Here is a 56773-nt window from a genome sequence, read left to right on the forward strand (position 1 = left end):
CACGACCTTGGTGTAGCCGTCGTAGGTGAGGAACAGGTTGTGCGGCGTCACGTCGCGGTGCACAAGGCCGAGCAGCTGGCCGTTCTTTCCACGCAGCTCGTGGGCGGCGTGGAGCCCCTCTGCTGCATCGGAGCAGATGCGCGCAGCGAGCTCAGGCGAGAGGCGCAGCCGGCGCTCCTCTGCGCGGCGCATCACCTCCCGGAGCGGCTCGCCGTGGAGGTATTCCATGGCGATCCAGTAGGTGTTGTCGTCCTTCCCGAGGTCGAAGACCTGCGCGACATTGGCGTGGTTGATGCCAGCCGCGATGCGCGCCTCGTCCAGGAACATGTCGACGAACTGATCGTCCTCGACCAGATGAGGATGGATCCGCTTGATCGCGACCCATTTCTGGAAGCCGCCCGGACCATCCATGCGGGCCAGGTGAACGCTCGCCATTCCGCCCACCCCGATCTCGTCGACCACGCGGTAACGACCCAGGAAGTAGGTCCCCTGCTGCTTCTCGGGCTCCTTCGCGCGCGCTTCTGGCGATGAATGGGTCGACCCGGGGCTGTGAGGTCCGCCCATTCGTGATGCGGGTCGCGGCGGGGGTTGGGGCATGAGCGGTCACTACTTTACCGCGAGTTCGCGGCGCTTTGCCATGTCGTCTCGGCCGGGAGACCTGGCAGATGGTCAGCTTCAATCCACCTGGGTGCTGAAGGTTGCTGTCCCGACAGGTAGGACACCACCAGAGGCCCAGGACGGAGTGGCGACGGGCTCAGGGGAACGGTTGCCCAGGTTGACCTCGCTCGAAGTAGAACCGGAAACTCCCGGTGACCCGCGAGAGGAGCTCCTGCGGGATGGCGTCCGCTGGATGGCCGAGCCCGGCGTCGCGAGGATCACCGACCCAGATGTCGAACGTCGCGTCCGTGTACTTGTCGACCGCGGCCGTCTCGTTGGGATCGCCGCTGAACAGCGCGTGGAACTTGATGGTCCCATCGACGGCGTAGAGCACGATGTTCTGGTTGTGGCACGACCTCTGGAGGTACAGCGCCATGTGAACGAGCGGGGCGAGCCCCTCCGGCTTCGGCGTCGGCGGAGGCGAGCCCGGCAGCTCGACGCCGGGCGGGAGCCCGACGCTCAGGTCGACGTCGAGCTTGTTCACCTGCTCGTCCCCGCGGATGAGGGCGACGTCATCGATCAGGACCGCGAGGCCGTCCGAGACCTCCTGGAGATCGCTGCCCCGCTGCACCCGGATCAGCAGCGTGGAGCGGTAGGGGACCGCGGCGAAGAAGTCGGGGCGCATGTCGTAGCTGTCGTCCCAGCAGCCCGCCGCCCGCAGCCGCGAGCTGTAGACCTCGCCGTCCCCCTGCCCGAGCGAGCACCCCAGCGAGAGCGCGCAGGCAAGGGGCACGAGCAGGCGAGCCGTCACGACGCCGCCCCCGCGCGAAGGGCGGCCTGAATGCGGCCGCCGCCGAGGACGCGGTCGCCCCGGTAAACGACGGCCATCTGACCGGGAGAGACGGCGCGCACCGGGCTGGCGAACCGCGCCACGAAGCTCTCCGCGCCCGTCGCAGGGTCGCGCCGCCGCTCGATGACGCCGGGCGCCCCCTCGTGCCGCGCGCGGACCCGCACCTCGGCCTCCAGGGGGAAGACCGCATCGTCGCACCACACGGCGTCGGTGATCTCGGCGCCCGCGGCGTAGAGGTCGCCCTCGTCGCCGAGCTGCACCGCGCCGGACCCCGCGTCGAGGCCCACGACGAACGCGGGGCGCCCGAGCGAGACGCCGATGCCCTTGCGCTGGCCCACCGTGAACCCGTGCACCCCGCCGTGCGACCCGACCACGCGGCCGTCCCGATCGACGATGGGGCCGGGCCGGAGCCTGTCCGCCGCGCGCTCGGCCACGAAGGGCGCGTAGCGGCCGGAGGGGATGAAGCAGAGCTCCTGGCTCTCGCCCTTCTCGGCGCCCGGGAGCCCGCGGGCGATCGCCTCGGCGCGCACCTCCTCCTTTGTCGAGTCGCCGAGCGGGAAGAGGAGCCGCGACAGCTCGTCCGACCGGAGCATGTGCAGGAAATAGCTCTGATCCTTGTGTCGATCGCGGCCGCGGTAGAGCCGGGCGCCGCCCTCCTCCACGACGACCCGCGCGTAATGGCCCGTCGCCACCCACGCGACGCCCAGCCGCTCCGCCAGCGGGAACAGCTCCCGGAGCTTGACCGAGCGGTTGCAGGCCACGCACGGGCTCGGCGTCTCGCCCGCGAGGTAGGCGTCGACGAACGGATCGACGACGTGCTCGCGGAACAGGGCGCGGCGGTCGAAGGTGTAGTGCGGGATCCCGAGGTGGTCGGCGACCCGGCGGGCGTCGTGCTGATCCTCGGGCGCGCAGCAGCGGCTCTTGACGCTGCCGTCGTCGGGGTAGTCCCAGAGGTGCAGCGTCACGCCGACGACCTCGTAGCCTGCGTCGCAGAGGCGCGCCGCGGCGACCGCGGAGTCGACGCCGCCGCTCATCGCGATGAAGACGCGAGCCCCCGGGGAGAGCCGCTCGCCGGGCTGCGCCGTACCGTCGGCCTCTCGGACAGGAGTTGCCATTTCCGTTCTTATAGCGTGAATCGCTCGCCGCGGTCGGGCGCCACGGGCGAACACGCGCGGGGCAGCAGCGCGCAGCCGGAGGATCAGATCGGCTCGCCGCCATTCACCCTTGGCCCCGCGCGCGGCGCGCGTGTACCGTCTGCCAGATGCCGAGCGGGGTCGTGCTCGTGATCGAGGACGAGGAGTATGTCGCGGACCTGCTCGCCACCGCGATCCGCGAGGCGGGTTACGAGATCATCTACTGCGCCACCGCGGAGGCCGGGCTCTCGACCGCCTGCACGCTGGAGCCCGAGTGCATCGTCTGCGACGTCGGCCTGCCCGACCACGACGGCTACTGGGTCGCCCGCAACGTCCGCACCCAGCCGTCGCGGGTGTCCGTCACCCCCTTCCTTTTCCTCTCCGCCCTCGACGACCAGCAGTCCCGCCTCGAGGGGTTCCACGTCGGCGCCGACGTCTACATGACCAAGCCGTTCCGGGTCGGCGACGTCGTCGCGCAGATCGGAGCCCTCGTGCAGATGGCGTCCCGCCTCCGCCAGCGGCGGGACAGCCTCATGTCCATCCCTGCCTCCGTCGACCAGACCGCGATCGAGGGCGACCTCAGCCAGATGTCCATCGCGACGGTCCTCACGGTCCTCGAGATGGAGCGGCGGTCGGGCGTGTTCGAGGTGAGCAGCAAGAAGCGGCGCGCTCAGCTCGACATCGCCGAGGGGTGCATCGTCCAGGGGACCGTGGGCGGCACGCGCGTCTCGGCGCTCGGCGCGCTCCGCACCATGCTGGCCTGGAAGGTCGGACGATTCGCGTTCATTCCGGGCAGCCATCCCGTGCCGTCGGAGCGAAAATCCATCGCCGCCTACCTGCTCGAGGCCACCCGGCTCGAGGACGAGAGCACCCGCGTCGATCTGCAGCTCCCGCCGTCGCGGCGCCGCCCGGAGCCCCGGATCGCGACGACGGCGCTCGGCGGGCCGTCGTCCCTCCTGGACGACGTCGCGCCGCCGTCGTCGCGCGCGCCGCTCGAGGAGCGCCTGCGCCGCGGGCCTGGCGCCACGCCGCGGAAGGCGGCCGACAGCGTCCTGACCATCTCCGATGTGCCGCCGTCCATCGAGCTGAGCTTCGAGCTCGAGGCTGCGCCCCCGGGGGCGCCCCCGACGCTGCGCTCGCTCGCCCGCATGGCCGCGCAGCCGCCGTCGAGCCGGCGCGGCGCGGCGGAGAGCGAGCCTCCCACGGTCCCGCGCGGCAAGAGCTGGCCCTCCCCGTCACGACCGCCGTCCCGCCGGCCGACCGAGTCGCCGCCTTCGCCGGGCCGCGCGGGCGAGGGGCAACGCGCCGTGGAGAAGGGCGATCTCTCCCGCGGGACCCTCGCTCCTTCGGCGAGCCAGCCGGCGAGCGACGAAGGTCCGTCGCGCACGAGCCCGGTCCCCCAGCGACCGGTGCCTGCCAGGCCTCCCCGCCCCGACGCGAAGAAACGTTGAAGGCTGGGGGCCTCTCCCCTCCCAGGGGCCGGGCAGCTCGGCAAGACCTCTCCCCAACCGACTAGAGCGTCGCCGGCCGCTCCGCCTCGCCCGGATCGTGGTCGCGCAGGTAGCTCAGGTTCACCGCGTTCACGACGGCGTGCGCAAGGAACGGCCCGACGAGCGACCCCGTCGCGGCGAAGATGGCGCCGAGCCCCGCGCCGACCGCCATGGCCCACCCCACCCAGACCCAGCGGCTCGGCCCGCGTATCTGGTGCGCCAGGCCGAAGACGAGCGCGCTCAGCAGCACGCCGAGGAGCGGCGTCAGGAGCCCGCGGAAGAGCAGCTCCTCCCCGAGGCTCGAGAGCCCCGCGAGGAGCAGCACCTGGCCGAGCGAGAGGTCCAGCGCGACAGGGCGGAGCTCGCTGTGCAGCCGCCGCGCCCAGTCGAACCGGGCCACGGCGATGCGGGTCATCACGACGACCCCGGCCGCCAGCGTGAGACCGAGCGCTGCGCTCGCCAGCAGCGCGGCCAGCGGAGGCAACGACAGCCACGGGCTCGGGTGGATCCACGGCAGTCCATCCCGCAGCACCAGGGCCAGCGCGATCGCCAGCGCCGCGAGGACGAGGTAGCCGGAAGCCGCGCGCATCGTCGCGTCGGTCCGCCCGGTCCGCCCGGTCCGCGCCCATCGCGATGGCATGTCCCATCATGGCACGCCGCCAGGAGCCGGTGAAGCGGCGTGCCCCCTCACGACCCCTGGCCGAGCGGCTGCAACCGGACTACGTCGACGGCCATGCACGCGACCGTGGTCATCTTCCCGGGCTCCAACGCCGATGCCGAAATGATCCATACGCTCCGCGACGTGCTCCAGGTCCGCACGTCGACCGCCTGGCACCGCGACGCCGAGCTCCCCGCTGGCACCGACCTCGTCGCGATCCCCGGCGGGTTCTCCTACGGAGACTACCTGCGCTGCGGCGCCATCGCGCGCACGAGCCAGATCGTCCCCGCCATCCGGCGGCACGTGGAGCGCGGCGGCCTGGTGCTCGGCGTCTGCAACGGGTTCCAGATCCTCACCGAGGCGGGGCTGCTCCCGGGCGCCCTCACCCGCAACGCGCACCTCCGCTTCGAGTGCCGCGACATCTTCGTGACGCCGCGCGCGGAAGGGCCGTTCACGAGCGGCCTGCCTCGGGTGCTCCGCCTGCCGATCGCCCACGCCGAGGGGCGGTATCAGGCGGATCCGGAGACGCTCCGCAAGCTCGTCGAGGATCGCGCCATCGCGCTCCAGTACTGCAACCGGGAGGGGCTGGTCGGCGGGGACGCGAACCCCAACGGATCGGCGATGGACATCGCCGGCATCTACGGCGGGCCCCGGCGCAACGTGCTCGGGCTGATGCCCCACCCCGAACGGATGAGCGAGCCCTTCCAGGGCTGCGCGGACGGGCGCGCCCTGTTCGACGCCGTGCTGCGCCACGTGACCGGCGCCCGCTCGGCATCCGCCGCGAGCGCGCCGTGAGCCAGGCGTCGGCCGGCGACGCCCGCTGCCATGTGTGCGCCGCGGCGCTCGCGCCGGGGAGCGATCGCTGCCCGCAGTGCGGCGCGGACCAGCGCGCCGAGGCGTGCCCGCACTGCGGCGGCGTGGCCGGCGTCTCCGCGCACGCCGAGCTGCGCTTCCGGTGCGATGTCTGCGGCGGCCCGCGCGTCCCGATCACCGACGCCCGCGTCAAGCGATCTGACCGCGAGCTGCCGCTGCTCCAGAAGGCGCGCGCCGCGGCCTCTGCGCGCTCGGTCTGGCGAGCCGCGGGCATCGCGGCCGGCGCGCTCTTCGGCTTCGAGGTGTTCCTCTTCGCCGTGCTGCTGCTCGTCCTCGACGCGAGCGTCGGGCTCTTCGCCGCCGGCCTCCTGACGATGGCGCCCGTCGCCGCCTTCGCCCTCTGGTCGTTCCGGCGGGCCAAGTCGCGGGGCCGGGACATCGCGCCCGCGCTCGACGCCGCGTGGGTCTCCGTCGCGTCCGACGTCGCCCGCCAGACCGAGCGCCCGCTCACCGCCGGCGGGCTCGCCTCGACCCTCCGGATCGCCGAGCCCCAGGCCGAGGAGCTGCTCGCGCTGCTCGAGGTCAACGACGTCGTGCGCGGCGCGGTGAGCCCCGCGGGCGAGTTCGGCTACGCGCCGAAGCTCCGCGTCGGCGCCTCGCCGGCAGTCGAGCTCGGGGCCGAGAGCGCGGCGCACGCCCTCGCCGCCGAGGACGAAGCGCTCTCCACCGAGCCCCTGAAGCAACGGACCGCCCATGTCGAGCCCACGAAGCGCTGATCCCAAGCCGAAGCCGGACGCCACGCGACAGAAGACCCGCGCGCTCCGGCCTGCGCCGCAGGCGCGCCGCGCCCTGACCCACGTCGGCGGCGCGACGCGGCTCGAGGGCGACCCGGCCGACGCGGCGATGCTCGCCCACGCGCTCGATGTCGCCAGCTCGAGCACGGCGGAGGAAGCGGCCCGCGCCCACGTCCACGGGTTCCACAGCTACCCGGCGCGGATGCATCCGGACACGGCCCGGCGGCTCATCGAGGCGCTCTCCAGGCCGGGCGAGCGGGTGCTCGACCCGTTCTGCGGCAGCGGCACCGTCCTCGTCGAGGCCCGGCTCGCGCGCCGGGCAGCGATCGGCGTCGACGCGAACCCCCTCGCCGTGCGCCTGGCCCGCCTGAAGGTGCAGGACAGCACCCCGGGCGAGCGCGAGCGGCTCGTCGCCGCGGCCCGCGAGGTCGCGTCCGCCGCCGATGAGCGCCGCAAGGCGCGCGCCGGCCCGAGCCACCGGTACGGCCCCGAGGACGTCGCCCTGTTCGAGCCGCACGTGCTGCTCGAGCTCGACGGGCTCCGCGTCGGCCTCGACCGCCTCGCGGGCCACGGCGCCGACGCGCTGCGCGCCGATCTCGAGCTCGTCCTCTCGGCCATCCTCACGAAGCTCAGCCGCCGCACGTCCGACACGTCGGAGCACGAGCTGCCGCGGCGGATCGCCGCCGGCTATCCGGCGCGGCTGTTCATCCGCAAGGCGGAAGAGCTCGCCCAGCGCCTCGCCGACGTCGCCGCGCCGCTGTCCGCGAGCCCGCCCGCGTTCATCGAGGAGGGCGACGCGCGCGTGCTGCGCGGCGTCGAGCCCGGCTCGGTCCACCTCGCGGTCACGTCGCCGCCCTACCCGGGCGTCTATGACTACCTCGCCCACCACGAGGCGAGGCTGCGCTGGCTCCGGCTCCGGAGCGCCCGCTTCGAGCAGGACGAGATCGGCGCCCGCCGGCACCTCGATCCGCTCGGCCCCGAGGCCGGCCGCGTGCGCTGGCGCGAGGAGCTCGGCGGCGTGCTCGTCGCGCTCGCGCGCGTCCTCCGGAGCGGGGCGCCGCTCGTGCTGCTGCTCGCCGACAGCGTGGTGGCCGGCGCGCCGGTCTACGCGGTCGACGTGGTCCGGGCCGCGGCGTCCGGCGCGCGCTTCGCGGTCCGCGCGGTCGCCTCGCAGCCGCGCCCCCACTTCCACCGCCCGACGGCGCGCGCCTTCCAGCGGCGCCCGCGCCACGAGCACGCCATCCTGCTGATCCGCGCCTGATCCGCCGAAAATTGCCCCGCGGTGCGGGCCCGTGGCAGGGTGCCCCGGCCTCGAGCAGGGCGTCACGCGGCCGGCACCGGCCGCGGGCGACGCCCCGGGCGCGCGACGATGGCAAGAGCACTCCTCGGACTTCTCCTCCTGTGTGGCACCGCCGTCCTCGGCTGCGGCAAGGCCGGCGGCGATGCCGGGAAAACCGACCTCGACAGCACGGGGGTCGACGCGTGCGACGGCTACCTGGCCACGATGACCGCCTGCGCCAGCAAGCTGCCCGCGGAGACGAGGAAGGGCCACGAGGCCGCGATCCGGATCGCGCGCGACGTGCTCGAGGCGAAGGCGGAGGCCGACGACGAGGCGCTGGAGGGCGACGCGAGGGCGGAGGCGCGCGGCGCGCTCTCGGCCGCCTGCAAGCAGATGAGCGACGAGGTCCGGGGCCGCGCCGCCTGCGGCGCGCTGACCGAGCGCTGAACGGCGCGCGGGGCCGCTCGCCGCGCGTCACGTGAAGGTGGGCACCTCCGGCGGATAGTGCTGCCGGAGGAACGACGCCCACTGCGGGCGCCGCTCGGCGTGGAACACGTCGCCCGCGAGCATGCTGGTGATGAGCTTGCGCATCGTGGGCCGCTGGTTCTCCTCGAACAGGATCTCCCGGAAGTGGCCCTTGTAGAAGCCCTGCACGACGCCCAGGAAGAGATCGACGGCGTAACGGACCTCCGCCTCGTAGCCCGCGAACGCGGCGCGCGAGGTGTCCCCGGCCTCGAGCGCGCGGTGGATCGCCGTGGCCGCCAGATCGGCGCCCTTGATGGCGAGGTGCGCGCCCGTCGAGAAGAGCGGGTCGAGGAAGCCGCCGGCGTCGCCCACGAAGAGCCAGCCGTCTCCGGCGAGCTGATCGATCCGGTACGAGAAGTCGGCGAGCGCCCCCACCGGCCTGGTGCGCCGCGCGTTCGCGAGGAACCCCCGCGCCCAGCCGCTCTCGGCGACGGCGCGATCGAAGAGCTCGTCGAGGCTCTCCCCCTTCCTCCGGCTCCGGAGCCAGCTCGACGACACGACCGCGCCGACGCTCGTCACCTCGCCGCGGAACGGGATGAACCAGAACCACCCGTGCTCGAAGATGACCACCTGGATGTTGCCCTGGTGGATCCCTTCCTCGCGGACCACGCCCTCGTAGTGGGCGAAGAGCGCCGTCTTGTCGAGCTCGGCCACCTGCGCCTTGCGCCGCATCCTCGAGGCGAGGAGCGTATCCCGCCCCGTCGCGTCCACGATCACCGGCGCGCGGAGCTCGACGGCGTCGCTCGAGTCGGCGGGCGCGGCGTCGCCGGACCGAGCGCGAGGCCGCGCCCGCACCCCGACCGCGCGGGAGCCGTCGAACAGCACCTCGACGGCCTCCCACGACTCGCGCACCTCCGCCCCGAGCTCCGCCGCGCGCCGCAGCAGCAGCTGGTCGAACGCGTCGCGCTGCACCTGGTAGGCGAACTCGAACTTCGGCTCGAACGCGTCGACGAAGCTGTACGTCCGCATCCGCCCCGTCGACGAGCACAGGAACCGGGCGCCGTATTTGCGGAGGAAGAGCGCGTCCAGCTTCTCGTCGAGCCCGAGCCGCTCGAAGACCTCGCGCGAGCGCGGCAGCAACGACTCGCCGATGTGAAAGCGAGGGAACCTCTCCCGCTCGAGCACGAGGGCCCGGCGGCCGAGCCTGGCCAGCGACGCGGCGAGCGTCGACCCCCCCGGCCCGCCGCCGAGGATGATTGCGTCCCAGCGATCCGTCATGCGCCCGTCGTATAGTGCGTGGAGACGCCCGCGAAAATGCGCTCCCGGCGCCGGCGCCGGGAGCCGACACGCCCCCGCCGCTCGGGCGGTGGCCCCGCGGTCACGGTGCAGGAGGAAGCGGCGATGCCCACGGTCGTGTTCGAGGCCAGCGCGCTCGGTCCCGCCGTCTCCGCGGAGGCGGGAGCGGACAGGCTCATCGATGTCTGCGACGACGCGCGCGCTCCGGTCGTGTTCTCGTGCCGCGACGCGCGCTGCGCCACCTGCCGCGTCGAGGTCGTCGAGGGGGAGCAGCACCTCGATCCGCCCACGCGCGGCGAGATCGAGCTGCTCGCGCGCCTCGGCGCCCCGCCGCGCCTCCGCCTCGCCTGCCAGGCGGTGCTCCGCGCCGGCCCGGGGCTGGTCCGGCTGCGCGGCGTGATCGACGGCGACGGCTGAAGCTGCCCCGGCATTGGCGGGGCTGGCCAACGGTGTTAAGGCAGCAACGGCCACGGCAGCGCCGTCGACGGAGCTTCACCGATCTGCTCCAGGAGCTCATCGACCGCGGCGCGGACGTGCAGGGGATCGACGTCTACAAGCGGTGGCTCGAGGTCGACCGTCGCGCCTGGGCGCTCATCTAAGGAGTGAGCTGATGTCTCACGGTTCAGGCAAATCGTACGCGCCCGAGCTCGTCGCCGCGCTCAAGGAGGCGGGGTTCGACTTCTTCGCGGGCGTGCCCTGCTCGCTCCTGAAGGGCCTCGCCTCGCTGCTCGACGGCGACGAGGGCGCCCGCTACATCTCGGCGACCCGCGAGGACAGCGCGATCGGGATGGCGGTCGGCGCCTGGCTCGGCGGCCGGCTGCCGATGGTCCTGATGCAGAGCTCCGGGCTCGGCGTCTCCGTGAACGCGCTGGCCTCGCTGAGCACGATGTACGAGGTGCCCACGCTCCTCGTCATCTCCTGGCGCGGCGAGGGCGGCGACGGCGAACCGGAGCACATCATGATGGGCGAGATCATGCTTCCCCTGCTCGATCTCATGAAGCTCCCCCACCGCGTGCTCTGCGCCAGCGAGCCGATGGGGCCGCAGGTGCGGTGGGCGAAGGACGTCATGCTCTCCACGAGGCGGCCGGCGGCGCTCATCGTCCCGGCGGGGGTGCTCGAATGAACAAGCGCGAAGCGCTCGAGGTGTTCAAGGCGGCGGTCGGGGAGGACGACCTCGTTGTCCACTGCCACGGCATGATCGGCCGCGAGCTCTACGCGACGCGGGACCGGCCCTCGAATTTCTACATGATCGGGTCGATGGATCTCGGCCTGTCGATCGGCCTCGGCCTCGCGCTCGCGCAGCCGCGCAAGCGGGTCTTCGTGCTCGACGGCGACAGCAACGTCCTCATGGGCATGAACGCCCTCGCCAGCGTCGGGAGCGAGCGGCCAGCGAACCTCCTGCACGTCGTCCTCGCCAACCGCTCCCACGCGTCGACGGGCGGGCAGCGGACGATCTCGGGCGACGTGAAGCTCGAGTCCGTCGCCAGCGCCGTCGGTTACCGCGCCACGCACCGCGCCGACGCCGTCGAGTCGCTCGACGCGTCGCTGCGGGCCGCGCTCGTGCAGCCGGGCCCGGTCATGGTCCTCGCCCTCGTCGAGGGCGGCGCCGTGCAGGGCATCGGCCGCGTCGTGGAGGCGCCGCCGGAGCTCGCCGCCCGGTTCGCGGCCGAAGCGCGCCGATGAGGGCGCTCCGGGTCGCCGCCGGCCGCGGCGGGCGCATCGGCCGGGACGCGCCCAGGTCGCTGAAGGTCGAGCCCGTCAAGGACTCGCGGTTCGTTCACGGGAGCATCCTTATCGCCCAGAGCGCGACGATGAGGCGCGTGAGCGGCGATGTCTCCTCCCGGATCAGCTGCTTTATCTGATCCGCGCTGGTCGAGGGACGTACGGGAGGCCCCTGGGGCGCTATGGTGTCGCCGTGGCAAGCAGATCCTGGAGCGCGGCGCTCCTCCTCATGGCCGCCGGTTGCACCGCCAGCGTGGGATCCATCGGGGCGGTCCTGGGGAGAGACAACGAGTCGCAGGCGCTCTACGTGCGCGACGTGCCGCGAGGGCTCGCCGCCGAGCGGGCCGGGCTGATCCCGGGCGACGAGCTCGTGATGGTCGATGGCGTCTATGTCCGGGATCTCTCGTCGGCCCAGCTGCGCGATCGGCTCCGCGGCGCCGTCGGGAGCGCCGTCGAGCTCACGGTCGTGCGCGGAGGCGACGTGCGGCGCGTCCGGGTCGTGCGCAGCGAGCTGAAGGCGCACGAGGGGCTCAAGCCGAGAGAAGAGCAGATCGTGCCATGAGGCGCCGGCCGAGGCCTCATGGCGCGGCGAGCTCCAGAAGCTCGGCATAGTGCTTGTTCGTATAGAAGGAGAGCACGTCGACGGCGTCGCGCACCTCGCTCGGATCGAGGTCCTGGAGGCGATACTCGACACTGAGGATCACGTCGCCCTCCTCGTCGGCCGAGAGCTTGGCCATGTTGATCTCGCGGTTCAGCTGGAGGAGGCGCCGCACGATCGCGTCGCCCTCCTCGAGATCCATCGGGAGCCGCACGAACGGGATCACCGCGAAGACGACGAAGGGAGGTGAGAGCCGCACGAACAGAGGGAAGAGCCGCTCGGCCCCCTGGAAGTCGCTGCGCATCGTGTCGGTGGACACGACCTCCACAGCCCAGCCTTCGCGCTCGAGGCAGGTCTTGATCTCGTCGAACGTCATGCGTGGCATCATAGCCGCTGGAGACGCGCCTCCGGGAGTGCGCTGGACGGGGAGCGGGCGGCGGACGCGCCGCGATCGTCCGATCTCCCGGGCCGCCCGGCGAGATCCCCGTCGGCGGCGCAGCTCCGTCGCCTGACGCCGGCCACGGAGGCGCGCCGGCAGGCCACGTGCTGCCCAGGCAGCAGCGCGCGCCGACATCGCGCTCGGGCCGCGCGGGCCAGCCCAGCCGGCAGCGCGTCCGGCCGGCGCTTTTGTCCCCGACCGGCCGCGGCCCGCGTTGACGGTTCCCCGCGCTCGAACTATGCGAGAGATCCGTTTTCGAGCCCGCCGAAGGAGCGATTCATGCGCCGTTACCAGTTCACTTCCGAGTCCGTCACCGAAGGTCACCCCGACAAGGTGTGCGACCAGATCTCCGACGCGATCCTCGATGGTATCATCGAGAAGGATCCGACGGCCCGCGTCGCCTGCGAGACCCTGGTGAAGACGGGCATGGCCGTCGTGGCCGGCGAGATCACGACCTCGGCGTGGGTCGATATGCCGGTCGTCGTGCGCAGCACAATCAAGGACATCGGCTACACCGACGCCTCGATGGGCTTCGACTACGAGACTTGCGCGGTGCTCACGGCGATCGAGAAGCAGTCGCCCGATATCTCCCGCGGGGTCACCGAGGGCGAGGGCCTCTTCAAGGAGCAGGGCGCCGGCGATCAGGGGCTCATGTTCGGCTTCGCGACGGACGAGACGCCGGAGCTGATGCCCGCCCCGATCACCTATGCCCACCGCCTCGCCCGGAAGCTCGCCGATCTCCGCAAGTCGAAGAAGCTCGACTGGCTGCGCCCCGACGGCAAGACCCAGGTCACGATCGAGTACGAGGAGTACACGCCCATCCGCGTGAGCGCCGTCGTCGTGTCGACGCAGCACAGCCCCGAGGTCAAGCACAAGACGATCGTCGACGCCGTGCGGAGCATGATCATCGAGAAGAGCATCCCGGCGAAGCTGATGGATCGGAACACGAAGGTGTACGTGAACCCGACCGGCCGCTTCGTGGTCGGCGGCCCCTTCGGCGACGCCGGCCTCACCGGCCGCAAGATCATCGTCGACACCTACGGCGGCATGGGCCGGCACGGCGGCGGCGCCTTCAGCGGCAAGGACCCGACGAAGGTCGATCGCTCCGCCTGCTACTACGCGCGCTACGTCGCGAAGAACGTCGTCGCGTCCAAGCTCGCCTCGCGCTGCGAGGTGCAGATCGCCTACGCCATCGGCGTCGCGCAGCCGGTCGGCGTGCACATCAACACCTTCGGCACCGGCCGCGTAGGTGACGAGGTGCTCGAGAAGTACATCATGCAGAACTTCGACATGCGGCCGAAGGCGATCATCGAGCAGCTCGACCTGCTGAAGCCCATCTACCGCAAGACGGCGGCGTACGGCCACTTCGGGCGCGACGAGTTCAGCTGGGAGAAGACGACCCGCGCCGCCAAGATGGCCGAGGATCTGCTGCGCCCGACGCTCTCCGCGGTGCCGGTGACCGTGAACGGCTCCGGCAAGAAGGAGCCGAAGCGCAAGAGCAAGAAGGAAGTGGGCGCCCAGGCCTGATCGTCCAGAACGTCCCGCCCGGCGCAGGTGGCGCGGGGCAGCAGGTTCTGGCGGCCCGCGCCCCTCGCGGGGACAGAGAGCGCCGACGCTGTAAAAGCGCCGGCGCTCTCTGCTTTGTCGACGATCTGTCGCTGCGGCTCGCCTCCTGTGAAACGCGCTGGACGCTGGCGCCTGTCCCGGGAGCCGGTGCCACGATGTGCGAATCCGACGCACAAAAAAGCACCGCGCTTCGCCGGGATGGGCTGACTGTTGCTGCGGCTTCTGCTGATAAAATCATCGTCGACTCCCGTATCGCCGGCTCGCCCTGAACCTCCCTGGTTCCATGCGACCTCGAGGAGCACCGATGACACGTTGGTTGAATTTCTTGAGCTTCATGACCGCGGCGGGATGCATGGGCGTGGCCTGCACCGGGAAGATCGGACCGGTGGGCGGCCTCGCCGCGGGCGGGGAGGGCGGCGCCGGGACCACCTCGGGCGACGTGATACCGTCGCCCGCGACGACCGACGGGGCGACCACCACCACCACCACCACGGGGACTGAGGGCGCGGGGGCAGCCGGAGGCGCGGACTGCGGCGGCTCGCCGGACGACGACGCGGACGGCGACGGCTTCACGGAGAACCTCGGCGACTGCGACGACTGCAACGCGCTGGTCAACCCGGCGGCGCTGGAGCTCGCGACGGTCGGCGGCGAAGGGGGCGCCGCGCCGGAGCCTGTCGACGACGACTGCGACACCGTCGTCGACAACGTGCCCGAGCCGTGCGACGACGGGATCGCGATCGACGACGGGAGTGCGCTCAGCGCCGCGAAGGCGGTCGAGCTGTGCAAGAGGCCGCGCTGGGCCGGCGACTGGGGGGTGATCTCCGCGGACTGGGTCATGGTCGACGGCGCGCCGCCCCCGGAAGGGGAGGAGCAGCGCGCCAACTTCCACCTTGGGCACGGTATCCTGCCCGGGTTCGGGCGCAACGTCCTGCCGAAGGCAGGCGCGCGGCTGCTCGCTCTCTCGAGCGGCACGGCGCGGCAGCAGGACGACGAGGGCTTCGAGAGCCCGGTGGGGTTCAACAAGAAGTACGAGGGCGAGTTCCCCCAGGGCTTCCCGAAGGCCCCGCATGGCTGCGAGGATCTCGTGCCCGCGAAGCCGTCCGACCCGACCGCCATCGAGATCACGATCCGGGTCCCGTCGAACGTCCGCGGCTTCGCGTTCAACAGCTATTATCTCACCTACGACTGGCCGCGTGCCTGCAACGATTTCAACGATTACTTCATCGCCCTCCTCACGCCGCGGCCAGCCAACCTCATCGATGGGCACATCCTCTTCGACGACAGGAGGAACGCGATGAGCATCAACAACACCCTGATCGACGTCTGTGCCTGCGAGGGCGGCCCGCCCTGCGATCTCGACGGCCGGGCGTACGCGTGCACGAGCGGGACGAGCCAGCTGCTCGGGACGGGGTTCGAGAGCCGCGCTGGGACGGGCTGGCTCGTCACCTCGGCGCCCGTGGAGCCGAACCAGGAGATCAAGATCCGGTGGGGAGCGTACGACGCCGGCGATCACGAGCTCGATTCGACCGGGCTCGTCGACAACTGGGTGTGGCTCACCGAGAAGGACGAGACCGTGGTGACGATGCCCGTCGATCGGCCTGCGCCGGCGCCGTAGGGCGCCTCGCGCCGGCGGCGCGCCGCTCGCCGAGCGCCGCCGGCGTGCGCGCTGGCCGAGGAGCCCGCGCGTTCCGGGCGGCTCAGGCCGCGACCGGCGCGTCCGAGGTCGCGGCGCCGACGCCGGCGAGCAGCTCCCTGTACCAGGCGGCCGCCTCCGCCGCGCGGCCCGGCAGCGCGCGGCTGCCCCAGAGGACCGAGAGCGTGCGCGTCGTACCGGCGTGCGTCTTCGTCCGCTGCGCGTCCTTCACGGCGTTGGCGCACGGGCCTTCTGCATCGAAGACGCAGAGGAGCCCCTCGAGGTCGATCTCCTGCCCCGAGGCGTTGAACACGTAGCGGGCGCCGGCGGGCGCGACGTCGATGCGGAGCGGGGGCCTTGCGCGATCGAGATCGATCACGCTGATGGGCAGCCCGGTGTGCAGCGACACGGCGTTGCACGCGTCCACGGCCGCGTTGATGGTCGCCAGCGAGCCCGCGTCGGCGGCGCGGATGAGGTACTCGGAGGCCGGCTTGCCCCGGCCGGTCGGCTTGTAGCCGCCGTGCCGGAGCAGGTCGCGGACCGCCGACCGCACGGCGTCGTCCGAGCGGAGCGGGGCCGAGGCCTTGTCGGACAGGAGGCCGCGGAGCGCGTCGCTCACCGGCACCTCGCCGAGCGGCGCGGGGAAGGTCGTGACAAAGGCGGCGGCTTCGAGCAGGGGATGTGCCGAGATCGTGAGCACGCGGCGCACTCTACACCAGCGGCGCGGTCGCGCGAGCGGCATCCGCGGCAGACGCGCGAGCGTCGATATCAGCGCGCTGCTCGCCAGAGGCGTAGTTGGGCGCGAACGCGATGAGTGCCTTGACCCACCCCTTCCAGGTCTGTCAATCCCGGCAGCGCGCGCAGGCCGAGCCTGGAATGCCGTGGTCAATCTCGTCCGCTCGCGACGAAGATCGACTACCCTGGCGGGCCGTGGATCCGGACTACACACGCTCGAAGCCGAGGTCGCCCATGGAGCGCCGGCGCTCCATGGGCGCCGCGGCGTGGAGCCGACCAGCAGGCGCCGCGTCGCCGCTCGCCGAGCGCGTGATCCCATGGCTGCTCGGGGCCGCCATCGCCGGGTCCGTGCTCGCCATCGGCGCGGTCCATACGCCCACGCTGGCATGGGTATCGTCGGTCACTGCCATCGCTGCCGCGCTCTCTCTCCGCGCCGGCGCCCTCACCGACAGGCCGTCTTCTGTGCGGATGCTGCCGGTGCTCACGCTGCTCGGCTTGACCGCTTATACGCTGCTGCAGACCGCGCCCCTGCCGCTCACATGGCTCGAGAGGCTCTCGCCGGCGAGCGCCGACATCTGGGCGCGCGCCCTGATGCCGCTCGGCGAGGCGGCGCCGCGGTACGCCAGCATCTCGCTCGATCCAGGGGCGACGCTGGTCGAGGCCGTGAAATGGCTCACGTATGCTGGCATTTTCATCACCGCAGCGTTCGTCGGCGCCAGGCACGGCGCGAAGCTTGGAATCACCCTCGTCTTCGGCAGCGCGTTCCTCGCCGCGCTCACGACGATCGCCCACGGGCTGCTCGGCGCGACCAAGGTCTTTGGCCTGTATCAGCCGCGCTTCTCGGTCGCGTCGTGGCACATCGGGCCGCTGCTCAACCCGAACAACCTCGCCGGTTACCTGAACCTCGGAATCCTCTCCGGGGTCGGGCTGCTGCTCACGAGCAGGCCGCTCCTGCCGACCTGGGTTGTCGGGGTCGGGCTCACCACGATCGTGGGGGTCGGCATCATCGCGTCGTCCCGCGGAGGGCTGCTCGTGCTGCCGCTCGGCCTCGCCCTCTTCGCGCTGCTCTCGCGGCAGAGGCGCGGCAGGCGGCGCTCGGGCGCCCGCGCGCGGGGCCCGGCGACCTGGCTGCTGAGCGTGGCCATCGCCGGCGGCGCGGCGCTGGCCGCGCTCGCCACCACGAACCGCACCCTCACGGAGATCGCCGACGATAACCTCGACAAGCTGTCGTTCTTCTACTCGACGCTCCCGCTGCTCGCGGATCACTGGCTCCTCGGCATCGGGCGCGGCGCCTTCGAGACGGTGTTCCCTGCTTACCGGCAGTCACCGGGGAACATCGTGTTCACGCACGCGGAAAACTTCGTGCTCCAGTGGGCGGCGGAGTGGGGCATTCCGGCGGCGGCGGCCGCGCTCGTCGCGCTCGGGTTCGCGTTTCGCCCTGGCAAGATCGCGTTGCGCGGGAGCACGGCGGCGCTGGCCGCGTGGGTCGGCTGCGTGGTGCTCCTCCTGCAGAACCTGTTCGATCTCGGGCTCGAGGTGCCCGGTGTCACCATCGCGCTCGCGGCGACCCTGGGCTCGCTCTGGGGTGAGGCCCACCGCGAGCGCCCGCGGCGCGATGCTCCGGCAGACGAGCCCGTCGCCGGACGGCGGCGACCGTGGCAGGCGGCGGCGTGCGCCGCGGCCGCCGGGCTCACGCTCGTCGCGCTGATGGTGCGCTTCGGCTGGCGCGACGTCGACCACGACCGCCAGGCGTTGCGCGCTCTGAGCGACGCCGGCGCGGCGAGCGGCGCCGGCTGGCCGCGTTTCCGCGAGGAGCTCCGCGCGGCGATGCTCCGCCACCCCGCGGAGCCGTACTTCCCGTTGCTCGGCGCGGTCACCGTGCTGCAGGGCCGGAGCGAGAGCCCGATCCCGTGGCTCCAGCGCACGCTCGAGCGCTCGCGCCGCCACGGGCGCGCCCACCTCCTGCTCGCGGAGGTGCTCGCGTCGCGCGGCGCCAAGGAGCAGGCGCTCCTGAGCCTCCGGCTCGCGGTGGAGGACGATCCCGACGTGGTCGGCACGGCCGCGAGCCTCGCCCGGCAATGGACCCGGCGCTGGGACGAGCTGCTGCGGGCCGTGCCGGAGGGAAAGGCCGGGGTCGCGATGCTCGAGCGGATGGCGGCCGCGGGGGACCGCCGGGACGAGCTGGATCTGCGCCTGCGCTGCGCGGAGGAGGCGATCGCGCGCGCTCCGACGCGCGTCGGCGCGCGCTGGGCCGCGGGCAACGCGCTGCTCGCGATGCTGGACGATCCGAGCTCCGCCCGCTGCGGCGGCGCGGGGGGCGACGAGGCGCAGCGGGGCGCCTGCGAGCGGCAGATCGAGGCGCACGCGGCGGCGATTCAAGAGTCGAAGGGCGACTCGTTCTACGCGGTCCAGCTGCGGGCGCGGCTCCTCCTGCTGCGCAAGAAAAGCGCGGAGGCGGAGCTGCTGCTCGCGGGGAGCTGCGAGCGGCTCGACAACCGGGTCGGCTGTCTCCGCCTGCGGGTCGTCGCGGCGGCGCAGCTCGCCTCAGCCGAGCGGCTCCTCCCTGCGAGCCGCGACCTGATGCTGGCGTCGTGCAGCGCCCACGCGGCGTGCGCGTCGGCGGCGACCTGGGTCGGCGACCTGCTCGTCACGCGCAAGGACTACTCGTCTGCCGTGACCTACTACGCGCGGGCGGCGCAGGACGAGCCGACGGAGGAGCGCCTCCTCAAGCTCGCCGACGCCGCGAGCGGGGCGGGCGCGCACGTCGAGGCGGCGGCCGCGCTGGAGCGCCTGCTGCAGCGCCGCGGCGGCCACGACACCGAGCTGCGCAAGAGGATCCTCGACGAGCGGGCCAAGGCCCTGGCGCCTTCGCTCGCGCCGTAGGTAGACTGCGCGCCCCCTGTGGCCATGCGCGCCTCTGTCCGCCTCCAGCGAAGCGCCTTGTGAAGCTGTCGTCGTTGCCGCGCGCCCTGATGCACGGGGGCACGGGGGTCGCGTTCGCCGTCCTCCTGCCGCGCGCCGTCTCGCTCGGTTCCCAGTGGGTGCTCGCGCTCTCGGCCCAGCCCGCGGCGCTCGCCACGTTCGCCAACTACACGTCGCGAGGGATGGTCGTCGTCTCGCTGGTCGCCGCCGGCCTCGCGCCCATCCTGGCGCGCCGGACGCGCGCGCTCGCGACGAGGGCGGGCCGCGCGCTCGCCGGCGGCGCGCTCGCGATGATCGCCGCGATCGCCTTCAGCAGCACGCTCGCCCACGAGCTCGCCTTCGGGCTGGGCGGCGCGGCGGGGCTCGTCACCGCGTTCTTCAGCGCGTGCACGCTGCTCGCCGCCGCCGCGCCCAGCATCTGGCCGCTCTTCCAGCGCGAGGGCCGATACCTTCAGGCGCTCGCGGTGCTCCTCGTCTTCTCGCCTGGCGCGTCCATGCTGGCCGCGCTGAGCGGCCGCCCCTGGGCCGTCGCGACGGCCATCGGGCTCGCCGGCGCCTCGCCCGCGCTGCTCCTGCTGCGTCCGACCCGGCTCCGGCGCGCTGCCCGTTATGCGATGCTCATCATCCGGCGCGCGGCCCCGCACTCCATCGCGAACTTCTCGACGGTGGTCGTCTATCCCATCTCGCTCAGCGTGAACCTGAAGTACATCGGCGAGCATCGGGTCGGGCAGCAGGTGCTCTACTGGTCGTTCGCGCTGGCCCTCACGAACGCCTCCCAGGCGTTCGCCGCGCGTGCCGTCGCGGGCGCGAGCGGCTCGGGAGACGAGGCGACCTGGCACACGCGCGCCCTGCGCGCGTGGCTGCCGCCGGCGGTCGCGCTCTCGGCCGCCGGTGCGCTCATCTACGTGCTCTTTGCGATCCCGATCCCCTGGCTCCCTCATACGGGGGCTGCGCGTGACGCCATGACCGCGACGATGCTGGTCTCCGCGACCGGTCCGCTCATCACCGACGCCCTGTGCGTCTACTTCTCGGGCCCGCGTTCGCGCCGCGCGCTCCCCGTCGGCAGCGTGCTGAGCAGCGCCTGTGTCGCCGGGTGCCTTCTCCTGGCGCCGGGCCCCCTGGTCCGGCATTTCGGCGTGTTTGGCCCGTCGGTGCTGGTCGGCGTGGCGCGCCTCGCCTTCGTGCTCGACGCGCCCATGCGACGGTACGCGCTCGGAGCGATGGTCCTGCTCATCGCCGCGTTCGCCGTCGCGCTGGCGCTCGGGCCGGGCGTGAGCTTCCAGTAACTCGCCTCGACCTGGGGGAACCGCTGGCCCGTGTCGGGCAGCTAGCCACGTCGAGGCCAGGCTCGCGCGGTGCTCCCGCGGCGCGCCGCGCGCCGGCCCGCCGGAGCGGCCGCCGTGGCCCGGGCCCTGCCGAGGGCGAGGAGCGCGAGCGCGATGCCGCCGAGGCCGGCCGTCCACGAGGCGCCGGGTTGCCCGGGCGTCTCGGAGCAGACGCAGCCCCGGCCGTAAAGGAGCGTGTCCCCCGGCAGCGCCACGTCAACACCGCCCACGCCGACCCCGACCCCGCCGGCCCCACCGGCCCCGGTCCCGCCAGCGCCGGACCCGCCGGCCCCAGCCCCACCGATGCCGACACCACCGGCCCCACCGGCCCCACCGGCCCCGTCTCCACCGGCGCCGCCTTCGCCCTGCGGCATACGCACGATCACCCCGTCCGAGCCGCGATCCGGGGAGAGCCCGGCGGCGGAGACCGCGCGGACGCCGACGTAGTACTTCGCCCCGTCGAGGAGCGGCAGCCTGCTGATAGAGGCCTCGGTGACGTTGCCGACTTCCCGCCACGCCGGCGAGCTCACGTAGTTGCCCTCGCCGCCCACGACCGCCACCTGGTAGGACGTGGCCGTCGGGACCTTCGACCACGCCACGTACAGCGTGTCCCGGGTCTCGATCTCGTCGACGTCCTCGCTGGAGCCGTTCGTGCTCGGGTCGATCTCCCAGACGTAATCGGGGGCGGGCAGGTTCTCGTGCCGCAGGTTGTAGAGGTAGCCGTCCGCGACGCTCACGACGATGTCGTCATGGCCGTCGCCGTCGGTGTCCGCGAGGATCGGCGCGCCGACGGGCTCGCCGAAGGCATGGGACCACAGGAGGCGCTCCGAGCACGCGTCGACCGCGTAGAGGAAGCCGTTCGTGGAGCCGACCACGACGGTGGGGCCTGCGGCCGCGAGCCCGGTGAGGTTCTGCGAGATCGCGGCGTCCCCGAGCTGGCCCATGACCGCGCCCGCCTGCTTCGCCGCTTGCTCGTCGGCGAACGAGGCGTCGCCGGCGAGCACGACGAAGCTCGACCGGCCAGCGCCGGGGCCGTCGAGCTTTGTGAACGAGAGGCGCGCCGGGTACACGAACGAGCCCTCGACGAGGAGGGGCCTCCCGTCGCACCTGGCGATCGCGCCGTGCGGGTACGGGCGGCTGCCCACGGGGCCCCTCCAGAGCGCGGCGCTCAGATCGTGCGGCAGCGTCCTCTCGGGGTGATACCCCCCTTGCAGCGTCATCTCGAGCCGCTCGTCTCCCGACACGTCGGCGAGGATCGGCATGAAATAGGGCAACCGCTCCGTGCTCTCGCCGAGGGCGCTGCCGTCTCGGCCCGACAGCACGCGGGCGGAGTTGATCGCCACGGCGACGTCCTCCGCCCCATCTCCGTTCCAGTCGGCGATCGCGACGGCCTGGGTCCCGGCCGAGGCGTTGATGTCATGCTTCCATCGCATCCCGCCGCTCCGATCGAGCGCGAGGATCTCGGTGCGATAGGTGGGATCGACCGTGAGCGCCACGAGCTCGGGCGCGCCGTCGCCGTCGAGGTCTCCGTGCAGCACGTCCCACGCGGGCGGCTTCTGCAGCGCGGTCTCGCTCGTCTGTCGGCCGTTCGCGTCGAGCGCCACGACAGCGTACCTCGGCGGATCGACGAGCGGGTGCCGCCGCCTGAAGCACGCGAGGGTCGCCGGCGAGCGGTCGTCGGCGGGCCAGATGGAGGCGCCGAACGCGTCGATGACGCGCCAGGCCGCCTTGGCCGGCGCGACATTGCTCGCGCCCTCGGACGCGATCCGCAGGAGATCTCCCCGGCTGTCGACGACGACCACGCTGGCGGCCGCGTCCCCCGGCGACAGCTTCGCCGCGATGGGAGCGCGGCCGAAGTCCACGTACGCGCCGGGGCCTGTACTGTAACTGCCGACGCGCAGGCCCGGCACGACCTCGCGCCCCTCGTGCATGAGGTTCATCGGCGCGAGCGAGGCGTCGAGCAGCGCGACGAACCCGTCTTGGCGGGAGACCATGAGCCGCGGCGACGCCGGAGACGTCGCCGCCGGCACGTCGAGCGCCGCGACACCGACGCCGAGGTCGACCCGGTAAACCGCGGCAGGCGAGGCTCCGGCCGCGCGCGTCGTGTACGCGGTGAGCGCCACCGGCGCCGAGGTGGCTTCGAGCACGATCTCGCCGCGCCCGTCACCGTCGAGATCCGGCGTGACCAGCGCCTGGCTGAGCCCCGTCTGCTGCGCTCGCCCCCAGTCGAGCCGCGTGCGGACCAGCTCTCCATCGAGCGACCAGAGCCGCTCGACGCGCTGTCCAGCTGCGCGGCTGAACCGGAACGCCGACACGCGCTCCTCGCGCGAGGTGAGGATCCACTGCCCCGCGCCGTCCTCCCCGGGGATCGCGCCCTGCGCGATCTCCTCGGGGATGACGGCGAGCTCGGCGCCCGTGGCCGCGTCGAGCACGAACGACGTCCACGTCTCGCCCGTCTTGCCGCTCGCCAGCACCTCGAGCGCGCCGTCGCCGTCGAGATCCCAGGCGAGGCGCGTCGGGGCCCGCGCGTCGCCGCCGTCGTTGGGGCTGAGCGTCTTTCGCCAGACGACGGCCAGCGATGGGCTCTCGCCCGGCCTGTACGCGAGCAGGGAGACATCGCGCGCCCCCTCGCCGCTGAACACCCGATTCTGAAAGCAGAGCGCCCGCTGGGGGCTCCGGGGATCGCCCAAGGTCACGGCCTCGCACGACGCGCCGCCGAGGTGCGCTCCGACGATCGCGGACTCGGCGAAGACGTCCCCAGCCCCGGAGACCAGGAGCAGTCTGTCATGAGAAGATAGGAGGAGATCGGCTGTTCCGTTCCCGTCCCAGTCGCCCACGGTGTCGATCGAGGCGTTGCAGTGCGCGCGTTTCGGCGGGGAGGGCAGCCTCTCCACGGCGCTGAACCCCCTCGCGAAGCTGTAGATGACGCCCGGGCTGTCGGTCCGCACCGAGCAGCAGCCGCACTCGTCGAGGAACAGATCGAGGTGGCCGTCGTCGTTGAAGTCTGCGAGGCGCGCCGCGCCGAGTACGCCGAGCTCCGAAGCGTCCTCCATCCAGAGGACGACCCCGCTCGCCCCATCGAGCACGGCCGCCCCCGCGCCGGTCAGGACGATCACCTCGAGCAGGCCGTCTCCGTCGAGATCCTCGACGGCCTGCAGGGTCCGGAAGCCCATCGAAGGGGTCTTCCAGCGGGTGAAGCCCTGCGGATCGGAGAGCGTCACGCGCCCTCCGGAGGCGAAGAGCAGGTCGATCTCGCCATCCTGGTTCACGTCGCCTGCGAACACGCTTCTGGAGGAGAGCGCTCCGCCCAGGTACGAGCGCCAGTAGGGCGCTGGCTTGACGATATTGCTCGTGGACGGCGTGGCGCCCGTGCGCTGCGGGTCGTGACGGGCAGAAGGCCAGTCTGCGAACGCGTCATTTCCGGCGAAAAGGAGCGCCGAGCACGCTGCCATCACGCCTGCACGAGTGACGATCGATGACCGTGTCATTCTGCTTGTCCTCAAACGAGCGAGCGGAGCACGCGGCCGAAGTGTAGTCCATCCCGGCGGGGCGGCAGCCGCGAGCAAAAGTCCTCCCGGCTGGCACCTCTGCCGCGCCCGCGCCCGGGCATTCGGGCCGTAGACAGCCCGAGCCGCGCATGTTATACTACATCTGCTCCCATTTCGGAACGCCGGCTTGAATTTTGGGGTCTTGGGGCGCACCTTAGCCCTCCGCGCGGACCCCTACCCTGGGAAACGCGCCTCTAGCGCACGACTTATGGCCGACGAACTCAGAGCCCCCTCGGCATCCCTGTCCCCAAACGACGCTTCCACCGAGCGCTCGTTCGATCTCGTGGCGGCCTTGCGCATCGTTAGCAAGCACTGGGCCACCGCGCTCTCGACGCTGCTCTTCGTCGCCCTCAGCGTGACGTTCTACACGCTCGGGCAGAAGAAAATTTATCAGTCGACGACGACAGTGCAGCTCGATCCGAACCCTCCGAGGCCGCTCGGCCGCGGAGTCGACACCGTGGTCGACATGGGCGCTGGGTCGTACTGGAACAACCGAGAGTACTACGAGACCCAGTACAAGGTCATCCGGTCGATGCGGGTGGCGCTCGCGGTCGTCGCCCAGCTCAACCTGCAGAGCGACGCTTACTTCCTGGAAAACCTCCCGAAGGAGGCGGCGGCTCCCGCGCCGAAGACCGTGACCGCCGAGGAGGCCGCGGAGCTCCTGCTCGAACGGCTCTTGATCGAGCCGGTGAAGGACAGCCGCCTCGCGGTCGTGCGCTACATCGATGCGGATCGCGACCGGGCTCAGCGCGTGCTCTCGACGCTGATGGATGTTTACATCGAGCAGAACCTCGATGAAGCGCTCGCCTCGACGAACTCGGCGGTCGACTGGCTGAGGATACAGCTCGACAAGCTGAAGAACGACCTGGAGGCGAGCGAGACCTCGCTCCACGAATACAAGCTCAGCAATGACATCCTCGACGTGGATTTCGAGGACAAGACCAACCTGCTTCGTGAGGAGATGAAGCAGATCAACGACGCCCTCACGTCCGTGCGCACGCGACGGGAGGAGTTCGCCGCGAGGAACCACGAGCTGTCGAAGGTCGACCCGAACACCCCGACCGACCTCCCCGCCTCGGAGCTCATCCAGAGCCCGGTCCTCCAGATGCTGCGCGCGCGCCAGGAGGAGTGCGTCCGCGAGCGCGACGCGCTCATCGGCTCTGGCAAGGGCGATAACCACCCGGACGTCCGCGCCGCCAACGAGCGCATCACCGCCAACAGGAACGCGCTCATCGCCGAGGTCAAGAATGTTCAGGGCGCGGTGAGCCGTGATCTCGCCATCGTGAAGCGCCAGGAGACGGGCCTCGCGGCGCTGCTCGAGGACTCGAGAAGGCAGGCCTTCGGGCTGAATTCTCTGAAGATCGAGTACGACCGCCTCCGCAGGACGAAGGACAACACGGAGAAGCTCTACCAGCTCGTCCTCGAGCGCACGAAGGAGAGCGATCTGCAGCGGATGATGCGGGTGAACAACATCCGCGTCCTCGACAGGCCGAGCCTCGCGCTCACCCCGCTGCGTCCCCGCGTCGGGACCAACATCGCGGTCGGCATCTTCGCCGGGCTGCTCCTCGGGATCGGGGCGGCGCTGGGGCGGGCGTTGCTCGATCGCACGCTGAAGACGCCGGATGAGGTGGAGCGGGAGCTCGGTCTACCGCTCCTGGGCCTCCTGCCGGAGTTCGACAAACGGGGCAAGAAGGAGGCTGAGCTCCGCAAGGCGAACCGCCGCGGCAGGCGCGCTGCCCAGCCGGGCCGGCGCGAGCTCGTCGTCCATGATCAGCCGAAGAGCGGGATCGCGGAGGCGGCCCGCGCGATCCGGACCAACCTGCTCTTCATGTCGCCCGACCACCCCTACAAGACGCTGCTCGTCGCGAGCGCCGGGCCCGCGGAGGGAAAGACGACGGCGTGCTGCTGCATCGCCGTCGCCATGGCGCAGGCAGGACAGAAGGTCGTCCTCATCGATTGCGACCTCCGCAAGCCGCGCCTCCATCACATCTTCGGCAAAGGCATGGAGATCGGCGTCACGAGCGCGCTGCTCGACGACTCGGTGGTCGACGACGAGAGCGCGCTCAGGACGGAGGTGGAGAATCTCTATGTCATCCCCGCGGGCCCCATCCCGCCGAACCCGGCGGAGCTCCTGCACAGCGATCGCTTCAAGGCGCTGCTCCGCAAGCTCCAGGGCCGCTTCGACCGCGTGCTCATCGACAGCCCTCCCCTGCTCGCGGTGACCGACGGCACCGTGCTGTCCACGCTGGTCGACGGCACCGTGCTCGTCGTACGAGCATCCGTCACGACGCGCGACTTCGCGCGCCATGGGATCCGGGCGCTCTACGACGTCGGGGGCAAGACGGTGGGGGTCGTGCTGAACGCCGTGAACCTGAACCGGCAAGAGTACGGCGTCTATCACTACTACGGCTACAAGAGCGACGAGCCGTACCAGACGCCTGCCGAGCCGGCGCCGTCCGACCCAGCGGGACCGCCTCCGCCTCCTCTGCCCAATTGAGGAGCGCCGGCCCTTGCTCTCCTCCTTGAGGCTCCCCGGCGCACGGGGCATCCCCCGCGCCCGCGGCGCTCGGCGCGCCGCCAAGGCAGCCCCCGCCGAGGCGAGGCCGCGCCGCGTCCGGCTCTGGGCGACGATGCTCGTCGCCGCCCTGGCGACGCTCGGCCCCATCCTCGAGGGGACGCTCGGCGACGGGCTCGGGTGGACCGTCGGCCTCGTGGTCCTGATGCTCGCCCCGTCGCTCGCCCGCGCCGGCGGTCCCCGCTTCCATCCGCTGGATCCGGAGACGTACGTGCCGGCCACGTACTTCCTCAGCGTCGCTTACACGCCCGTCCTGCGGCTGCTCATGTCCACCGGACTCCATCTGTCGAGCCGTGACGAGGCGGCCATGGAGGTAGCCTACGTCGGCGCAGCCGGATGCGCGCTCGTGTGCACCGCCCTGAGCCGGGCCCCCGAAGCGCCGAACCTCGAGCGCCTGGTGCCGATGCACAACCCGAAGGCGATCCTGGACCAGGACTGGGGGACAATGGCGGCCGGAGCGCTCGGGATCGGGCTCGTATTCGCGTGGATCGCCTCGATCGGCCTGGGGAGGTTCTTCTCGCTGAGCTACGGGGCCACCCACCTGGAAGGGCATGGCAAGGGCCTGTTGATCGCCGGCTGGTACCTGATCCAGATCGCGGCCGTCTATTTTTTTCTCCGGATCGCGTCGCTCCGCAAGGCCCGCCTGCGGGTCCCGATGACGGTGTACGTCGCCGGGACGCTGCTCCTCATGACCTTCCTGCTCAACACGGCGACGGGACGGCGAGGCCCTCTCATCTTTGCGATCCTCTCCGTCGGGCTCGGGTTGCATGCCTTCGGTGTCCAGATCCGGCGCCTGTGGCTGGCCATCGGCATGGTGTGCGTCCTCTTCTACGGCATCGCGATGGACGGCGCCCGGTTCAAGCAGGGCAGCGGGCTCGACGCGCAGATCGAGTCAGCGGTGCTGCGCCTCGATCAGACAGAGAACGTGCTGGAGATCGGCGAGCTCCAGCGCGTCTACGATAACCTCGTCAACATCGTGAACGAGAGGCCTCCCCTCGTAGCTTACCCGGGCGAGAGCTGGATCAACGCCATCCTCATCCTGGTGCCCAAGCCGATCTGGCACGAACGGCCGCTCGCGCTATCGGAGCGCTATGTCATGTGGATGGATCCTGACTTTGCGCGCCACGGCGGCGGCTTCGCCATGAGCGCCGCCACCGAGGGATACCTGAACCTCGGCTTCCTCGGCACGTTCCTCCAGATCTCGGTGATGAGCGCCGTCTTCTTCATGCTGCCGCTCCTCATGGCAGCCGCGCGCGATACGCCGCTGTTCGGCCGTGCGACCGCCGTGTGCCTCGCCTCGTTCGCGTACTACCAGTTCCGGGGCGAGCTCAGCTCCCTGCTCAAGATCACGCTCACGCTGGGGGCCGCGATGCTCGTGGGGGTCCTGATGGCCTCGGTCGCCAAGCACGTGCGGCACAAGCTCTCTGCAATGGGTACAGTGCGCCATGGATCTGAGCGGCCCCTGCGCCAAGCACGCCTCGGCCAGCCGTCGTCGAGCCAGTAGGGTCCCCGCGCTGCCGTCCGGCGACCGACCGACGGCCTCGCCTCGCGACGAGGCCGCGGCGGCCGCGGACGCGAACGGCTCCACCAAGAGAACGGCCGAACGAACCCCCAACGAGAACCTGGCCTGAAGCGCCACGCGGACCATGCGCATCCTTTACGTCTCCCCTTACTTCCCGCCCGAGCCGGGCGCCCCCGCGGCGCGCGTATCGGAGCTCGCCCGAGCCTGGCGCCGCACCGGGCACGAAGTCACCGTCCTCACAGGCCTTCCGAACCACCCGACCGGGGTCGTCCCGCCGGAGTATCGAGGTCGGCTCCGCATCGAGGAGGACTTCCATGGAGTGCGGGTCCTCCGCACGTGGATCTACGCCGCCCCCAACCGGGGCAAGGTGCGTCGCTCGCTCGCGTACGGCTCGTTCGCCGCTTCCGCCCTCACGCTCGCGCAGCGCGCGTTGCCCCCGAGCGACGTGCTCATCGCGACGAGCCCCCACTTTCTCACGGCCGTGGCCGGCTACGGGCTCGCCAGGCTCCGCCGGCTGCCGTTCGTGTTCGAGGTGCGCGACCTCTGGCCCGAGTCCATCGTGGCCGTGGGCGCCCTCCCGGCAGGGCATCCGGTCGTGCAGGGGCTCACCATCGTCGAAGAGCAGCTCTACCGGGCGGCCGACGAGATCGTCGTCGTCACGCAGAGCTTCCGCGAGCGCCTCGTCGCCCGAGGCGTGCCCGCCGACAAGATCGAGGTCGTCCGCAACGGCGTGGATCTCGGTCGTTTCACGCCGTCGCCGCGCGACACGCCGCTCCGGGCGAAGCTCGACCTCGGGGACCGCCTCGTCGTGGCGTACGTCGGCACGCACGGGATGGCGCACGGCCTCTCCGCGGTGCTCGAGGTGGCGAGAGGCCTGCTCGCGCGCGACGACATTCGCTTCCTGTTCGTCGGAGAAGGGGCGGAGCGGGCGAGCCTGGAAGCGCGCGCGCGTGAGCTCGGGCTCACCAACGCGACGTTCCTCGGCGCGCTCCCGCGCGACGCGATCACCGAGGTGTACGCCACCGCCGATATCTGCCTCGTTCCCCTGCGCAAGACCGAGCTCTTCGGGACCGTGATCCCCTCCAAGATCTTCGAGATCCTCGCCATGGCGCGCCCGGTCGTGATCTCGGTCGACGGCGAGGCACGGGCGATCGTCGAGGAGGCGCGCGCCGGCATCTTTGCTCCGCCCGAGGACGTGCCGGCCATGACCCGGGCCATCGTCGAGCTCGCGTCCGATGCCGACAGGCGGAGGCGCATGGGCGAAGCGGGGCGGTCCTACGTCATCCGTTCGTTCGATCGCGACGCCCTCGCGCGCGACTACATCGAGGTGCTGGAGCGCGTGGTCCTTCGCTCGGGCTCTCGCGGAGATCAGCGGAGAAGCAGGCCATGAACCTCCCGCGGGTCGCCCGCACCGTGGCGCAGCTCCACCCCGTTCAGGTGCTCGCCCGTCCGATCGCGCTCGGTCAGCGCGCGCTCGGCAAGGTGCCCACCGCGGCGCGGCCTCCGCGCCTCCGCCCCGGCTTCGCCCCGCCGAGCGCGCGCTTCGCGGCCTTCGCGGACGCCGAGAGAGCGCGCGGCGGCGCGCGCCTGGCCGCGATTCCCGAGGGGTCGCTGCTGCATGCGTACGAGCGCGCCTACGGTTATGAGCTCGGGGCCGACCCCACGCTCCAGGCCCCGGGCACGTGGGACGCCCCCATCGCGTCGCATCCCTTCCCCGCCTCGGTGCGCGCCCGCCGGCTTGCGGTCGCCGCGCGCCTCGGGCGCCCTGGGCTCTCGGCCGAGCTGGCGCGCGCTTGTCGGGCCGTCGCGCTCGGCCTCGAGCTGCACCTGCTCGCCAACCACCTGCTGGAGAATGCCATCGGGCTCGTGTGCGGCGGCGCGGTCACCCACGGGTTCGAGGCCGAGGCGTGGTGGACGCTCGGCTCGGCGCTCCTCGCCTGGCAGCTTCCGGAGCAGTTCCTGGACGACGGTGGGCACTTCGAGCTCTCCGTCTCGTACCACCTCGCGCTGATAGCCGGGCTGCTCGAGGCGATCGAGCTCACGCAGGCGTCGGGGCGCGAGGTGCCCGAGCTCTGGCGGACGACGGCGCGGAGGGCGCTGTCATGGGCCGCCGCTGTCCGCGCTCCGGACGGCACCTACCCCCTGTTCAACGACGCCGCGCTCGACGCCGCGCCCGAACTCGATCGCGTCCTCGGCCTCGGCGCGGAGCTCGGCCTGTTCGAGCCGGCCCGAGCGCCCGGCGCAGCGCTGGACGACGGGGCCTCGCTCCAGCATCTCGCCGCGACCGGCTGGGTGATCCTGCGGTCCGGCGCTCGGGCCTGGCTCGCGTTCGACGCGGGGGCGGACGGGGCCTCGTATCAGCCCGGCCACGTGCACGCCGACGCGCTCACGTTCGAGCTGTGGCTCGGGGGCGAGCGCGCTGTCGTCGACTACGGCGTCTCCAGCTACAAGGCGGATCGCGACCGGGGGGAGACCCGGGCCACGCGCGCGCACAACACGATAGAGCTCGGCGGCGCCGACTCGAGCGAGGTGTGGAGCGCCTTCCGCGTCGGCCGCCGGGCGCGCGCCGAGGTGCGCCGGATCGAGCAGGCCCGCGCGCATGTCGCCGTGGAGGCCGAGCACAACGGATACCGGTTCCTCCCCGGGGCCCCCGTGCATCGACGGGTCCTCGAGCTCTCCGAGCGCGAGCTCGCGATCCACGACGAGATCCTCGGCGGCCGGACGAGCGCGTGCTCCCGGCTCAGGCTCGACGAAGCCACCTGGCGGAGCCAGTCGATCGCGATCGAGGGCAGGGGGCTCACGCCGGACCGGAGCTCGGGTGTCTGGTTCCCCTGCTTCCGGCAGCCGCGGGCGGCGGTGGTCTTCTCGGGGAGCGGCCAGGTACGGGGTGGCTGGCGCGGCGGGTTTCGCATCCGGTGGTGACCGCTCCTCGCCGGGAGCGCCGGGCGCCGCGACGACCTCGCGTCCCCGCGCGAGGGCCGCGCTTCACTCGCGCACGAGGCTGCCCGTGAGCGTGATGCGGAACGGCGCGAGCGCCTCGACCTTGTCGAGCAGCAGGTGCAGCGCCAGCGCTGCCTGGTGGAAGCCGGGGAAGAACACCGTATAGCTCGGGTGATCGACCCCCGTATAGAGCTTGTCCACGCGGAAGCCTGTCGCCTTCGCGATGCGGCGCACGGCCCACACGGTGTTCATGCGGAAGTAGGTCTGGTACGGCTTGGGGTTGTTGCTGCCGTTCGACGCGCGCAGCATGCCCACATAAAAATCGTGGAACCACTGCGGCGTCAGGTGCGTCGCGAGCCCCGAATACGACAGGAGATTGGGCGCCGTGAACACGAATCGCCCGCCTGGACGCAGGAGCCGGTGCGCCTCGCGCAGCACCGCCTCCGGCCTCTCGAGGTGCTCGAGCAGGTGGTCCGCCGCGATCGCATCGGCGCAGCCGTCCGGCAGCGGGACCGACTCGCCGAACGCGCAAACGTGCTTTGGCGCCGGGTTGCGCGCGAGCGCCTGCTCGTCCGGATCGACGGCGTAGATGGTCTTCCCGTCGAGCGGCACGGTCGCCACCTTGCCGAACCACAGCGGCCCGCAGCCGAGGTGGATCACGTCCTTCGCGGGAAGGACCGCCTCGTCCACGAGCCCCTGGTAGGCCTTCCAGTAATGCTCGCGATCCGTCAATTTGTAATAAAGCGCGTTCGTCTTTGTATTGAAGTCGACGGCTTTACGGATGATCTCCACGTTCTCTCCTAGGTCGTTCGTCCATCTGGCCTGGCGGCGCGAGCCCGCCAGCCGCTGGAGGAAGGGCTCAAACCACCGACAGGCGCCCCTGGGGAAGCGGCTCGAGCGTGCGCGAGGACGGCCGGCGCAGCAGCAGCCGCTCCGCCGAATCCGCCACGAGCTGCAGCAGCATGTCCGCCTGCGGGCTGACCGCGCTCTCCTCGCTGTCCCAGCGGAACCGCAGCTCGACGGTCTCGCCGGCGAGCTCGATCACGAACACCGCGACGACCGCCTCACGGAGCTGCAGCGGCGTCGCCGTGTCCCGCGTCCAGGTCCAGGGCTTCACACGCGCGTTGCCGTTCGCCCCCTTGGAGCTCACTTCCATGGCCAAGAGCCGCGCCTCTGCCGCGAAGCGCTCGAGCACCGCGCGCAGCCGCTCGGGGCCGCTCGCGGTCTCGATCTCGAGCAGCGCCCGCGGCACCGCGCGGCGCAGCGCCTCCACGACCATCTCGCGCGGGCGCTTGGCGGCGGCGGGGCGCGCCCCGAAGAGCGCGAACGAGCCCGCCGCGCGCACCACCATGAAGAGCACCGCGCTGCAGGCCAGCAGCGCGAAGCCGATCTCGTGCGAGCGGCCGACGTACGCCACCAGCGCGACTACGGTGAAGAGCAGGCTCAGCCCGTAGAGGATCAGCACGGCGCCGCGGTGCGAGTGGCCTTTGTCGAGCAGCTTGTGATGGATATGCGACCGGTCCGCCGAGAAGATCGGCCTGCGGGCGATGAAGCGCCGCACCATCGCCGAGATCATGTCGAAGATCGGCAGGCCCAACGCGAGCAGCGGCACGAGGACCGCGAGCGCGGTGCCGCCCTTGTGCGTGCCCACGCCGAAGAGCGGGATCGCCGCGAGCATGAACCCGAGGAACATGCTCCCGGTGTCGCCCATGAAGATCGTCGCCGGGTGGAAGTTGTGGAACAGGAATCCGACGATCGCGCCGGCGAGCGTCGCCGCGAGCAGGCAAATCACAAGGTTGCCCGGGTAGCCGCCCAGGTATGCGGTGATGAAGTTGGCGACGCACGCGAAGAAGCCCACCCCCGCAGCGAGCCCGTCGAGCCCGTCGATCAGGTTGACGGCATTGATGATCGCGACGAACCAAGGGATTGTCACGAGGAAGGACAGCGGCCAGAAGGAGACGTGGCCGAAGTATGGCAGCGTCACACACTCGAGGCGGAGCCCGAAAGCCCACGCGAGCGAGGCTGCGAGGATCTGCGCGAGCAGCTTGTGCCGGGCGCGCATTCCCTTGATGTCATCCCAGGCGCCCGCCGCCGCGATCGTCAGCCCGCCAGCCAACAGGCCGACCACCAGCGAGTGCTGCGTGAACCACTGAAGCGCGATCTGCGTCTGCAGCGCCACGAGAATGAAGAGAGGCAGTATGAAGCCTGCCACGATGGCGAGCCCGCCCAGGCGCGGGATGCATCGGGTGTGCACGCGGCGCGCGGTCGGCTCATCCACCGCCCCCACGGTGAGCGCCAAACGGCGCACGAGCGGCGTCGTCGCCCAGGAGAGCACCAGCGCAAGGATGACCGCAGTGAGCGTACTTACCATCGCTCTCCTTCCCTTGGGGAGTCCCGCCCCCCTTTGGTGCAGCGCGGAGCGCGATATTCATAGCCCGTCATCATAAAATGCCAGAAAAAGCCTTCGTCGATGTGCCCCTACTACCCCATGCAAGCGCCTGAGACAACCGGCGAGCAAGGTACGGACACAAGTGTGAGACGCGAGTCAGTAAAACCCCTAGTAAGCTAACCTTCCGTCATGGTGAGAGATCGCACATTTTACATTTACACTGTAATTATTCAAGCTCAAGGGCGTTCCCGGTGGCCTGTTGAGCGGAAAAATGCGGCCCTGGTGCCCACCGATTACCGTGTTGTCGCGCGGCTCGTGGGCAGCCGACTCGCACTCAGACGTGCTGTTCGCTCGAGCTCCGGCGGTCTCCGGCGGTCTGTGGCTCGAGTACAAAGCGCCTCACCGTTCGTCACAGGTGCGATGCGCAGCAACGAGCTGCCCGTGACGGCCGTGTTCGAGTCGCTCCCTCCTCCACGGCGCCGTTGGCCCGGAGGATGCCTGTGTCGAGCTCAGCAGCACCAGCCCGCCATAGGCATCCTTGCCGCGCCCCAGAAACGGTTCTTCCCGGGGTGCCTCTTCGGTTGCGAAGAGCCCGTCAGAGCATGACACATCATGGCTCGACCCATGAGGCGGAGTCCCGGCCCGCCGCGCCGTCGCGCCGCGCCCCCGCGGGGCATGGAGCGCGCGTGCCGCAGCGGCTCGCCGATCAACGCCAGCAGCGCGCCCCGGGGCAGTGTATAGGAGCGAGCTCCATCGCGCCAGCGCGCGCCGATGGGCACTGGACAGGTAGGTTCGAGGAGAGTCGGCATGCGTCAGGTATCTCAGAGTTATCGGACGGGGAAGCTCGCGGTGGTGGACACCGCGGCGCCCCGCGCGCCCGCGGGCGGCGTCCTGGTGGACACGACGGTCTCGCTGATCTCGGCCGGCACGGAGCGCGCCATCGTCGACATGGCCCGCAAGAACCTGATCGCGAAGGCCAAGGAGCGGCCGGACCTCGTCGCGAAGGTCATCGACAAGGCGAAGCGCGAGGGCGTGCTGGCCGCCTTCGACGCCGTGCGCACCAAGCTCGACAACCCCATCCCGCTCGGCTACTCGCTCGCAGGCCGCGTGGCGGCCGTGGGCGCCGGGACGGCGGGCTTCGCGCGCGGCGACCGCGTCGCGTGCGCTGGCGCGGGCATCGCCAACCACGCCGAGGTCAACGCGGTCCCGCTGAACCTCGTGGTGCCGGTGCCGGACGGCGTCACGGACGAGGAGGCCTCGTTCGTGACCGTGGGCGCGATCGCGCTGCACGGCGTGCGGCTCGCCCGGCCCACGCTGGGCGCGAGCGTGGCGGTGATCGGCCTCGGGCTGCTCGGGCAGATCGCGGTGCAGCTGCTCGCGGCGCACGGCTGCGACGTCATCGGCATCGACATCGATCCGGCCAAGGTCGAGCGCGCCAAGGCGCGCGGCGCGGTGGCCGGCGCGGTGCCCTCGCGCGAGGACCCGATCGAGGTCGTCCGCGCGTTCACCCAGGGGCGCGGCGCCGACGCGGTGGTGATCACCGCCTCGTCGCCGACGAACGAGCCGCTCGTCACCGCGGGCGAGCTCGCGCGCGATCGCGCGCGCATCGTGATGGTCGGGCTGATGCCGATCGACGTGCCGCGCAAAACCTACTTCGACAAGGAGCTCGAGCTCGTCGTCTCGCGCAGCTACGGCCCCGGCCGCTACGACCCCGACTACGAGGAGCGCGGCCGCGACTACCCGATCGGCTACGTGCGCTGGACCGAGCGCCGCAACTTCGAGGCGGTGCTGCGCGCGATCGAGACAAAGCGGCTCGACGTGCAGAGCCTCGTGACGCACCGCTTCGCCTTCGAGGACGCGCTCGACGCGTACGCGGTGGTGACCGGCGAGCGGCGGGAGCCTCACCTGGGCGTGCTGCTGACCTACCCCGCCGGCCGCGCGGAGCAGCCCGCGACGGTGGCGACGGCGGCGACGCACGCGCGGCGCGACCGGTCCACGCTCGGGGTAGCGATGGTGGGCACCGGCGCGTTCGCGTCGAGCGTGCTGCTGCCAGCCCTCGCGAAGACCGCCGGCGCGAAGCTCGTGGCGACCGTATCGGGCCGCGGGCTCTCCGCGCGGCACGCGGCGGACCGCTTCGGCGCCGCCCACGTGCTGGCCGATCTCGACGGCGCGCTGGCGCTGCCCGACGTCGACGCCGTGATGATCGCCACGCGGCACGCGGGCCACGCGGCGCAGGCCGCGAGGGCGCTCGCCTCGGGCCGGGACGTGTTCCTGGAGAAGCCCGCCGCGATCAGCGAGGACCAGCTCGCCGAGCTCGCGCAGGCCGTCGCGGGCGCGAAGGGCCGCCTGCAGGTGGGGTACAACCGCCGCTTCGCGCCCTTCGCCATCGCGGTGCGGGAGGCGTTCGCCCAGCGGCGCGCGGGGCTCGTCATGGTCGCGCGCATCAACGCGGGCCGCGTCCCCGGCACGAGCTGGATCGCGGACACGGCCGAGAGCGGAGGGCGCATCGTCGGCGAGGGCTGCCACTTCGTCGACCTCTTCTCGTACTGGGCGAACGCCGAGCCGGTCCGGGTGAGCGCGCACGCCATCGGCGCCGAGGGGGCGTACCACCGCGACGACAACGTCATCGTCACCCTGACCTTCGGCGACGGCAGCGTGGGGACGCTGATCTACACGTCGATGGGAGATCCCAGCGTTCCCAAGGAGAGCTACGAGGTGCTCTGCGAGGGCAAGGTCGCGCAGCTCCACGACTGGCGCGCGCTCTCGCTGACCGAGCGCGGCAAGACCCGCACGACGCGCGCGCTGAAGGCCGACAAGGGCCACGCGGCGCAGATCGAGGCGTTCGTGCGGGCGTGCAACGCCGGAGCGCCGAGCCCGATCCCCTGGAACAGCATCGAGGCGACGACGCGCGCGACCTTCGCGATCGAGCGAGCGCGTGAGGACAACACGAGCGTCGAGCTGTAGCGCCCGCCGGCCCACCGTCGCGCCCGGCGTCCCGCATCGCCCTCCACCACGGCGCCACGCCGCTACGTCGGCGCCAGTACAAGCCGGTTGACAGCCTCCGTCCAGCGCCCTAGAAGGTCCGCAACCCTCACGCATACGTAAGGGTCAGGGTTTCAACCTGGCGCAGCGCACCTATGACGACACGGCACCACCTTCCTGTCGCGCACGAGCAGAGCACCGGCGGGTCCATCCTGTCAGGTACGTCCAGAACGGATGCGCTCGGGGGTTGCGCTGAGGCCGAGGAGGACGATCGCCTCCTCCAGGTGGGCGATATCGCCAAGGCGACCGGGAAGACGGTGCGGGCCATCCACCACTACGAGGAGGTGGGGCTGCTCACGCCGCACGCCCGCTCCAAGGGGCGCTACCGGCTCTACGACCACGCCGCCCTCAGCCGGGTCCGGTGGATCGGCAAGCTCCACGACCTCGGCCTGTCGCTGAGCCAGATCCAGCAGATCGTCTCGACCTGGGAGGCGTCCTCGTCGGCCCCCGGCGCGATGTCGCGGATCCGGGACGTTTACCAGCAGAAGCTGGAAGAGGTGCGGGAGCAGATCGCGCACCTCGAGAACCTCCAGCACGAGCTCGTCGCGAGCCTCGCCTACCTCGACACCTGCGAGACGTGCGACCCGGCAGAGCTCGTCGCCGCCTGCACGAACTGCAATCTTCACGACAAGAGCAAGGCTGAGCCCGAGCTCGTCGCCGGGATCCGCGGCGGCAATGGGCATTGCCGCCAGGGCTCGAATCACCGCTGAGCGAGAACATCATGGCCATCCAACTTCCGATCTACATGGACTACCACGCGACGACGCCTGTCGATCCGCGTGTCCTCGACGCCATGCTGCCGTACTTCAACAGCAAGTTCGGCAACGCCGCGAGCCGGAGCCACGTCTTCGGCTGGACCGCCGAGGAGGCCGTCGGCCACGCTCGCGAGACGCTCGCCAGGTTCATCGGCGCCTCGAACCCCAAGGAGATCGTCTTCACCTCCGGGGCGACCGAGAGCGACAACATCGCCATCAAGGGGGTCGCCGAGTTCTACAAGGACAAGGGCAACCACATCATCACGAGCGTGATCGAGCACAAGGCGGTGCTCGACACCTGCAAGCGGCTCGAGAAGCAGGGCTACGAGGTCACCTATCTCAAGGTCGACAAGTACGGGATGGTCGATCCGGACGACGTCGCCAGGGCGATCACCGACAAGACGATCCTCGTCTCGATCATGCTCGCCAACAACGAGGTGGGCACGGTCCAGCCCATCGCCGAGATCGGCAAGATCACGAGGGCGAAGAGCATCCTCTTCCACAGCGACGCGGTGCAGGGGGTCGGTAAAATCCCCTTCAACGTCGAGCAGATGGGGGTCGACCTCGCGTCGGTGACGGCCCACAAGATCTACGGGCCGAAGGGCATCGGCTGCCTGTATGTGCGCAGGTCGAAGCCGCGCGTCCGCATCACGTCGCAGATGGATGGCGGCGGCCACGAGTTCGGCATGCGGTCCGGCACGCTCAACGTGCCCGGCATCGTCGGGTTCGCCAGGGCCGCCGAGATCCTCATCGAGGAGGGCGAGGCGGAGTCGGCGCGCATCCTGTCGCTACGCGAGCGGCTCCGGGCCCGGCTCTGGAAGGAGCTCGACGCCATCCAGCTGAACGGCTCGCCCGATCGGCGGCTGCCGGGCAACCTCAACGTGTCGTTCAGCTTCGTCGAGGGCGAGGCCATGATGATGGCAATCAAGGACGTGGCGGTCTCCAGCGGCTCGGCGTGCACGAGCGCCAGCCTGGAGCCCTCCTATGTCCTGCACGCGATGGGCATCGGCGACGACCTCGCCCACTCGTCCATCCGCTTCGGGCTCGGGCGCTTCACCACCGAGGCGGAGGTCGATTACGTCGCTGACCTCGTGATCGCCAAGGTGAACAAGCTGCGCGACATGTCGCCGCTCTACGAGATGCACAAAGAGGGGATCGACCTCAACAGCGTGCAGTGGGCGGCCCACTGAGGCGCGGCGCGGACAGCGCCGACCCGGCAGAGCAAGGTTTCGAGACGAAAGGAAACGGTCGAGGAGAGAGCCATGGCATACAGCGATAAGGTCATCGAGCACTACGAGAACCCCCTGAACGTCGGCACGCTCGACAAGAATGACGAGCACGTCGGCACCGGGCTCGTCGGCGCTCCGGCCTGCGGCGACGTCATGCGCTTGCAGATCAAGGTCGGCGAGGGCGGCGTCATCGAGGACGCGAAGTTCAAGACGTTCGGCTGCGGTTCGGCCATCGCGTCGTCGTCGCTCGCGACCGAGTGGCTGAAGGGCAAGACGATCGACGAGGCGGAGACGATCAAGAACAGCATGATCGCCGAGGAGCTCCACCTGCCGCCGGTGAAGATCCATTGCTCGGTCCTCGCCGAGGACGCGATCAAGAGCGCGATCGCCGACTTCCGGGCCAAGCAGCAGGCGAAGAGGGAGCTCACCGGCGCGGCGCCCTCAAGCGTCGCCAAGAGCACCGCGTCGGCGAGCGCGGAGTAACAGCACCGGCTCCGGGGCGGAGGCGGCCCGGAGCACCGCAGAGGGAGCAGCGCCATGCAGAGCAGCGAGGAGACGACCACGACCACGCCGGCGGACGCCGGGGCCTACCCCGCGCCCGCCACGACGGCGCACGCCGCGCCCGCGCAGACCAACGGGACCGCGGCAGAGGCGGAGGCCAAGCCGAAGCGGACGCTCGCGGTGAGCGACGCGGCGGTCCAGGCGGTCCGGGCCCAGCTCGCCAAGCGCGGCACGCCCGAGGGCGCCATCCGGGTCGGGATCCGCGGCGGCGGCTGCTCCGGGTTCTCCTACGTCATCGAGTTCGATGACAAACCGCCCCGCTCCGGCGATCTCGTCCTGGAGTTCGCCGAGCCGGACAAGGCCACGGTGCGCGTCTTCTGCGACAAGAAGAGCATCCTCTACCTGGGCGGCTCGGTGCTCGACTGGGAGAAGACGCTCATGTACCAGGGCTTCAAGTTCAAGAACCCGCAAGAGGCGACTCGCTGCGGCTGCGGGCACTCGTTCACGGTGGCCTGAGCCGCCGCAGGGGGCGCCCCGCCCTCGCCGCCGAGGCGCCCCTCCCCAGAGCACGTGATGACCGATCCCTTCGATATCCTGGGCGTCGAGCCTCGGTTCGACCTCGACCTGCGCGCGCTGGAGCAGCGCCACCGCGATCTCTCGCGCGCGCTCCACCCCGATCGCTACGCGGGCGCCCCCGCGGCCGAGCGAAGGCTCGCGCTGGGGCGCGCGATCGAGGCGAACGACGCGCTGCGCGTCCTCAGGGATCCGATCCGCCGGGCCGATGCGCTGCTCCAGCGCGCCGGGATCGCGCGGGGCGAGGAGGGCGAGCAGAAGGCCTCCCCTGCCCTGCTGATGGAGATGATGGAGTCGCGCGAGGAGCTCTCCGAGGCGGCGAAGCAGGGCGATCCCGCCCGCATCGCGCGCCTCGGCGGCGCGATGCGGGCGCGCGAGCAGGCGACCCTCGCCGCGATCCAGGCGGCCTTCGCTGCCGCAGGGGACGACCCGGAGCAGCTGAAGGGCGTGCTCGCCATGCTGAGCGAGCTCCGCTACATCCGGCGCTTCCTCGACGAAGTGAGCGCAATCGAAGAAGACATCGCGGATCAGACATGACCCTCCTCGAAATTTTCGACCCCAAGGCAAGGCCCAGCCCGATCGGCATCGATCTCGGGACGACGAACTCGATCGTCGCCCGCGTGCGCGACGGCCGGCCGGTGGTCATCGACGACTGCAACGGCGAGCGGCTCGTGCCGTCGGTCGTGCACTACGACGACCGCGGCAGCGCGATCGTGGGCCACAGCGCGCGACGGCTGGCGCAGGGCCACCCGCGCGAGACGATCGTCAGCGTGAAGCGCTTCATGGGCCGCGACGCGAACGACCCGGAGACGCGGCGGCTCGGGCCGTACGAGTTCGTGGAGCCGAAGGGCCCCGAGGACGCGAAGAGCGTGCGCTTCAAGGTGCGCGACAGGGTCGTGACGCCCGTCGAGGTGTCGGCGGAGATCCTGAAGGAGCTCCGCACCTCGGCCGAGCGCGAGCTCCGGTCCGTCGGCGGCGCCGTGATCACGGTGCCGGCCTACTTCGACGACGCCCAGCGGCAGGCGACAAAGGACGCCGGCCGGCTGGCCGGGCTGGAGGTGCTGCGCCTGCTCAACGAGCCGACGGCCGCGGCGCTCGCGTACGGGCTCGACAAGCAGCAAAACGGCCTGTTCGCCGTCTACGATCTCGGCGGCGGGACGTTCGACATCACCGTCCTCCTGCTCGACAACGGGGTCTTCCAGGTGAAGTCGACCGGGGGCGACAGCGCGCTCGGCGGCGACGACATGGACCGGGCGCTCGCCGAGCGGCTGCTCCAGGAGATGGGCGCGACGCGGCGCACGCCCGAGGTGGTGCGGCTCGCGCTCGACACCGCCCGCAGCATCAAGCACGCGCTGACCGACGCGGAGCGGGTCGAGATCGAGCTGCCCGTGCAGGCGGACGAGGCGAGCCCAGGCCGGCCTGGGTCGAAGCTGATCACCGTGACCCGCGACGAGCTGAACGCGCTCATCGCGCCGCTCCTGGAGCGCACGGGCGTCGCCTGCCGCCGCGCGCTGCGCGACGCGGGCGTCCAGGCCGCGGACGTCGACGGCGTGATCCTCGTGGGCGGCGCGACGCGCGTGCCCTACGTGCGCGACTACCTGGCGAAGCTCTTCGGCAAGGCGCCGCTCAAGGACATCGATCCGGAGGAGGTCGTGGCGCTCGGCGCGGCCATCCAGGCCGACATCCTGGCCGGCTCGATGGAGCGCGCGGACGAGGTGCTGCTGCTCGACGTGCTGCCGCTGTCGCTCGGCATCGAGACGATGGGCGGCGTGGCCGAGAAGATCCTGCCGAGGAACACGACGATCCCGGCGGGGGCGCGGCAGGTCTTCACGACCTACGCGGACAACCAGACCGGGTTCGATCTGCACATCGTGCAGGGCGAGCGGGAGCTCGCCGCCGACTGCCGGTCGCTCGCGCGCTTCGTGCTGAAGGGGATCCCGCCGATGCCCGCGGGCATGGCGCGGCTCGAGGTGACGTTCCGCGTCGACGCCGACGGGCTGCTCGGCGTGGCCGCGCGCGAGCTGACGACCGGGGTCGAGCAGAAGGTCGAGGTGAAGCCGAGCTACGGGCTGACCGACGAGGAGGTGGAGAACATGCTCCTCGCGGCGCTGGACCACGGGGAAGAGGACCTGCTCAAGCGGCGGCTGGTCGAGGCGCGGGTCGAGGGCGAGCGCGTGGCGATGGCGACGCGCAAGGCGCTCGCCGCGGACGCCGATCTGCTCGGGCCAGGCGAGCGCGAGGCGATCGAGGGGGCGCTGAGCGCCCTCGACGCGGCGATCCGCGGGGACAGGCCGGGGCTGATCCAGGCGCGGACGGACGCGCTCGACGAGGCGACGCGCGCGTGGGCGGGGCGGCGGATGGACCGCGCCGTGGCCAAGGCGATCGCGGGCAAGCAGGTCGAGGACGTCGAGGCAAAGGTCGCGGCGGCGAGGGGCGTGGACGCGCACCTGGCCGAGCACCGAGGGGACGACGCGAGCCGCGGGCCGGCCGAGACGGGCGGCGCGAGCGCGGCATCAACGAGCATCGAAGCGAGGAGGAGCTGATGGTCAAGGTCCGCTTTCTGGCCCACGGTCGCGCATGGGAGACCGAGGTCGCGGTGGGATCGACCGTCCTCCAGGCATCGAAGGCCGTGGGCGCCCCCGAGGGCGACGCGTGCGGCGGCGTCTGCGCGTGCTCCACCTGCCACGTGTACGTCACGAAGGGGCGTGAGCTCCTCAGCGAGGCCGAGGAGGACGAGGAGGACATCCTCGACAAGGCGTTCGACGTGCGGTCGAGCAGCCGCCTCGGCTGTCAGGCGACGATCCTGAGAGACGGCGAGATCGAGGCGGAGATCTCCCGGGAGAGCCTCGACGCGTTCTACAACGAGCACCCGAACGCGAAGGATCCGCGCAAGGGCTGAGCCCTGCGCGCGCCCGCTCAGCGCGGGCCGACCGGGGCCGGGGCTAGGACGGCGGTCTCACCTTCGCCGTCGGCGGCTTCGGCTCGCGCGGCGCGGGCGGGGGGTTGCGGAGCTTGTCGAGCTCGGTGCGCGCCTCCGTTGTGATGCGCCGAGCGATGTGGGCGAAGGCCGAGGCGGCCTCCCTGGCGGGCGGCGTCGAGACGATCGCGACGAGGTGCTGCGCGGCCGTCTTCCTGCCGACGGGGACGAGGAAGAAGGTCAGGGCGGCGAGGAGGAACACGACGCCGTTCGTGAGGCGTTTGAAGAAATCGCCGACCACAGGCGCCGAGGGTAGACAGAGCCAGCGGCCGGGGCCCAGTTCTTGGGGTCTTTTGCCCCGCAACGCGGCGCCGCCTCCCGCGCTGCCCGCCCGGGCGCGAGCGCCGCCGTGGGCCCCTCAGCGACCCAGGAGCTGCTCGTAGATCACCATGAGCTTCGATGCGTTGTCGTCCGAGCCGAGGGACAGCCGGCCATGGCTCCGGTCGGACAGCGCGCGCTCTATGGCGCGCCGGAGCGAGCTCGCGCTCCCTGTCTCGAACAGGGACGCGCCCTCGGGACGCGCCACGCAATCGGAGGCGATCACCTGCTTGCCCAGGTAGCCGGCTTCGCGGAGCGCGACGGAATCGCCGTCTGTCGTCGTCGGCCGGAGGAAGATATCGGCCAGGCTGAGCAGGTAGGAGAAGCTGCCTGGATCGAGATCTCGGAAGACGAGGCTGTGCTCGCTGCCATACTCGGCGAGCCCTCGCTCGACCTCGGCGACGTACGTGCTGTCGTATTGCGAATAAAATACGACGATGAGGCCGGGCTTCGCTCCCGTCTCGCGGTGGAGGAGCTTGAGGGCCTCGATCGCGACGTCGAAGCCATAGAGCCGCAAAGCGAATCCGGACACGAGGAGGAGGTCGCCTGTCGCCCTCCGCAGCGGCTCGACCCGGGCATCGAGGGTCGCGTCGCGCACCGGCGTCGGCGGCAAGAAGGCGGGGAGACACGAGATCCGGCCGGGAGCCACGCCGAGCTGCTCCAGGAACCGGACCTGATCGTGATTGACGGCGATGCAGTGGTCGAACTGCCGGAGGACGGTCGCCGCGAGGCGCTTCGCGAGCCCGCCGCTGCGCTCGTAATTCGAGATCATTCTCCCGCCGTGCATCGTGATGAGCTTCGAGCTACCCGGCGGCAGCGACGCAAAAAGGGGGATCGCCGCTGTCGTGAAGTTCGTGAGGGCCGAGACGTGGAAATGGACGAGGTCGCGCCCCCGGCGCCTGAGGTGCGCCATCGCGCGAAGCAGGCGCGTCGGGGCCCTCCCGGCGCCGCACCGGTGGACGGAGAAGGACGTCGGCGCGATGGGCAGCGACGGAGACGCATGGACGTCGATGACGTCCACGTCGAACCGGCCCTGCGCCAGATGGGCTGCGCGCTGCACGTGCACGCTCACGCCTCCATAAGGCGGAGGATAGCCGCCGACGAGGACCAAACCGGCCCTGTCCGAGCGGCACGCGCGCGTCGATCCGGAGTCCATCCGCCTCGATACAAGGCCCAGCAGGAAGGATCTGTCAACTCGAATCCCCCGCCTCGGCGCGTGCGTTGCCCCGGCGCGTCATCGCCGTCCGCTTCGTTTGCGCCGGCTCCTTCAGCGCTCGTTCGATGAAACGCTCGCTCGGCGCTCGCGGCCGCCACGCGCTCGCCCCCCCGCCGCGCCGCCGCAGGCGGGCCGCCCCATGCTCTCTGCCCCTTGCCAGAGCGATGAGGTCTCACGACAAACGACGGGTGGCTCGACCCGGAGGCGCCGAGCAGTGGAGTCCGGCCGTGCCGGTCCCATGGAGCGCTCGGCATGGCCGCCCGGCGAGAGCCGGACAAGGACAAGGAGGGGACTGAGATGCTCAAGCCTGTTCTATTCACCATCATGCTGGGGGCGGCGATCTTGCCGGCCTCGACGGCCGCGCAGGGGCAGGGCTCGACAGGGCAGCAGGCCCAGGGCGGCGACACCAAGCTCAGCAAGTCTGATCGGGAGTTCATCGAGAAGGCCGGCCAGGGGGGGCTCCTCGAGGTGCGGCTCGGGCAGCTCGCGCAGCAGCGCGCCGCGAGCCCGGAGGTGAAGCGCTTCGGGCAGCGGATGATCGACGACCACTCGGCGGCGAACAAGCGGCTCGCGCAGCTCGCGCAGCAGAAGGGCGTCCTCGTGCCGCAAGCGCTCGATCAGGAGCACCGCGAGAACGTCGACAAGCTGTCGAAGAAGACGGGAACCGAGTTCGACCGGGCCTACATGAGCGCGATGGTCGACGACCACGAGCACGACGTCGAGAAATTCGAGAAAGCCTCGAAGGAGGCGAAGGACGCCGAGCTGAAGGCCTTCGCCGCCGCGACGCTGCCGCAGCTGCGCGAGCACCTCGCGCAGGCGAAGCAGATCCACGGCAAGGTGAAGGGGAAGTAGCGGCGCGAGGGCGCCGGCCGCGCGGCCGGCGCTCGGCCGAGGGCGGGCTCAGGCGACCACGCGCTCGGGCGTCTGCGCGGGCGGCGGGGTCGTCCTCGACCTCGCCGCGCCGCGGACAGGCGCGAGCTTGCTCCGGAGCTTCTGATAGGCGGCCACGTCGACCGGCTCGCCCCGGACCCAGGCGCGGACGAACGGCGCCACGCCGGTCTCCCACGCAGCGCTGAGCCGCAGGGCGAGGAACTCGCCGTAGAGCGCGGTGAAGAGCGTCTCGAGCTCCTCGATGAGGTACATGCGCTCGTAGAACTGCTCGTCCACGGCGTCCTTGACGACGCTCGGGATCTTGACGCCCGCCAGCGCGAACGCGTCGGCGTTGAAGAGGAAGGCGTACTCGAGCTCTCCGCGGGTGACGCGGACGCGCGCCTGCGAGGGGAGCTTGCCCTGGCGCAGCGCCTCGTGGGCCTCGGGGGCGCTGCTCGGCGCCGCGCCCTTGAGCCGGCTCTGCTCCTTCTCCTGGACGAGCGTGATCTGCCCCTCGAGCCAGAGCTCGCAGACGCCGAGGGCGTCCAGGGAGAAGCGGCCCTCGAAGAGCTCGCTCTCGAACCAGAGCCAGACAAGGAACTCCCGGCCGACGAATCGGCGCTGCTCGATCAGCTCGGCGAGGCTCACCGGGCACCTCCAAGGGGCGATTCGGCGTGGAAGACGGTGGGTTTGAGCACCTCGAACGCGGCCAGCTGCTCGCTCGTCAAGCCGAGCTCGCGGGCGGCCGTGTAGGGGCTCTCGGGCACGAGATCGAGCTCGAAGGTGTCCTCGAAGAGCTCCGCCAGCCCCTCGTGCGCGCGCGGCGACTGGTTCCAGAACCGCACGACGCCGGCCTCCAGGTTCCAGGAGAGGTCCACGACCTTCATCACCGGCATGAGCTGCGCGCGGAGCTTCCTCGACACGACCGCCCGGAGCTCCTCCTTCTCGCGCCGCCCGAGCTTCTCGCGCCCGCGCTTGGCGAGGTGCTCCCGCTCCGCCTCGGCGAAGTGCGCCTTGAAGAGCGCCGCGGGCACCTGCCACCGATCGGTCCTGAGGCCGAGGTTGAGGTACGAGTTGAAGAAGATCTTGCCGTGATCGAGCTCGCAATCGAGCGGGTTCTCGATGGAGCACCACCCGGCGCGCTGCTCTGCGTCCTCCTCGACCGTGAGCGGCCGGAACGCGCGGAGCTGGATGCGCTCGGCGAACCTGTCGCGGAACCCGTCGGGGAGCTCGCCACGGACATAGAACTTCGAGAATGAGATGGATCCTTTGAGTGCGCCCAAATGATCGTCCTTTCGTCCCGTGAGGGCGAAGGAGGTAGCCGAGCGGATCCAGGGGGTCAAAAAACCGGACGCCGCGCTGCCGCCATGGGCCGACGCGCGGCGATGGGGCCGGCCGCGCGGCAGGGCGGCGCGCTCAGAGCGGCTGGAGCAGCGGCGGACGCAGCCAGCGGCCCGAGAGCGGGCCGGTGAGATAGAAGCGGTAACGGAGGAAGTACGGCCGCTCGTCAGGCCCGCAGAACACGACGGTGGACCGCAGGAAGCGACCGAAGGCATCGCCGCCTGGAGCCGCCGAGGGCCTGTGGCCGAGGGGCGGCGCGGGCGTCGCGGGGAAGCGGGGCGGCGCGCCCACCAGGAACCCGCGCGGCAGCGCGCACGGCGCGGGCGGACGGGGCGCCGGCGCCGCGTCGCCGCCCGGGTCCGGGGCGCCCACCTCCTCGGGCGGGACGTCGGCCGCGGCGGCAACGCAGCCCGCCGCGGCGCTCCCCGACGAGGTGAGGAGAACCAGCACACACCACGCGCCGCCGCTCGTCGCCCTGGGCACCGTCCCGCCTCCGTCCACGAGGCGCAAGGTCGCGACGGAACGCCGGCGGTCGCGGCCGGCACACCGCGCCTGCGCGCACAGCGGAGGAGCAACGGCGGTGCCGCGCCGCCCCCCCGAAGCAGGGGCGCGGCGCGGACCAGGGGGCAGCGCCATGCAGGGGCGCGGCGAGCGCGCTCGGGAGGGCCGGCGGCGGCGAGCGGGCGCGCTCGAGAATGGACAGTCCGACGTTTCAGACGTTGAAGAGAAAGTGCGCGACGTCGCCGTCCTGGAAGACGTACGTCTTGCCCTCGACGCGCAGCTTGCCGGCGGCGCGGATGGCGGCCTCGGTCCGGTGCTCGACGAGGTCCCCCACGTTGTAGACCTCCGCCCGGATGAAGCCCTTCTCGAAATCGCTGTGGATGACCCCTGCGGCCTGCGGCGCGGTGCACCCGACCGGGATGGTCCAGGCGCGGATCTCCTTGGGACCGGCCGTGTAGTAGCTCTGGAGGCCGAGGAGCCGGTAGGCCTCGCGCGCGAGCGTCGAGAGCGCCGGCTCCTTCATGCCGAGGCTCTCGAGCATCTCGGCGCGCTCATCGGGCGCGAGCTCGTTCAGCTCCGCCTCGAGCTTGCTGCAGACCGGCACGACGCCGCTGCCCTCGGAGGCAGCGCGCTCGCGCACCTTCGCCGCGAGCGGGCCCGCGCCGGAGACGTCGGACTCGTCGACGTTCGCCACGTAGAGGACCTTCTTCGCGGTGATCATGCCGAACGTCTTCACGACCTTCCGCTGCTCGTCGTCGAAGGAGAGCCCGCGGACCGGCTTGCCCGCCTGGAGCGCCTCGAGACACCGCTCCATGAGCGCGATCTTCGGGAGGAGCTCCTTGTCGCCCTTCGCCTGCTTCCGCGTGCGCTCCAGCATCCCCTCGAGCGAGCCGAGGTCGGCCAGCATGAGCTCCGTCTCGATCGTGTCGATGTCGCGGAGCGGATCGACGCCGCCGTCGACGTGCACGACGTCCGCGACCGTGAAGCAGCGGACCACGTGGAGGATCGCGTCTACCTCGCGGATATGACTCAGGAATTTGTTCCCGAGCCCCTCGCCCGTGCTCGCGCCGCGCACGAGGCCGGCGATGTCGACCACCTGCACCATGGCGGGGATGATCTTCTCGCTCTTGATGTACTTCGCGAGCGTCGTGAGCCGGTCGTCAGGGACAGGCACGGCGCCGACGTTGGGCTCGATCGTGCAGAACGGGTAGTTCTGCGCCTCGGCCTTCGCGGCCGTCAGGGCGTTGAACAGGGTGCTCTTGCCCACGTTGGGCAGTCCGACGATGCCGACCTCGACGCTCATGGCGCGCACGTCTAGCACAGGCAGGGTCGCGCGGCTCGGCGCCGTGGGAGCTCCGCCCCAAGGGGAGCCCCGGCAGGCCCGCGCCGCCGTCACTCAGCGGGCGCCACCGGCGCGGTCGGACCCGATCGCGCCGGCGAGGCGACGCGCGGCGTCGGGAGCGAAGTGGAACGGGTCGGTGAAGTTGTCCCTGCTCGCCGTGAGCTCGTCGTCGACGTCGAAGTCGTGGGTCCTGCCGAGCTGGCCGAACCGCAGAGGCAGGCTCTTCCACTCCTCCTCGACGCCCATCTGCCGAAGCCGCTCGTGCACGTCGGCGTGGCTGGGCAGGATCACGAACGTCAGCTCGATCCCCCGCTCCCGGCAGTACGCGGAGATCTCCGCGAGCTTGCCGTAGGCGCCCTCGTTGAAGCGGTACTTCGCGAAGATCCGGGTGGTCGCTTCGCCGAGCTGGACCTTCCAGAACTCGTCCTTGCTCATCGGCGGAGCGGTCGAGGGGGGCGCTGCGCCGAGGTATTTCATGAGCACGAGGTGCTTCGCCGCCGATGCCACATCACGGTTGATCACATAGAGGAGCGGGTTGCTCGCCGTGGCCTCGGCGCCCTTCACCCTGTCACGATCGATGTATTCGTTGAAGTTCTCGATCCCGATCCCGAAGACGACCCGCTCGAGCTCCGCCCTGCTCGCCGCGAACCAGAACAGGTTGATGAACTCGATCGCCGACCCGCCTCCCAGGCTGAGGTTGTGGTAGTCGACGGCGGAGGCCTGCTTCAGGAGGTCCGGGGTCAATAGGTTCATCTTGGACGCGCCGAGGGTGATGTTCGGGAGCGGCGCCCGGTTGAACTCGATGACCTTCCACAAGGGGTTGTTGATCGCGATCGCGACCTTGCTCTTGTCGTGGACAGGCATGAAGCGGGCCACGCCGAACCGCTCGAAGGGGTCGATGACCACGATGCAGAGGGCGTAGAGCGCGAACGGCAGCAGGAGGAGCGAAGCCTTCAGGATGAGTCGCTTCATCGCTAGAATTGCACGTAGATGAAGGTCTGAGTCGCATTGTGCGCGCCGTACAGGAGGATGGACGCGCCGAGGGCGTAGTAGGCCGTCCAGCGAAGGGCGGCGGGCTTCGCCGCGAAGAACGCTCGCAGATCGAATCGCTCATGGACGAGCTCGACGACCAGCATGGCGAGCGTGGCGAGCATCACGATGACGAAATCTGCCTTGTAGTAGCCCAGCGAGCCCACGGTCAGCGCGAGGTGCCCGGGGCGAAGGGCGTTCCCGGCGAAGTCCCCGAGCCCCGAGCCGAGGTGCGTGACGATGTAGACGGCGTCGCTCAGGGTGCTCGCGCGGACGAAGATCAACGTGAAGCACACGAACGAGAAGGTCAGCGCGACGCCGAGCGCGCTCGCGAGGCGCGAGGGCAGCTTGATGAGCTTCGCGCGCTTCTTGCGCGTGAGCGTCTCGAAGGCCATGGCGAGCCCTTGGAGCAACCCCCACGCGAGGAACCCCCACGCGGCGCCGTGCCATAGCCCGCTCAAGGTGAACGTCAGGATGACGGCGAGGACCACGCCGAGCTGGCCCCGATGGCGCATCGCGATCGCGAGCGGGGAGAAGACGTAATCATTGAACCAGCTGTAGAGAGAGATGTGCCAGCGCCGCCAGAACTCGGACAGGCTCGCGGCAAAGTAGGGACGCCTGAAGTTGTTCGTCACGTCGATGCCGAACACCTTGGCCGCGCCGACGGCGATGTCCGAGTATCCGGAGAAATCAGCGTAGAGCTGGAGCGCGAAGAAGACGGAGGCCAGGGTCAGCTCGACGCCGCCGTACTGGCGAGGCTCGCGGTAGATGGTGTCCACGCCGAGGGCGAGGCGATCCGCGACGACCGTCTTCTTGAAGAAGCCCCAGGCCATCTGCCTGAGCCCGTCGGTGACCCTCCCGTAGTCGAAGGGGTGCTCGGCGCGGAGCTGCGGAAGCAGGTGCTGCGCGCGCTCGATGGGCCCGGCGGAGAGGCGCGGGAAGAAGAGCATGTAGAGGGCATAGATGCCGAAGCGCCTCTCAGGCTCCTGATCGCCGCGGTAGACGTCGATGGTGTAGCTCATCGCCTGGAACGTGTGGAACGAGAGGCCGAGCGGCAGGAGGATGTCCAGCGCCGGAGCCGACCCGCCCACGTGCGCGAGCGACAGGGCTGCGTTCACGTTCTCGACGGCGAAATTGTAGTACTTGAAGAACCCCAGCGTCCCGAGGTTCATCGTGAGGCTCAGGGCGAGGTAGAGCTTCCGGCGGGCGTCGTCCGCCCTCGCCATCGCGCGCGCGACCGAGTAGTCGACGGCCGCCATCGCGAGGACGAGGACGAGGTAGGCCGGGATGAAGGCCGTGTAAAAGACGCAGCTGGCGATGAGGAGATGAACCCAGCGCAGCCGGTGCGGAAGGAGATAATAGATCGCCGCGACGACAGGGAAGAAGAGAAGGAACTGAAGCGAGCTAAACGACATGTGTGGCGGTGTTCAAGGTTCGACCTGCACCGTGAGCGTGCTCCGCGCCGCCGAGGGAGGCCGCTGCCGCGACGACCTCCGCCGTCAGGCGGGCGCCGCACCGGCGCGAGAGGCGGGCGTTCACGCGGGCGCGCCCGACGAGCGTTACTTCGCGCGCTTCGCGGCGACCGCGGCGCACATCTCCCCGACGTTCTTGAAAGAATGGATCTCCCTCGAGGTGAAGGTGATCTTGAAGTGCTTCTCGATGGCAGCCACGATCTGAACGTGAGAGAGGGAATCCCAGTCGGGCACCTCCTTCGCCGTGGTGGTCTCCTGAATCACGATGTCATCGTGATCGAGCACCTTCCTGATGATGTCGTCGATCTGGCTCAGGATTTCATTCGCCATGGGGCAAGACCTTTGAACGGATGAAGGTTGTGCGTTGTTCGTGGCCGCGGACGTCGAGGTGCCACCGCCCGTCGCGCGGGTAGAGGCCCAGACTCTTGTAATGGTCCTTCACGAGCTCGTTCTTCCTGGTGGGGAGATACTCCCCGACGATCGTCGCGTAGCCCTCGCGCCGAGCCCGGTCGACGAGGGCGTTGAGCACGAAGCTCTCGAGCCCCCTCCTCAGGACCCGGCAGCTCATGAGCCACGTGTCGATGAACAGCGCGTCGCCTGCCCGCTCGAGGAAGACGACGCTCACCAGCCCGTAGCTGCCGAGCCTGTCCGCGAGGCTCACCGCGAACGGCAGGTGCTGCGGCGACCGCGCGATGCGGCGCACCTCGTCCTCGGAGTACCGGATCGTCCGGAGATTGAACTGGTTGGAGCGCTGGATGAGCTGGGCCACCCGCGGGATGTTGAACGCGGTGAGCGGCTCGACCTCGGCGGTCATCTCGAGGCTCCGCAGGAACTCTTCTTCCGTGGCGAACGTGGCCTTCAGCTCCCGCCGCCGGCCCTCCTCTTGATACTGCCGCGTGCGCGCCCCGTCCTCCGCCGTGGACGAGGTGGTCTCGAAGAGGTTCAGCCGCTGCAGATAGGGCAGGTACAGGGCCGGATCGTCGGGCAGCTCGGGGACGCACACGTCGGGCAGGTTCCTCCGGACGATCTCCCGCTCGGCCGGGTTGTCGTCGACGAAGACCATGGAGTCGAACCCGATCTCGAGGATGGACTGGATATGTCGAATGTTGTCGACCTTGTTCTCCCAGCTCGCGCAGAAGACGGCGAAGTCGTCCAGGCGGAGCACCATGTCGGGGTGCACCTGGAACGGCTCGGCCGCGACGCGCGGATCGTTCTTGCTGCTGACCGCGAGCAGGACCCCCCGGTCCTTGAGCTCCTTGGCCCACCGCTGGAGCTGCGAGTAGGCGGCGCCCACGCCGAGGCCGCCGATCTCGATCGCCTCGACGCCGTCATCTCCGATGACGCCGCCCCACAGCGTGTTGTCCAGGTCGAGCACGAGGCACTTCTTGAAGCGCCCCGACGCCGCCGCGACGATGTCGACCACGCTCCGCGCGGCGACCGGCAAGAAGTCGACGCTGAAGAGCAGGTCCGTGGTGATCGCGATCCTGCGATCCGTCATCGCGTCGCGGCCGAGCTGGCTGCAAAGGAGGCTGAGATCGCTGACGAGGAGATTGGGGACCGACTGGGCAAGATCCATCAGCTGGAAATTGGCCTTGCGGATCTGATAGAGCCAGGACGAGGAGACCTTGTTGGCGAAGCTCCCGAAGACCCCATCGTCGATCTCGGGATAGTTCGTGCAGATCATGGTCGCCGAGAGGTGCTGGCCCAGGACGTCGGCGAGCTGCCCGAGGGTGTCGATGTGGCCCTCCGCGAAGCCGGCTCTTGCGTCCAGCGGGAGCTTCTGGAACCTGGTGAGCAGCTTCTCGGCGGCGTAGAACACGAGCACGAACTGCGGCTTGAAGCGGTGGAGCTCCGAGGACGTATCGAGGATCTGACGCTCTATCTGATCGTAGTCGGCCTCGTAGATCTCGATGTTCAGACCGCTCTCGTAACCCGAGCCACGCAGCGCCTGGACCAGCAGCTGGGTCGCGGAGTCCGCAAGCACGGCGAGGCGGACCACCTTGAGCTGCGAGAAATCCTCTTTGAGGTTTCGTTTCAACTTCACTTTCGCGCGTGGGCGCTGCCATGTGCGGGCGCTCAACGATTTCACGGTGCCCGAGCCCGCGAATGCAGCTCGGAGGCGTTTTCTGCTGCGTCATTGCGACGCGAGGGCACACCTCCCCCTTTCCCCCGATGCCCGTCCCAAGGCTGGCCTGCTGCTCAGTTGAGCGAGCGTCCGAGCAACCACAGCTCCGGGACGCGGAGGATGCGCTCGCGTCCTGGGCCTCGTAGCAGGCGTCCGGGAACGAGGATGAGCTCGCGGCGGAGCCACGGCGCGGTCCAGCGCGACAGCTCGGGGAATCGCCGGAGCACGTAACGGCGCATCAGGTTGTGAGCGAGCAGCTTCAGAAGGAGCATCGCGTGGTTCGCGGCGAAGGTATGGCTTGGAACTTGACCACAGCCCCAGCCGTGCTTGAGGTCACGGATCAGCACCTCGATGCCCGCCCGAGGGTCGTAGCGTGCGGCGACGTCCTCCGGCGCTTCGACCATCTCGTTGGTGACGTAGACCTGCACGGTGTAGTCGAGATCGTCCCAGAGATAGATGTGCCTGGCGTAGGTCCGGTCGAGCGTCCGGACGGCGATGACGCGAGCCTCGAGGTCTGCCCATTGGCCGCGTCGAAACGGGACCTCCGCGACCTGGCGGCGAGGCCGTCCGTCCGCGTCCCAGTCCACGGTTTTCCAGCGGGTGACCAGGGAGATTGCACCCGCGAGCTCGCGCGTCAGCCTGGGCTTGGTCAGGAAGAAGGCCCCCTTGTCGGCAACGGCCCGCAGCAGCTGGGTACAGTCGCCGGCGGCGTCAATGCGCACGTAGACGGCGGCCTCGGGCGCCGCCGCACGGACGCGATCGAGGCAGCGCTCGACGTAGGGCACGTCATCGTTGCCGAAGTTTGTGTCTCCCGGCCGGAGCTGGGCGCCGATGACGGTGTTGGTTTCGGCGACGCGGACAAGCAGCGGGTGATAGCTGGGCCTGCCGTGGTAGCGAGGATTGGGTCCCGGTCGGGCTCCTTCCTGCGAGCCGAACAGCGGCTCGACGGTGGTGTCTACGTCCAGATGGACGATGTCGGGCGGCGCTTTGGCGAGCGGAGCGAGCCCGTGCTCGGCGAGCATCGAATCGAGCGCGGCGAGCGCCTTGTCGTCGAAGCGGCAGAGATCACGGTAGACGGTGTCGATGCTGGGCACGACGCCGCCGGCCAGGTGCACGAAGAGCGGGTCGTTCGCCAGCGCCTCCAGGCCGAAGACCCGCGCCTCCCCGGCCACGGCGGCGTCGATGAGCAGCCGCACCTGGGCGGCCATGGGGAAGACAACACGGCTGTCCGGCTTGAGTCGACCGAACGTGCGCCGGAGCTCGGCGTCGACATCGAGCTCACGGAGGAAGACACCGAAGCCGACCAGTCCCGCCACGCCGGTGAGCGTCGTCTCCGTCGCGCGGAGGTGCACCGCACGCGGATCGGGACGGCGGACGCGGGCGCGTCGAGGCGGGGTCGGTTTGGGCTTGCTTCGGCGGATGCGCCGTCGCACCTTCGAGGTGCTCGGCGTGCGCTGGCCTTGGGTCATAGCAAACGCAACGGCTGCGCACGCCGAGCCTTTTCTTCAAGGCGTTCCGTTTTGCGGCGTCAGTTTGCCAGTATTTCCGAATGGCTCAGGACGCGCGAAATCCAGGTTCAACTCCGCGAACGTCGACATGGGACACGGTTCCCTGGGGTGTTGAACGCCGTACGCCCCCGGGGCGGCGCAAAACTACACGCGCCTCAGGGGTGGAACAAGCGCTCCTGCCGGGCTATCCGGGACGCACAGCCGAGCGGCTGCTGCCCCGGATCACGTTGGATGCGTCGGGGTCCCGATCCATTCAGCGGCCGAGCGCGCTCAGCGGAGGAGCGCCGCGGGCAGGCCGGGTCGTCGAGACGCGGTTACGCCGGATGGCCAGCGACGACGACGCACGAAATCGTGCTATCGGTCTTGCGCGCGCGCTCGAGCGAGTGGCCGGTGATGGGGAAGAAGCGCGTCTCAGCGATGGCGTAGCCGCTGCTCGCGACCAGATCGACCGCTTCCTCCGGCGTCCGGAGCAGGTACAGGTGATCGGGCGCGGGGCTGTTGACCGGCACGTTGACGAAGAGGCGTCCGCCCGGCGCGAGGGAGCGCCGCAGGCTCTGGAGCGCGGCTCGCGGATCCTCGAGGTGCTCGCAGACCTCGCTGATCACGATGCTGTCGAAGCGCTCGCCGTCGTCCACGGCATCGGCGAAATCGCGCCGCACGAGGCGCGGCGCGCGCCGCACCCCGAGCGCCTGCATGGCGTGCCCGGTCGCGTCCAAGCTCGCCGCGCTGAGGTCCCACGCGGTGACCGCGCCCGAGCGCGCATCCTCGGCGGCAAAGTAGAGCAAGAGGCCGTGGCCGGGGCCGATCTCGAGGTGGCGGTACCCCGGTGGGTTCGACGCGAGGAAGGTGTCGACGTAGTACTCCATGACCGCCGTGTGGTTCGCCCAGAAGATGTGGGAGAGGAGCACTCCGTGCATGTACTGCGTCATGTAAGTGTGGTCGTCGTAGACCTCACGCCGGGCCTCGGCGAGCGTCGAGAGGCGGTACCGGCCGGTGCGCCGGAAGTAGAGCTCCTCCTCGAGGATGCGTTCGCACATCCACCTGTAGTCCGCGCAGATGCGCGGGAGGTCGTCGCCGGCGAGCCGCAGCGCGAGCGACGCGACGCGCTCCGCAAAGCCGAGCTCGGTCGCAGCAAAGCGCTTCCGCAGGAAATCCTCGTGCTCCGGCCATGCCGCCAACTGCGCCTGGACGATCCGTTCGAGCGACGGTTGGACGATCGATGCCATGCGCAGGAGGCTAGCCCAGCTCGCTCGCTCGGGGAACGCCAAACGGGCCGCTCGCGCGCAACGCGCAAACACCCCTCGCGCTCGCAGCGGGAGTATCGGAGGAGGCAGCTGCCACCGACGGAGCACCGCCGCGACGCCGGTCAGACGAAGAAAGCAGTGATGGCGCGCACGACGCGGGCGACCTCCTCGCTCGTGAGCTCAGGGAAGATGGGCAGCGCGAGCGTCTCGCGCGCGGCAGACTCCGCGACGGGGAGAGCGCCGGCCGGCGGGCCGAGCGACGCAAAGCAGGGCTGGAGGTGGAGCGGCGCTGGATAGTAGACCTCGGTGCCGATACCCCGCTCGGCCAGGGAGCTCCGCAATGGGTCGCGCAGCGACGCGTCGTCGAGACGAATGACGTACTGATTGACGCTGTGCCCGGCGGCGCCGGTGTCAGGCAACGACAGGGGCAAGCCCGCCCCGCCGAGCAGCGCGGCATACTGCGCGGCGTGCTCGCGCCGCCTGCCGAGGAGCGCGCCGAGACGCGGGAGCTTGCGCCGGAGGAGCGCCGCCTGGAGGGCGTCGATCCGGAAGTTGCCGCCGACCAGCGTGTGGCGGTGCTTCCTGCGAGCGCCGTGCACCCGCAGCGACCGGACGCGAGCGGCGAGCTCGTCGTCGTCGGTGGTCACGAGCCCGCCGTCGCCGAAGCCGCCGAGGTTCTTGGTCGGGAAGAACGAGAAGCACCCCATGAGCCCGATCGCGCCCGCGCGGCGGCCCGCGCGCTCGGCGCCGAAGGCCTGGGCCGCGTCCTCGATGACCGGCACGCCGCGGCCCCCCGCGAGAGCGAGGAGCTCGTCCATGGGAGCGCAGCCACCGAAGAGGTGGACGGCGATGACCGCCCGGGTGCGCGCGGTCAGGGCGCGCGCCAGGGAGGCGGGATCCAGGTTGAAGGAGCCGGGGAGCACGTCCGCGAAGACCGGCCGCGCGCCGGTGCGATGGACGGCGCCCGCGGTCGCGAAGAACGTGTACGCGGGGCACACCACCTCGTCGCCGGCGCCGATGCCGAGCGCCATCAGCGCGGCGAGCAGCGCGTCCGTGCCGGACGAGACGCCGATCGCGTGCCGGACGCCGAGGTATGCGGCGCACTCCGACTCGAAGGCATCGACCTCTGGACCGAGGATGTAGCGGCCGCTCTGGACGACCGACTGGAACACGGCGGTGAGCTCGTCCTGCATGGCGAGATCACCGCGAGCACGGTCGAAGAAGGGGACAGGCGGCGTCAACCTTCGAGGTCCTCCGCTGCGGGGAGATCGCGGTAATGGCGGCCGGCCGCGGCGCGGGGCGCCGGGAGCGGCGCGTCCTCGTCGAGATCGAGGCAACGGACGACGTCACCGCGTCGCTCGTAGCGATAGCCGCTCTCGGGGCAGCGCATCAGGCCGTCGCGCGAGGCGACGAGCTTGTGACCATGGCGGCTCATCCAGCC

Annotated in this window: 52 protein-coding genes (2 of these 52 cut by a window edge); 28 read left to right on the forward strand and 24 right to left on the reverse strand. The window is 70.8% G+C overall.

Features of this window, described 5'->3' with window-relative positions; translation table 11 throughout:
- The 3 genes from WMF28_RS36205 to mnmA all read right to left on the reverse strand — a co-directional run.
- Positions 1–564, reverse strand: the start of a protein-coding gene (locus WMF28_RS36205) for a protein kinase domain-containing protein (RefSeq protein ID WP_437598097.1). The gene continues 1704 nt to the left of window position 1, outside the view; the window shows 564 of its 2268 coding nt (coding positions 1–564); it begins with the start codon at positions 562–564; its stop codon lies beyond the left edge, outside the window.
- A gap of 190 nt (positions 565–754) precedes the next feature.
- Positions 755–1408, reverse strand: a complete 654-nt coding sequence (locus WMF28_RS36210) for a hypothetical protein (RefSeq protein WP_437598098.1) — start codon at positions 1406–1408, stop codon at positions 755–757.
- Positions 1405–2562 carry a tRNA 2-thiouridine(34) synthase MnmA gene (gene mnmA, locus WMF28_RS36215; protein WP_437598099.1) on the reverse strand — a complete coding sequence of 386 codons (1158 nt, stop codon included), beginning with the start codon at positions 2560–2562 and terminating at the stop codon, positions 1405–1407. Before mnmA ends, WMF28_RS36210 begins: the two co-directional genes overlap by 4 nt.
- A 146-nt stretch (positions 2563–2708) precedes the next feature.
- On the opposite strand from mnmA, the gene WMF28_RS36220 reads away from it, so the two are divergent.
- Complete coding sequence (locus WMF28_RS36220) at positions 2709–4031, forward strand: response regulator (protein WP_437598100.1); 1323 nt, start codon at positions 2709–2711, stop codon at positions 4029–4031.
- Between the two features lie 61 nt (positions 4032–4092).
- Here the strand turns inward: WMF28_RS36220 and WMF28_RS36225 are convergent, their stop codons facing one another.
- Entirely contained in the window at positions 4093–4710 is a 618-nt protein-coding gene (locus tag WMF28_RS36225) for a CPBP family intramembrane glutamic endopeptidase (RefSeq protein ID WP_437598101.1), read from the reverse strand.
- 93 nt (positions 4711–4803) lie between these two features.
- On the opposite strand from WMF28_RS36225, the gene purQ reads away from it, so the two are divergent.
- From purQ to WMF28_RS36245, 4 genes are all read left to right on the forward strand, one after another.
- Positions 4804–5523: a phosphoribosylformylglycinamidine synthase subunit PurQ gene (purQ, locus tag WMF28_RS36230; protein WP_437598102.1), complete on the forward strand. Its 720-nt coding sequence runs from the start codon at positions 4804–4806 to the stop codon at positions 5521–5523.
- Positions 5520–6317 carry a zinc ribbon domain-containing protein gene (locus WMF28_RS36235; protein ID WP_437598103.1) on the forward strand — a complete coding sequence of 266 codons (798 nt, stop codon included), beginning with the start codon at positions 5520–5522 and terminating at the stop codon, positions 6315–6317. The genes purQ and WMF28_RS36235 overlap by 4 nt, the downstream gene beginning before the upstream one ends.
- Positions 6295–7596 (forward strand): DNA methyltransferase, encoded by a 1302-nt coding sequence (locus WMF28_RS36240; protein ID WP_437598104.1) that lies wholly within the window; start codon positions 6295–6297, stop codon positions 7594–7596. The genes WMF28_RS36235 and WMF28_RS36240 overlap by 23 nt, the downstream gene beginning before the upstream one ends.
- Before the next feature lie 108 nt (positions 7597–7704).
- Entirely contained in the window at positions 7705–8061 is a 357-nt protein-coding gene (locus WMF28_RS36245) for a hypothetical protein (RefSeq protein WP_437598105.1), read from the forward strand.
- A 27-nt stretch (positions 8062–8088) separates the two neighbouring features.
- On the opposite strand, the gene WMF28_RS36250 is transcribed toward WMF28_RS36245, so the two are convergent.
- The gene (locus WMF28_RS36250) at positions 8089–9357 is read right to left on the reverse strand and encodes an NAD(P)/FAD-dependent oxidoreductase (protein ID WP_437598106.1); all 1269 of its coding nucleotides are present in this window, start codon (positions 9355–9357) and stop codon (positions 8089–8091) included.
- A gap of 123 nt (positions 9358–9480) precedes the next feature.
- Here WMF28_RS36250 and WMF28_RS36255 point away from each other — a divergent pair, with 123 nt between their 5' ends.
- Genes WMF28_RS36255 through WMF28_RS36280 form a run of 6 tightly spaced genes read left to right on the forward strand, consistent with a single transcriptional unit; the run spans position 9481 to position 11659 of the window.
- Entirely contained in the window at positions 9481–9792 is a 312-nt protein-coding gene (locus tag WMF28_RS36255) for a 2Fe-2S iron-sulfur cluster-binding protein (RefSeq protein WP_437598107.1), read from the forward strand.
- A gap of 32 nt (positions 9793–9824) precedes the next feature.
- Positions 9825–9974 (forward strand): hypothetical protein, encoded by a 150-nt coding sequence (locus WMF28_RS36260; RefSeq protein WP_437598108.1) that lies wholly within the window; start codon positions 9825–9827, stop codon positions 9972–9974.
- Between the two features lie 11 nt (positions 9975–9985).
- Positions 9986–10498: a thiamine pyrophosphate-binding protein gene (locus tag WMF28_RS36265; RefSeq protein ID WP_437598109.1), complete on the forward strand. Its 513-nt coding sequence runs from the start codon at positions 9986–9988 to the stop codon at positions 10496–10498.
- The gene (locus WMF28_RS36270; RefSeq protein ID WP_437598110.1) at positions 10495–11058 is read left to right on the forward strand and encodes a thiamine pyrophosphate-dependent enzyme; all 564 of its coding nucleotides are present in this window, start codon (positions 10495–10497) and stop codon (positions 11056–11058) included. Before WMF28_RS36265 ends, WMF28_RS36270 begins: the two co-directional genes overlap by 4 nt.
- Positions 11055–11237 (forward strand): hypothetical protein, encoded by a 183-nt coding sequence (locus WMF28_RS36275; protein ID WP_437598111.1) that lies wholly within the window; start codon positions 11055–11057, stop codon positions 11235–11237. The genes WMF28_RS36270 and WMF28_RS36275 overlap by 4 nt, the downstream gene beginning before the upstream one ends.
- Positions 11238–11290: 53 nt before the next feature.
- The gene (locus tag WMF28_RS36280) at positions 11291–11659 is read left to right on the forward strand and encodes a PDZ domain-containing protein (RefSeq protein WP_437598112.1); all 369 of its coding nucleotides are present in this window, start codon (positions 11291–11293) and stop codon (positions 11657–11659) included.
- A gap of 16 nt (positions 11660–11675) precedes the next feature.
- Here the strand turns inward: WMF28_RS36280 and WMF28_RS36285 are convergent, their stop codons facing one another.
- Positions 11676–12071 (reverse strand): YbjN domain-containing protein, encoded by a 396-nt coding sequence (locus tag WMF28_RS36285; RefSeq protein ID WP_437598113.1) that lies wholly within the window; start codon positions 12069–12071, stop codon positions 11676–11678.
- Between the two features lie 342 nt (positions 12072–12413).
- Here WMF28_RS36285 and metK point away from each other — a divergent pair, with 342 nt between their 5' ends.
- Both metK and WMF28_RS36295 read left to right on the forward strand, forming a co-directional pair.
- Positions 12414–13661, forward strand: coding sequence for a methionine adenosyltransferase (gene metK / locus WMF28_RS36290; protein ID WP_437598114.1), 1248 nt, complete (start codon positions 12414–12416; stop codon positions 13659–13661).
- A gap of 343 nt (positions 13662–14004) precedes the next feature.
- Complete coding sequence (locus WMF28_RS36295) at positions 14005–15315, forward strand: hypothetical protein (protein ID WP_437598115.1); 1311 nt, start codon at positions 14005–14007, stop codon at positions 15313–15315.
- 82 nt (positions 15316–15397) lie between these two features.
- Here WMF28_RS36295 and WMF28_RS36300 read toward each other — a convergent pair whose 3' ends face one another.
- Complete coding sequence (locus WMF28_RS36300; protein ID WP_437598116.1) at positions 15398–16033, reverse strand: phenylalanine--tRNA ligase beta subunit-related protein; 636 nt, start codon at positions 16031–16033, stop codon at positions 15398–15400.
- Positions 16034–16302: 269 nt separating this feature from the next.
- Between WMF28_RS36300 and WMF28_RS36305 the strand changes: the two genes are divergently transcribed.
- Together WMF28_RS36305 and WMF28_RS36310 are read left to right on the forward strand one after the other, a co-directional pair.
- The gene (locus tag WMF28_RS36305) at positions 16303–18951 is read left to right on the forward strand and encodes an O-antigen ligase family protein (RefSeq protein ID WP_437598117.1); all 2649 of its coding nucleotides are present in this window, start codon (positions 16303–16305) and stop codon (positions 18949–18951) included.
- 59 nt (positions 18952–19010) lie between these two features.
- Complete coding sequence (locus WMF28_RS36310) at positions 19011–20276, forward strand: hypothetical protein (protein ID WP_437598118.1); 1266 nt, start codon at positions 19011–19013, stop codon at positions 20274–20276.
- A gap of 41 nt (positions 20277–20317) precedes the next feature.
- On the opposite strand, the gene WMF28_RS36315 is transcribed toward WMF28_RS36310, so the two are convergent.
- Positions 20318–23584, reverse strand: a complete 3267-nt coding sequence (locus tag WMF28_RS36315) for an FG-GAP-like repeat-containing protein (protein WP_437598119.1) — start codon at positions 23582–23584, stop codon at positions 20318–20320.
- A 487-nt stretch (positions 23585–24071) separates the two neighbouring features.
- Here WMF28_RS36315 and WMF28_RS36320 point away from each other — a divergent pair, with 487 nt between their 5' ends.
- The 4 genes from WMF28_RS36320 (at position 24072) to WMF28_RS36335 (ending at position 30882) form a co-directional block, all read left to right on the forward strand.
- Positions 24072–26360, forward strand: a complete 2289-nt coding sequence (locus tag WMF28_RS36320; RefSeq protein ID WP_437598121.1) for a GumC family protein — start codon at positions 24072–24074, stop codon at positions 26358–26360.
- Between the two features lie 13 nt (positions 26361–26373).
- On the forward strand, positions 26374–27942 hold the full coding sequence (locus WMF28_RS36325; RefSeq protein ID WP_437598122.1) for an O-antigen polymerase: 1569 nt from the start codon (positions 26374–26376) through the stop codon (positions 27940–27942).
- A 142-nt stretch (positions 27943–28084) separates the two neighbouring features.
- Positions 28085–29350: a glycosyltransferase family 4 protein gene (locus tag WMF28_RS36330; RefSeq protein WP_437598123.1), complete on the forward strand. Its 1266-nt coding sequence runs from the start codon at positions 28085–28087 to the stop codon at positions 29348–29350.
- On the forward strand, positions 29347–30882 hold the full coding sequence (locus tag WMF28_RS36335) for a heparinase II/III domain-containing protein (protein ID WP_437598124.1): 1536 nt from the start codon (positions 29347–29349) through the stop codon (positions 30880–30882). The genes WMF28_RS36330 and WMF28_RS36335 overlap by 4 nt, the downstream gene beginning before the upstream one ends.
- A gap of 63 nt (positions 30883–30945) precedes the next feature.
- On the opposite strand, the gene WMF28_RS36340 is transcribed toward WMF28_RS36335, so the two are convergent.
- The gene (locus tag WMF28_RS36340; protein ID WP_437598125.1) at positions 30946–31692 is read right to left on the reverse strand and encodes a class I SAM-dependent methyltransferase; all 747 of its coding nucleotides are present in this window, start codon (positions 31690–31692) and stop codon (positions 30946–30948) included.
- Between the two features lie 67 nt (positions 31693–31759).
- Positions 31760–33271, reverse strand: a complete 1512-nt coding sequence (locus tag WMF28_RS36345; RefSeq protein ID WP_437598126.1) for a glycosyltransferase family 4 protein — start codon at positions 33269–33271, stop codon at positions 31760–31762.
- Positions 33272–34096: 825 nt separating this feature from the next.
- On the opposite strand from WMF28_RS36345, the gene WMF28_RS36350 reads away from it, so the two are divergent.
- The 8 genes from WMF28_RS36350 to WMF28_RS36385 all read left to right on the forward strand — a co-directional run bounded on the left by WMF28_RS36350 (position 34097) and on the right by WMF28_RS36385 (position 42288).
- Complete coding sequence (locus tag WMF28_RS36350; RefSeq protein WP_437598127.1) at positions 34097–36253, forward strand: bi-domain-containing oxidoreductase; 2157 nt, start codon at positions 34097–34099, stop codon at positions 36251–36253.
- Between the two features lie 173 nt (positions 36254–36426).
- A complete protein-coding gene (locus WMF28_RS36355) occupies positions 36427–37041 on the forward strand; it encodes a MerR family transcriptional regulator (protein ID WP_437598128.1) in 615 nt (204 codons plus the stop codon).
- A gap of 17 nt (positions 37042–37058) precedes the next feature.
- Entirely contained in the window at positions 37059–38276 is a 1218-nt protein-coding gene (locus WMF28_RS36360) for an IscS subfamily cysteine desulfurase (RefSeq protein ID WP_437604343.1), read from the forward strand.
- Between the two features lie 72 nt (positions 38277–38348).
- Positions 38349–38798, forward strand: a complete 450-nt coding sequence (iscU, locus tag WMF28_RS36365; protein ID WP_437598129.1) for a Fe-S cluster assembly scaffold IscU — start codon at positions 38349–38351, stop codon at positions 38796–38798.
- Between the two features lie 54 nt (positions 38799–38852).
- Positions 38853–39332, forward strand: coding sequence for a HesB/IscA family protein (locus WMF28_RS36370; RefSeq protein ID WP_437598130.1), 480 nt, complete (start codon positions 38853–38855; stop codon positions 39330–39332).
- 57 nt (positions 39333–39389) lie between these two features.
- Positions 39390–39926 carry a Fe-S protein assembly co-chaperone HscB gene (hscB, locus tag WMF28_RS36375; protein WP_437598131.1) on the forward strand — a complete coding sequence of 179 codons (537 nt, stop codon included), beginning with the start codon at positions 39390–39392 and terminating at the stop codon, positions 39924–39926.
- Complete coding sequence (gene hscA, locus WMF28_RS36380; RefSeq protein ID WP_437598132.1) at positions 39923–41932, forward strand: Fe-S protein assembly chaperone HscA; 2010 nt, start codon at positions 39923–39925, stop codon at positions 41930–41932. The genes hscB and hscA overlap by 4 nt, the downstream gene beginning before the upstream one ends.
- Positions 41932–42288, forward strand: coding sequence for a 2Fe-2S iron-sulfur cluster-binding protein (locus WMF28_RS36385; protein WP_437598133.1), 357 nt, complete (start codon positions 41932–41934; stop codon positions 42286–42288). The genes hscA and WMF28_RS36385 overlap by 1 nt, the downstream gene beginning before the upstream one ends.
- Positions 42289–42331: 43 nt before the next feature.
- On the opposite strand, the gene WMF28_RS36390 is transcribed toward WMF28_RS36385, so the two are convergent.
- Together WMF28_RS36390 and WMF28_RS36395 are read right to left on the reverse strand one after the other, a co-directional pair.
- Complete coding sequence (locus WMF28_RS36390) at positions 42332–42607, reverse strand: hypothetical protein (protein ID WP_437481426.1); 276 nt, start codon at positions 42605–42607, stop codon at positions 42332–42334.
- A gap of 117 nt (positions 42608–42724) precedes the next feature.
- Positions 42725–43840 (reverse strand): glycosyltransferase family 4 protein, encoded by a 1116-nt coding sequence (locus tag WMF28_RS36395; protein WP_437598134.1) that lies wholly within the window; start codon positions 43838–43840, stop codon positions 42725–42727.
- Between the two features lie 357 nt (positions 43841–44197).
- On the opposite strand from WMF28_RS36395, the gene WMF28_RS36400 reads away from it, so the two are divergent.
- Positions 44198–44752 carry a DUF4142 domain-containing protein gene (locus WMF28_RS36400; RefSeq protein WP_437598135.1) on the forward strand — a complete coding sequence of 185 codons (555 nt, stop codon included), beginning with the start codon at positions 44198–44200 and terminating at the stop codon, positions 44750–44752.
- Positions 44753–44800: 48 nt separating this feature from the next.
- On the opposite strand, the gene WMF28_RS36405 is transcribed toward WMF28_RS36400, so the two are convergent.
- The 12 genes from WMF28_RS36405 to WMF28_RS36460 all read right to left on the reverse strand — a co-directional run.
- Positions 44801–45418: a hypothetical protein gene (locus WMF28_RS36405; protein WP_437598136.1), complete on the reverse strand. Its 618-nt coding sequence runs from the start codon at positions 45416–45418 to the stop codon at positions 44801–44803.
- Positions 45415–46053 carry a hypothetical protein gene (locus WMF28_RS36410; protein WP_437575774.1) on the reverse strand — a complete coding sequence of 213 codons (639 nt, stop codon included), beginning with the start codon at positions 46051–46053 and terminating at the stop codon, positions 45415–45417. The genes WMF28_RS36405 and WMF28_RS36410 overlap by 4 nt, the downstream gene beginning before the upstream one ends.
- A gap of 133 nt (positions 46054–46186) precedes the next feature.
- A complete protein-coding gene (locus WMF28_RS36415; RefSeq protein WP_437598137.1) occupies positions 46187–46594 on the reverse strand; it encodes a hypothetical protein in 408 nt (135 codons plus the stop codon).
- Positions 46595–46823: 229 nt separating this feature from the next.
- Positions 46824–47915, reverse strand: a complete 1092-nt coding sequence (ychF, locus tag WMF28_RS36420; protein WP_437598138.1) for a redox-regulated ATPase YchF — start codon at positions 47913–47915, stop codon at positions 46824–46826.
- Between the two features lie 93 nt (positions 47916–48008).
- Positions 48009–48926 (reverse strand): hypothetical protein, encoded by a 918-nt coding sequence (locus WMF28_RS36425; RefSeq protein WP_437598139.1) that lies wholly within the window; start codon positions 48924–48926, stop codon positions 48009–48011.
- Between the two features lie 2 nt (positions 48927–48928).
- Positions 48929–50398 (reverse strand): MBOAT family O-acyltransferase, encoded by a 1470-nt coding sequence (locus WMF28_RS36430; protein ID WP_437598140.1) that lies wholly within the window; start codon positions 50396–50398, stop codon positions 48929–48931.
- A 144-nt stretch (positions 50399–50542) separates the two neighbouring features.
- Complete coding sequence (locus WMF28_RS36435; RefSeq protein WP_437598141.1) at positions 50543–50785, reverse strand: acyl carrier protein; 243 nt, start codon at positions 50783–50785, stop codon at positions 50543–50545.
- Entirely contained in the window at positions 50775–52499 is a 1725-nt protein-coding gene (locus WMF28_RS36440; protein ID WP_437598142.1) for an HAD-IIIC family phosphatase, read from the reverse strand. Before WMF28_RS36440 ends, WMF28_RS36435 begins: the two co-directional genes overlap by 11 nt.
- 155 nt (positions 52500–52654) lie before the next feature.
- Positions 52655–54049 (reverse strand): IS1380 family transposase, encoded by a 1395-nt coding sequence (locus tag WMF28_RS36445; RefSeq protein ID WP_437598143.1) that lies wholly within the window; start codon positions 54047–54049, stop codon positions 52655–52657.
- A 353-nt stretch (positions 54050–54402) separates the two neighbouring features.
- Positions 54403–55314 carry a class I SAM-dependent methyltransferase gene (locus WMF28_RS36450; protein ID WP_437598144.1) on the reverse strand — a complete coding sequence of 304 codons (912 nt, stop codon included), beginning with the start codon at positions 55312–55314 and terminating at the stop codon, positions 54403–54405.
- A 140-nt stretch (positions 55315–55454) separates the two neighbouring features.
- Positions 55455–56525 carry a DegT/DnrJ/EryC1/StrS family aminotransferase gene (locus tag WMF28_RS36455; RefSeq protein WP_437598145.1) on the reverse strand — a complete coding sequence of 357 codons (1071 nt, stop codon included), beginning with the start codon at positions 56523–56525 and terminating at the stop codon, positions 55455–55457.
- A gap of 44 nt (positions 56526–56569) precedes the next feature.
- Positions 56570–56773, reverse strand: partial view of an acyltransferase gene (locus tag WMF28_RS36460; RefSeq protein ID WP_437598146.1) — the 3' portion only. It continues 471 nt past the right edge of the window; only the last 204 of its 675 coding nucleotides appear in the window; the start codon falls outside the window, past its right edge; it ends in the stop codon at positions 56570–56572.

This window comes from Sorangium sp. So ce590, from assembly GCF_051521365.1.
GTDB lineage: Bacteria > Myxococcota_A > Polyangia > Polyangiales > Polyangiaceae > Sorangium.

Excerpts from the sequence above, each read along its gene's own strand:
- metK (WP_437598114.1), top strand. The coding sequence starts at position 12,414 with ATGCGCCGTTACCAGTTCACTTCCGAGTCCGTCACCGAAGGTCACCCC.
- WMF28_RS36355 (WP_437598128.1), top strand. The coding sequence starts at position 36,427 with ATGACGACACGGCACCACCTTCCTGTCGCGCACGAGCAGAGCACCGGC.
- WMF28_RS36285 (WP_437598113.1), bottom strand. The coding sequence starts at position 12,071 with ATGACGTTCGACGAGATCAAGACCTGCCTCGAGCGCGAAGGCTGGGCT.
- WMF28_RS36450 (WP_437598144.1), bottom strand. The coding sequence starts at position 55,314 with ATGGCATCGATCGTCCAACCGTCGCTCGAACGGATCGTCCAGGCGCAG.
- WMF28_RS36435 (WP_437598141.1), bottom strand. The coding sequence starts at position 50,785 with ATGGCGAATGAAATCCTGAGCCAGATCGACGACATCATCAGGAAGGTG.
- WMF28_RS36425 (WP_437598139.1), bottom strand. The coding sequence starts at position 48,926 with ATGAAGCGACTCATCCTGAAGGCTTCGCTCCTCCTGCTGCCGTTCGCG.
- WMF28_RS36400 (WP_437598135.1), top strand. The coding sequence starts at position 44,198 with ATGCTCAAGCCTGTTCTATTCACCATCATGCTGGGGGCGGCGATCTTG.
- WMF28_RS36270 (WP_437598110.1), top strand. The coding sequence starts at position 10,495 with ATGAACAAGCGCGAAGCGCTCGAGGTGTTCAAGGCGGCGGTCGGGGAG.
- WMF28_RS36250 (WP_437598106.1), bottom strand. The coding sequence starts at position 9,357 with ATGACGGATCGCTGGGACGCAATCATCCTCGGCGGCGGGCCGGGGGGG.
- WMF28_RS36220 (WP_437598100.1), top strand. The coding sequence starts at position 2,709 with ATGCCGAGCGGGGTCGTGCTCGTGATCGAGGACGAGGAGTATGTCGCG.
- WMF28_RS36385 (WP_437598133.1), top strand. The coding sequence starts at position 41,932 with ATGGTCAAGGTCCGCTTTCTGGCCCACGGTCGCGCATGGGAGACCGAG.
- WMF28_RS36255 (WP_437598107.1), top strand. The coding sequence starts at position 9,481 with ATGCCCACGGTCGTGTTCGAGGCCAGCGCGCTCGGTCCCGCCGTCTCC.
- ychF (WP_437598138.1), bottom strand. The coding sequence starts at position 47,915 with ATGAGCGTCGAGGTCGGCATCGTCGGACTGCCCAACGTGGGCAAGAGC.
- hscB (WP_437598131.1), top strand. The coding sequence starts at position 39,390 with ATGACCGATCCCTTCGATATCCTGGGCGTCGAGCCTCGGTTCGACCTC.
- WMF28_RS36320 (WP_437598121.1), top strand. The coding sequence starts at position 24,072 with ATGGCCGACGAACTCAGAGCCCCCTCGGCATCCCTGTCCCCAAACGAC.
- WMF28_RS36330 (WP_437598123.1), top strand. The coding sequence starts at position 28,085 with ATGCGCATCCTTTACGTCTCCCCTTACTTCCCGCCCGAGCCGGGCGCC.
- WMF28_RS36345 (WP_437598126.1), bottom strand. The coding sequence starts at position 33,271 with ATGGTAAGTACGCTCACTGCGGTCATCCTTGCGCTGGTGCTCTCCTGG.
- WMF28_RS36225 (WP_437598101.1), bottom strand. The coding sequence starts at position 4,710 with ATGCCATCGCGATGGGCGCGGACCGGGCGGACCGGGCGGACCGACGCG.
- WMF28_RS36430 (WP_437598140.1), bottom strand. The coding sequence starts at position 50,398 with ATGTCGTTTAGCTCGCTTCAGTTCCTTCTCTTCTTCCCTGTCGTCGCG.
- mnmA (WP_437598099.1), bottom strand. The coding sequence starts at position 2,562 with ATGGCAACTCCTGTCCGAGAGGCCGACGGTACGGCGCAGCCCGGCGAG.
- WMF28_RS36455 (WP_437598145.1), bottom strand. The coding sequence starts at position 56,525 with ATGCAGGACGAGCTCACCGCCGTGTTCCAGTCGGTCGTCCAGAGCGGC.
- purQ (WP_437598102.1), top strand. The coding sequence starts at position 4,804 with ATGCACGCGACCGTGGTCATCTTCCCGGGCTCCAACGCCGATGCCGAA.
- WMF28_RS36350 (WP_437598127.1), top strand. The coding sequence starts at position 34,097 with ATGCGTCAGGTATCTCAGAGTTATCGGACGGGGAAGCTCGCGGTGGTG.
- WMF28_RS36295 (WP_437598115.1), top strand. The coding sequence starts at position 14,005 with ATGACACGTTGGTTGAATTTCTTGAGCTTCATGACCGCGGCGGGATGC.
- WMF28_RS36445 (WP_437598143.1), bottom strand. The coding sequence starts at position 54,049 with ATGACCCAAGGCCAGCGCACGCCGAGCACCTCGAAGGTGCGACGGCGC.
- WMF28_RS36370 (WP_437598130.1), top strand. The coding sequence starts at position 38,853 with ATGCAGAGCAGCGAGGAGACGACCACGACCACGCCGGCGGACGCCGGG.
- WMF28_RS36305 (WP_437598117.1), top strand. The coding sequence starts at position 16,303 with ATGGAGCGCCGGCGCTCCATGGGCGCCGCGGCGTGGAGCCGACCAGCA.
- WMF28_RS36395 (WP_437598134.1), bottom strand. The coding sequence starts at position 43,840 with ATGGACTCCGGATCGACGCGCGCGTGCCGCTCGGACAGGGCCGGTTTG.
- WMF28_RS36275 (WP_437598111.1), top strand. The coding sequence starts at position 11,055 with ATGAGGGCGCTCCGGGTCGCCGCCGGCCGCGGCGGGCGCATCGGCCGG.
- WMF28_RS36265 (WP_437598109.1), top strand. The coding sequence starts at position 9,986 with ATGTCTCACGGTTCAGGCAAATCGTACGCGCCCGAGCTCGTCGCCGCG.
- WMF28_RS36335 (WP_437598124.1), top strand. The coding sequence starts at position 29,347 with ATGAACCTCCCGCGGGTCGCCCGCACCGTGGCGCAGCTCCACCCCGTT.
- hscA (WP_437598132.1), top strand. The coding sequence starts at position 39,923 with ATGACCCTCCTCGAAATTTTCGACCCCAAGGCAAGGCCCAGCCCGATC.
- WMF28_RS36245 (WP_437598105.1), top strand. The coding sequence starts at position 7,705 with ATGGCAAGAGCACTCCTCGGACTTCTCCTCCTGTGTGGCACCGCCGTC.
- iscU (WP_437598129.1), top strand. The coding sequence starts at position 38,349 with ATGGCATACAGCGATAAGGTCATCGAGCACTACGAGAACCCCCTGAAC.
- WMF28_RS36240 (WP_437598104.1), top strand. The coding sequence starts at position 6,295 with ATGTCGAGCCCACGAAGCGCTGATCCCAAGCCGAAGCCGGACGCCACG.